The following is a 52573-nucleotide window of genomic DNA, read 5'->3' as shown; positions in this document are numbered from 1 at the left end:
CCATCAGCCATCGCATCAAGAAATGCGCCTGGAACGACGACTATCTCATCAATGCCATCACTCATATGCGATAGCCCTGCCCCTCAAGGGGGGAGATCAGGTGCGCTGCGCTAGCCTTGCGCTTTCCACGGCAATGCCGAGCAGCGCCTGGCGTGCCAGCGCGATCGACAGATCGGGCCGCCGGCGCGTTTGCAGCACCGCCGTCTGCAAGCGGGTCAGGGCGCGGCCGAGCGCCTCGCTGCTCCAGCGTTCGAGGGCTTTCTCGACCAGCTTGCGCCTGGAGAAAAACACCGGCGGGCGCGCCGCGGCTACGACCGAAGCGGCATTGCGGCCGCCGGCGTCCATCAGGCCGCGCATCGCCTGGATCGTCTGCAACTGCCGCATCGCCGATGAAAGCACCAGGAAGGGCTGGCCGCCGGACTGGCAATGGCGGGTGAAAGCGCTGTCGAAGTCGGCGATCCTGCCTTCGAGCAGGGCGTCGACGGCCGCATCGAAGGAGAGGCCGGAGACATCGCCGGATGTCGCCTTGACGTCGTCGAGGCCGATTTCGGCCTGGCCATGCGCATAAAGCACCAGCTTTTCGATCTCGCCGCGCGAGGCCAGCCGGTCGCCGCCGAGGTTGCGGCGCAGCGCCTGCCGCGCCTCCAGCGTCATCGACATGCCAGCCTTGCGCAGTTCGTCGTCGATGACCGTGTCAATGTCCCTGGCTTCATCGGCGTAGCAAGGCAGAGCCATGGCATTGTCCGCCGCCTCCACCACGGCGCGCAGGCCGACGCCCTTCTTCAGGTCGCCGGCCTCGATCAGGATAATGGCATCGCGCGGCGGCTCGGCGGTCAGCGCCCTGACGTCGTCGGCAAGCGCCTTCTGAGCGCCGGCGTTGCGCACCCATAGCAGGCGCCGCTCCGAAAACATCGGCACGGTGCGCGCCTCGTCGAGCAGGCGGCCCTCGTCGCGATCGACCTCCGATCCGTCCAGCCTGACCACCGAGAACGGATCGTCGAGCGGCAGGCCGGTCCTGGCGGCAAAGGCCTTTGCCCGCTCGGCAACCAGCCCGCGATCGGGACCGTAAAGCAGCACGATCGAGACGCGCGGATCCGGCTTCGCGAGCCATGAATCGACCTCGTATGCTTTCTTCTGTGCCATGGTGTTGTGGTTAGCATGGCGAGAGCTCCGGGTGAACCACAGGCGCCGGCCTGCTAGTTCTTGTCCTCGGGGGATTGCAGGATGCTATCAGGCTTGAACGAAGTATCGGCAGCACCGAGGCGTTCATAGTCCGTCATTGCCGCGTCAAGCGATTTGTCTTTCTCGACCGACCACAAAGTCACTGAGGCCAGATAATTTGTGAAGGCGTTCTGCTCTCTTGCGAAAATGGCGGCCAAACGCGAGTCGTTTTGGAAAAAGCCACCGTCATCACACGCATCATGTCTTTTGATGCCTGGCTCTTGGGGCACCCATATTTCCGGCATGCAGCGACAATCATGATATTCTCGGGGCGACCTGGAGCCACCGCACCCGCGAATTTCCCATAACAAGGCCGATACGGATTGCGTCCGCCGCGATGCCGTCACGGCTGGTTCGAAGATTTTCCAGAATATGATCTATGTAGGACAAGTCTCCTGTCGCCATATAGGCGCCAAGCAGCAGATCATTGTCCAACGGGACAAAGAGGGGTGTCAACGTTTTCAAAGGCATGGCACCGGGGGATGCTGCATCCTCCAGCTTTCGGCTCGACGCGAAACGCCGCGCTCCGTGAGACCAGCCTTGTGCAGAGCGGCCAGATAAAGGTCAGCCGCGCGATCGGAGGGCACGCCATCCAGCAGTTTTCGTCGCATCTCCGGCGAGCCGTCGAACAATGCAGCGAAAAACCCGGTTATCGTTCCGTTTTCAGCGCTGGACGGAGCTTGATCCAAGGTTGTGATAAGCCGGTCAATGCAGGCAGCATCCCTCGTGCGATAGTACGTGCCGATGCAATCGTCCGACTGAGCGAAAGCTGGTCGACCGGATCCAACCAGAAAAGCTACAATCGCCAAAGCGACGACGGCCCTCGATCTGCCTTGCATTCCCGCCTCTCTCACAACGATGCCGTCAGGATAAGGTCCTGAATGGTAGGCGCAACTTGAATCGCTGGATGTGCGGGCTCGTCAAAGGCAAGCTCACCCCGGGACATATCGTCTGTTGCGGCAATCGTCGGCAAATTTCTGCTAAGTTGCGTGCTGCCGTCCAACATCGATAAGAAATTTCGCAGACACATCTTCATCTTGTGCGCTGCAGGCTGCATCGGCGGGAGCCGAAGGACCGAAGCCCTGCCCGACGAATTGGCACTGGTCCGGCGGTGTGCAAATATCTTGGCCGGGCAACAGTGGAGGACCGAGATCATGGCCGATGCCGGAATGTTGCGCTTCCATGTTCCGGAGCCGGAGGTGCGGCCGGGCGGCACGCCGGATTTTTCAGACGTGACCATCCCCAAGGCCGGCTCGGTGCCGCGCCCCGAGATCGACGTCGATCCGCGCACCATCCGCGATCTGGCGTTCTCGATCATTCGTGTGCTCAACCGCGCCGGCGAGGCGGTCGGACCGTGGGCCGGCCTGCTTTCCGACGAGGAACTGCTGGAAGGGTTGCGCCATATGGTGACGCTGCGCAGCTTCGATGCGCGCATGCAGATGGCGCAGCGCCAGGGCAAGACCTCCTTCTACATGCAGCATCTCGGCGAAGAGGCGGTGAGCTGCGCCTTCCGCAAGGCGCTGGCGCCGGGCGACATGAATTTTCCGACCTATCGGCAGGCCGGCCTGCTCATCGCCGACGGCTATCCGATGGTCACGATGATGAACCAGATCTATTCGAACGAGGCCGATCCGCTGAAGGGCCGGCAGCTGCCGATCATGTATTCGTCGAAAGAGCACGGCTTCTTCTCGATCTCCGGCAATCTGGCGACGCAGTACATCCAGGCGGTCGGCTGGGCGATGGCTTCGGCGATCAGCAATGACCAGAAGATCGCCGCCGCCTGGATCGGCGACGGCTCGACCGCCGAGTCCGACTTCCATTCGGCGCTGGTGTTCGCCTCGACCTACAAGGCGCCGGTCGTGCTCAACGTCGTCAACAACCAGTGGGCGATTTCGACCTTCCAGGGGATCGCCCGGGGCGGCTCCGGCACTTTTGCTGCCCGCGGACTGGGCTTCGGCATCCCGTCGCTGCGCGTCGACGGCAACGACTATCTCGCCGTCCATGCGGTGGCCAAATGGGCGGCGGAGCGGGCGCGCAACAATCTCGGGCCGACGCTGGTCGAATATGTCACTTACCGCGTCGGCGCCCATTCCAGCTCCGATGACCCGTCGGCCTACCGGCCGAAGGCCGAGTCCGACGCGTGGCCGCTCGGCGACCCGATCGTCAGGCTGAAGAACCACCTCATCCAGCGCGGCGTCTGGTCGGACGAACGCCACGCCCAGGCCGAGGCGGAAATCCTCGACACGGTGATTTCGGCGCAGCGGGAGGCCGAGCGCCACGGCACGCTGCATGCCGGCGGCAAGCCCTCGGCGCGCGATATGTTCGAGGGCGTCTATGCCGAGATGCCGCCGCACCTCAGGCGCCAGCGCCAGCAGGCGGGAGTCTAACCATGCCGCGACGGACCATGATCGAGGCAATCCGCGACGCCATGGACGTGTCGATGGCGCGCGACGAGCGTGTCATCGTCTTCGGCGAAGATGTCGGCTTCTTCGGCGGCGTCTTCCGCTGTACGCAAGGCCTGCAGGCGAAATACGGCAAGAGCCGCTGCTTCGATGCGCCGATCAGCGAATCCGGCATTGTCGGCGCGGCCATCGGCATGGCCGCCTACGGGCTGAAGCCTTGCGTCGAGGTGCAGTTTGCCGACTATGTTTATCCGGCCTATGACCAGATCGTCTCGGAAGCGGCGCGGCTGCGCTATCGATCGAACGGCGACTTCACCTGCCCGATCGTGGTCAGGATGCCCACCGGCGGCGGCATTTTTGGTGGCCAGACCCACAGCCAGAGCCCGGAGGCGCTGTTCACCCACGTCTCCGGGCTGAAAGTCGTGGTGCCCTCGAACCCGCATGACGCCAAGGGCTTGCTGATCGCCGCGATAGAGGATCCCGACCCAGTGATCTTCCTGGAACCGAAGCGGCTTTATAACGGACCCTTCGACGGTCATCACGAGCGGCCGGTAACACCATGGTCGAAACACGAGCTTGGCGAAGTCGCCGACGGCCATTACACGGTGCCGCTCGGCAAGGCGGTGATCCGCAGACAGGGCGCTGCGGTCACCGTACTTGCCTACGGCACGATGGTCTATGTCGCCCAGGCGGCGGCCGAGGAGACCGGCATCGATGCCGAGATCATCGATCTGAGAACGCTGCTGCCGCTCGACCTCGAGACGATCGTCGCCTCGGTCAGCAAGACCGGGCGCTGCGTGGTCGTGCACGAGGCGACGCTGACATCGGGGTTCGGCGCCGAACTTTCGGCGCTGGTTCAGGAGAACTGCTTCCACCATCTGGAGGCGCCGGTGGCGCGGGTCACCGGCTGGGACACGCCCTATCCGCATGCGCAGGAGTGGGACTATTTTCCCGGTCCTGCGCGGCTAGGCCGCGCGCTCGTCGAAACGATGGAAGCCTGAGGGGGAAGACGATGGGCGAATATGTCATCAAGCTACCCGATGTCGGTGAAGGCGTCGCCGAGGCCGAGCTGGTCGAATGGCAGGTCAAGGTCGGCGATCTCGTGCGCGAGGACGCCGTGCTGGCCGCTGTGATGACCGACAAGGCAACGGTCGAGATTCCCTCGCCCGTCGATGGTGAGATCCTCTGGCTGGGTGCGGAGATCGGCGACACGGTGGCGATCGGCTCGCCCATCGTGCGCCTGAAGGTGGCCGGCGAGGGTAACGTCAAGCCGCCACGGGACGTTGAGGCGGGCGCCAAGCGTACCCCCACCCCTAACCTTGCCGGGGCGAGCCACGGGTCTCGCCCGTCCTTCGGACCCCCACAAGGGGGAGGGGGACGAGCTTCGGCTCCCAAGGCCGACGCCAAACCAGTCCCACCTCCGTCAGGAAGCGCTTCTGTGCGCGAAAGTGAGCCGGCAACGGAACTCCCCTCCGGCGGGGGTACTGCGCCGATCTCCGGCGCGCGGCGTCCGGAGGGCGAGAAGCCGCTGGCCTCGCCGGCCGTCCGCCTCAGGGCGAAAGAGGCCGGCATCGACCTGCGGCAAATTGTGGGGAGTGGCCCGGCCGGCCGTATCCAGCATGAGGACATCGAAGCTTTCCTGGCGCGCGGACCCGGGCCCGCCAAGATCTCCGGGCTTGTCCGCAACGAGGCGGTCGAGGATATCAAAATAGTCGGGCTCAGGCGAAAGATCGCCGAGAAGATGACGCTGGCCAAATCGCGCATCCCGCACATCACCTATGTCGAAGAGATCGACGTCACCGCGCTCGAGGATTTGCGCGCCGCGCTCAACAAGGAGAAGCGGCCGGGCGCGGACAGGCCGAAGCTGACGCTGCTGCCGTTTCTGATGCGGGCGATGGTCAAGGCGATCGCCGACCAGCCAAACCTCAACGCGCTGTTCGACGACGAGGCGGGCATAATCCACCAGCATGGCGGGGTCCATATCGGCATCGCCGCGCAGACCCCGTCGGGGCTGGTGGTGCCGGTGGTCAAGCACGCCGAGGCGCGCGACATCTGGGATTGCGCAGCCGAGGTTGTCAGGCTGGCTGAGGCGGCAAAATCCGGCACGGCGACGCGCGACGAGCTCTCTGGATCGACCATCACCATCACTTCGCTCGGGGCCATGGGCGGTGTGGCGACGACGCCTGTGATCAATCATCCGGAAGTGGCGATCCTCGGCGTCAACAAGATGATGATGCGGCCGGTGTGGGACGGCACCCAGTTCATCCCGCGCAAGATGATGAACCTGTCCTCCAGCTTCGACCACCGCGTCATCGACGGCTGGGAAGTCGCGGTGTTCATTCAACGGATCAAGACGCTGCTGGAAACGCCAGCGCTGATTTTTGTGGATTGAGGAGATGAACAGAGGATCGCAGGGGCGCAGGATGAGAGCAGTAGCGATCCTTCGCGCCCCCCTCTGCCCTACCGGGCATCTCCCCCTCAAGGGGGGAGATTGGCCGTCATCCCGCCTTTCGCCAATCTCCAGCTTTGCAGGACTAAGCCGAGCGCGAAAGCTGCCAATCTCCCCCCTTGAGGGGGAGATGACAGAGGGGGGCGCTGTCCCGCCGGCTCGTCGAACTAAGGTGCCATGATGAAGGAAATCTCCTGCAAGCTGCTCGTCATCGGCGCCGGTCCCGGCGGCTATGTCTGCGCCATCCGCGCCGGGCAGCTTGGCATCGACACGGTTATCGTCGAGTTCGGTAAACCGGGCGGCACCTGTCTCAATGTCGGCTGCATCCCGTCCAAGGCGCTGATCCATGCGGCCGAAGAGTTCGAAAAGGCGTCGCACTTGGCCGGCGGCAAGAGCCCGCTCGGCATTTCAATCGCAACACCATCGATTGATCTCGAAACGACCATCGCCTGGAAGGACGGCATTGTTAGCCGGCTTAACAGCGGCGTTGCCGGCCTGTTGAAGAAGGCCGGGGTCAAGACCGTGCACGGCTGGGCGAAATTCCGTGACGGCAAGACCGTCGAGGTCCAGACCGAAACCGGGATGCAGGTGGTCCGCGCCGAGACGGTGGTGATCGCCACGGGCTCGGCGTCGGTCGAATTGCCGTCGCTGCCCTTCGGTGGCCTGGTGATCTCGTCCACCGAAGCGCTGGCGCTGAGCGAAGTGCCGGAAAGGCTTGCCGTCGTCGGTGGCGGCTACATCGGGCTGGAGCTCGGCATCGCCTTCGCGAAGATGGGCGCCAGGGTGACCGTGGTCGAGGCTTTGCCGCGCGTACTGGCGCAATATGATGCCGAACTGACCCGGCCGGTCGTGAAGCGGCTCGCCGAGCTCGGTATCGAGGTGCTTGTGGGCGCCAAGGCCAAGGGGTTGTCGACCAAGGGCGATGCGCTGCTGGTCGAGACGAAGGACGGCAAGAATGCCAAGATCGTTGCCGACAGGATTCTGGTCACCGTCGGGCGCAAGCCGGTGGTCGAAGACTGGGGGCTGGAGCAGATCGATCTCGACATGGCGGGAAAATTCATCCGCATCGACGACCAGTGCCGCACCTCGATGCGCGGCATCTTTGCCGTTGGCGACGTCACCGGCGAGCCGATGCTGGCGCACCGGGCGATGGCGCAAGGCGAAATGGTCGCCGAGATCGTCGCCGGCCACAAGTGCAGCTGGGACAAACGCTGCATTCCCGCTATCTGCTTCACCGATCCGGAGCTGATCACCGCAGGCCTGTCGCCGGAGGAGGCAAAGGGGCTCGGCGGCGAAATCAAGGTCGGATTGTTCCCCTTCGCCGCCAATGGCCGGGCGATGACGAAGATGGGTGAGGAGGGCTTTGTCCGGGTCGTTGCCCGCGCCGACAACCATCTGGTGCTCGGCATCCAGGCGGTCGGCCAAGGCGTGTCGGAACTGTCGACGGCCTTCGGCCTGGCCCTGGAAATGGGCGCGCGTCTGGAGGACATTGCCGGCACCATCCACGCCCACCCGACGCAAGGGGAGGGTTTTCAGGAAGCGGCGCTGAAGGCGCTCGGGCGGGCGGTGCATATTTGAGGGCAGGGTGATCTCCCCTCTTGAGGGCGAGATAGCCGGCAGGCCAGAGGGGGTCGGTTCGACTGGATTCGACCTCCCTTACGACAGTCGGAGGTTAGCGCTCTACGCGAGGCGACCCCCTCTGTCGCCTTCGCCGACATCTCCCCCCTCAAGGGGGGGAGATTACGCAGCTCAACCCGCCAGTCGGCTAACCATCTCGTGCTGCGCGTAGGCGCGGCCGAAGCGGTTGGCCAGGAAGGCGTCGAGCGCGATGTCCTCCTGCTTGATGAAGCCCTTTGCCGGCAAGGTGCCATCGGCCAGCATGTCGAGCACGGCGCAGATGGCGGAGGCAGTGGTGATCTGGATGGCGCTGCGTACCGTATCGCCGACACGCCTGGCGTAGATCTTGTTGGCGTAGGTCTCCTGCAGCAGGCGGCCATTCTTGCGGCCGCTGACGGTGACGAAGACGATGACGACGTCCTGCAGCGTCGCCGGCAGGGCGCTTTCGAAAATGTCCTTCAGCACGTCGCGGCGGTGGCGCAGGCCGAGGTCGTTGAGCAGCGCCTTCATGATCGCGGCGTGGCCGGGGTAGCGGATGGTGCGGTAGTTCAGCGTCCGCACCTTGCCTTTCAGCGTTTCGGCCAGCGTGCCCAGCCCGCCCGAGGTGTTGAATGCCTCGTAGGTGACGCCGTCGAGCGAGAATTCTTCACGCTCCTCCAGCGGCGGCACTTCGACCAGCTCGCCTTCGACGATCGCCTCACAAGGCTCGCAATATTCGTTGATGACGCCGTCGGTGCTCCAGGTCAGATTGTAGTTCAGCGCATTCGACGGGTATTGCGGCAGCGCGCCAACCCGCATGCGCACGCTTTCCAGCGTGTCGAAGCGGCTGGCGAGATCGTTGGCGACGATCGAGATGAAGCCCGGCGCCAGCCCGCATTGCGGGATGAAGGCGCTGTTGCCGGAGCGCGCCAATTCCTTGACGCGCCTGGTGCTACCGACGTCCTCTGTCAGATCGAGATAGTGCACGCCGGCGCTGGCCGCCGCTTCGGCGATGCGCGTGGTCAGATGGAAGGGCGCAGCGCTGAGCACCGCGAACTTGCCGGCCAGGGCGGCTTCGAGGGTGCCGACGGCCTCGATGTCGAGTTCCAGCGTCTCTACGCCGGCCGGCAGTTCGGCCGCGCCGAGCTGTGTGGCCGAGCGGTCGGCGAGGGTGACATGATAGTCGCCCGTGGAAGCCAGCATCTCGGCTATGGTCGAGCCGATCTTGCCGGCGCCGACGACGATGATTTCCTTCATGACCGGTCCCTCGCACCAATGTTAAATAGACGGCTAGAATCGCAGCTTGCCTGTCGAAAGGAAGAGTAGGATTGTGCAAAACGCAGTCTCTGTTTGACCAATACGCCGGCAAGGTTCGTCGAAATGCTTAGTGATGCCGACCAGGCGCTGCTTTCCCTGCTGCGCATCAATGCACGCGCCTCGACCGCCGAACTGGCGCGGCGGCTGGGCGTCTCACGGACGACGGTGCAGAGCCGGATCGAGCGGCTGGAGCAGCGCGGCATCATCACCGGCTACGGCGTCAGGCTTTCGCCGGATTACGAACAGGGACTGGTGCGGGCGCATGTCCTGCTCACCGTCACGCCCAAGCTTGCCGACAAGGTGGTGCGCAGCCTGCAGTCGCTCCCGCCGGTGCGGACGCTGCATTCGGTGAGCGGCAATTTCGACATGATCGTCATCGTCGAGGCGCCGTCGATCAGGGATCTCGACACGCTTCTCGACCAGATCGGCGCCATGGACGGGGTCGAGCGGACGTCGTCGTCGATCATCCTGTCGACGCGAATCGATCGCTGAGCGGGCTGGCGTCGCGGGTCAAGACGCTGGCGGGACAGCGCCCCCCTCTGCCCTGCCGGGCATCTCCCCCCACTTGGGGACCACTTGGGGGGAGATCGGCAGCTTCGCTGGCAGCGCACCTTTTGCAAGGTCGGTGGTTGGCGAAATCAGTGATGACGGCCAATCTCCCTCCTAGTGGGGGAGATGCCAAGTAGTGGGAAAGAGGGCAGGACAGAGGGGGGCGCGAAGGGTCACCGAGCGTGGTGACCAAGCTGGCGCTCCCGCAGCAAAGCGATATAGCTTCCAAAATGTTGGATGAGAACCGCGGTGGCAGGCATAAGGGCGGTCACGCAAGATTTCCAGAGGAGGCCTCCTTGCCCAAGCAGTGTTTCGGAAAATCCCATGTGCCGTTGTCGCCGGCGGTCAGGGCCGGCGATTTCGTCTATGTCTCCGGCCAGGTGCCGGTCGGCAGCGACGGGCTGGTGGTCAAGGGCGGCATCGCCGAGCAGACCGAACAGGTGCTGTCGAACATCAAGGCGGCACTGGCGCTGGCCGGCTGCACGCTGGACGACGTGGTCAAGACCACGGTCTGGCTCGAGGACGCGCGCGATTTCGGCATCTTCAACACCGTCTATGCCCGGCATTTCCCGAAAGACCCGCCGGCACGCACGACGGTGGAGTCTCGGCTCATGATCGACATCAAGATCGAGGTCGAAGCCGTCGCCTACAGGCCGGCCTGACGGAAAAGCGGAGACAGGCGCAATGCAATTCGATCTCCTGATAAAAGGCGGCCGCCTCATCGATCCGGCGTCCGGCCTCGACGCACAACGCGATCTGGCGATTGTGGACGGCCGTATCGCGGCTATCGACGCCGAAATCCCCTTCGAGCGTGCCGCCCGCGTCATCGACGCCACGGGCTCCATCGTCGCGCCGGGCCTGATCGACCTGCACAGCCATGTCTATTGGGGCGGCACCTCGCTCGGCGTCGATGCCGACCGGCTCGCCGCAAAGAGCGGCACGACCACCTTCATCGATGCCGGAAGTGCCGGCGCCGGCAATTTCCTCGGCTTTCGCCGCCACGTCATAGAGCGCTCGAAAGTCCGCATCCTGGCCTACGTCAACATTTCCTTTGCCGGCATATTCGGCTTCTCGCAGACCGTGGCGGTCGGCGAGTGCAGCGACCTCCGGCTCTGCGAACCGCGCGAAACGGTGGCGGCGGCGCGCGAGCACGCGGACGTGGTTGTCGGTGTCAAGGTCCGTTCGGGTCGCCATGCCGGTGGCACCAGCGGCATCGCGCCGGTCGATCTCGCGCTCGAAGCCGCCGACAAGGCCGGCCTGCCGCTGATGGCGCATATAGACGAGCCGCCGCCCGGCCGCTCGGAAGTGCTGCCGCGGCTGCGCAAGGGCGACATCCTCACCCACTGCTTCCGGCCGTTTCCCAACGCGCCGGTCTTCGCCTCGGGGGCGGTGCGGCCGGATATGCGGCTGGCGCGCGAGCGCGGCGTCATCTTCGACATCGGCCACGGCATGGGCTCGTTCGATTTCGAGGTGGCCAAAGCGATGCTCAGCGAGGGTCTGGCGCCGGACGTGATCAGCAGCGACGTGCATCTCTACTGCGTCGACGGGCCGGCCTTCGACATCCTGGTCTGCATGTCGAAACTGCTGGCGCTCGGCATGCCACTGGTCGAGGTGCTGCGCGCCGCAACGCAGCGGCCAGCGGAAGCGATCGCCAGGCCAGATCTCGGCAGGCTGGCGATTGGCGTGGTCGGTGACGTCGCGGTGCTGCGTCTGCGTCCAGGCCACTTCACCTTTGTCGATTCGGTCGGCGCCTCGCTGGTCGCCGAGCAAAGGCTGGTCTCGGCCGGCATCGTGGTCGGCGGCACCTGGTGGCCGAACGAGGCGGTGGACGATCTCGGCGAGACCGAACGCTTCGAAGCGCATGCGCACGACACGCATGTCGAGGTGGCGAGCCGGCATTTCGGACATAGCCACTATTGACGGCGATGTGGCTCCCCTTCTCCCCTTGTGGGAGAAGGTGTCGCCGAAGGCGACGGATGAGGGGTGCTCCAGCTTGGCACCCACGGCGATCCGTCCAACACCCCTCATCCGTCTCGGCGCTACGCGCCGATCCACCTTCTCCCACAAGGGGAGAAGGGAAAGGCAGCCCTATCGCACCGGCGCTCCATAGACTGGCGTCGGAATGCCTTCCATGCGCGCCTTGATCTGCAGCGCCACGAATTTTGAATAGAAGCGCGACAGCGCAAGATTGCCGCCGTGGAACCACAGCGCTTCCTGCGCTGTCGGCTTCCACATGTTGCGCAACTCGCCTTGCCACGGACCCGGGTCGCCTTTCACGCCCGAGCCAATCCCCCAGCACGGCCCGACCTTGTCGGCGACTTCGCGCGAAACGATCGCCGCCACTGTCTCGTTCATCGAGAGATAGCCGGTGCAGGCGATGATCGCGTCGGCCGCCAGTTCCGTGCCGTCGTCGAAGAGGATGCCTGTCGGCGTCAGCGACTTGATCCCGACGCCGCTACGGATGCCGATCTCGCCGTCGATGATCAGATCGCAGGCGCCGACGTCGATGTAGAAGCCCGAGCCGGTGCGGTAGGCCTTCATCAGGAGCCCAGTCTCGTCGTCGCCGAAATCGATGGCGAAGCCGGCGCTGCGCAAGCGGTCGTAGAAGGCAGCATCGCGCGCCTTGATGACGTCGTAAAGCGCCCGCTGGCCTTGCGGCAGCAGCGCGAACGGCGTCGAGGCGACGATCATGTCGGCCTTTTCAGTGGTGATGCCGCGGGCCAGCGCCTTTTCCGAGAAGATCTCGAAGCCGATCTCCATCAGCGTGTCCGACTTGACCACCGTCGTCGGCGACCGCTGGACCATGGTCACCTCGGCGCCGCTCTCCCAGAGATCGACGCCGACGTCATGGCCGGAACTTGCCGCGCCGATGACGGCGACCCTTTTGCCGCGGAATTTCTCGCCGCTGGAATACTGGCTGGAATGCAGGATCTCGCCGTTGAAGACCTCGGCGCCCGGCAGGTCGATGCGCCTGGGCGGGCCATAAGCACCGGTCGCGAAGACGATGTGCTTCGGCTTCAGCGTGATGCGCTCGCCGGCGCGGTCGAGCTCGACCGTCCAGACCTTTTCGGTCTCGTCATAGGAGGCACTGACGCATGTCGTGGAGGTCCAGTAATTGAGCTCCATGACGCGCGTATACATCTCCAGCCAGTCGCCCATCTTGTCCTTGGGCGTGAACACCGGCCAGTTCTCGGGAAACGGGATGTAGGGCAGATGGTCGTACCAGACCGGGTCGTGCAGCACGAGCGAGCGATAGCGCTTGCGCCAGGAATCGCCGGCCTGGGCGTTCTTCTCGATGACGATGGCCGGCACGCCGAGCTGCCCGAGCCGCGCCCCCAGCATGATGCCGCCCTGGCCGCCGCCGATGACCAGGCAATAGGGCTGCCGGCTAGCGCCGAGGTCACGCGCCTCGCGGCGCCTCGCCTCCAGCCAGGTCTCGCGTTCCGGGTCGGCCTTGTGGCGGACGCCCAGAGGCCGCGCCGGGCCCTTGCGCTCTTCAAACCCCTTGAGATCGGTCATCGCCGTAAACAGCGTCCGGCACTTGCCGTCCCTGAGGCGCATGATGCCTTGGCCCCACGCCGATGACGTCTCGAAAGAAAACCAGGCCTCGATGGTGCCTTCGTCCGAAGTCGCTTCGCCGCTGAGCTGCCATTGAGCAGGCCTTGTCGTTGCCAGCGTCGCCGCCAGCATCTCGCGGATCGCGGCCGCCCCCTCCATCGTCTTGATGTTCCAGGTGAAGGTCAAAAGATCGCGCCAGTAGCAGTCCTCGACGAACAGATTGGTTGCGGCCTCGACGTCGCCTGCTTCGAGCGCTCGCGCAAACGAACCGAGCCAGGTGGCCGCCTGTTTCGACGGTGAGATGTCGAGCATCTATCCTCCTCGTCGACCAAGAGCGCCAGAAGCCGCGCAAAATTCGGTAGGGCCAGTACAAAATTCAGAAGGGATCGTAGCCATCTACTCCCGTTATAACGGCTCCTCGGCGGTTGCCAGGTGGGACCATGATTTCCGTGCCGTTGTCAAATCTGACCCGAACCGTGTCCTCCAAGGCTACTTCTACAAGTCGCGTTCCGACCAAAGCCCAGATTAAGCTTAAATCGCCGCTACGGTTATCCGGTTTTATCCAGACGTCAGGCCCTCCGTCGTAGGCCACCTTGAATAAAGTCCAGAGTTGGACGGTAACGCCAGCAAACTCCAAGTGCACTGAGTCGTTCTCGAGAAGCACTCTGATCAGCTCGTTTCCAACCCACGAGTCACGCATAGCGCATCTTCTAGCAACCTTTCTCCCTGCTGTCAGGCCCGCGCGCGGGCCTGATCCGAACCGCTATCCAGCCATGCAAGATCGTCCGGCGAAAGTGAGATGTCGAGCGCCTGGAGGCTGTCTTCCAATTCGTCGAGCGAGCGGGGCCCGATCAGCGGGACGGACGGGAAGGGCTGCGCCAGGACGTAGGCGAGCGCGACGTGGATCGGGCTTTTGCCCAGCCGCTTGGCGAGCTCGATGGCACGGTCGCGACGGCCGAAATTCTTGTCCGAGTACCAGACCCGGACCAACTCCTCATTGTCGCGCCGGTCGCGGCCGGCGCGGTCGGTGAAGAAGCCGCGGCCCTGGCTCGACCAGGCGAAATTCGGCATCTGCCGGGCGGTGAGCCAGGCCTTCCACGCGTCGCTGGAGGAGGTGACACAGCCTGCCCAGATCGGCTCCAGCATCTCGGCCAAGGAGAAATTGTTGGAAAGCGCGCCGGGCTTCTGCTTGCCGGTGCGCTCGGCATAGGCAATCGCCTCGTCCATGCGTTCCATCGTCCAGTTCGAGCCGCCGAACGGACCGCGGATGCGGCCGGCCTTGACCTCGCGGTCCATCGCATCGACGAATTCGTCGACCGGCACGTCCGGATTGTCGCGGTGCATGAAATAAACGTCGATATGGTCGGTCTGCAGCCGCTCGAGCGACTGGGTGAGCTGCTTGCCGATGACGTCGGGATAGCAGAGCGGCGAGTGCGCGCCCTTGCCGATGACCACGGATTGCTCGCGCACGCCGCGGTTTTTCAGCCATTGGCCAAGCAGGGTCTCGGTATAGCCGGAACCGTAGACGAAGGCCGTGTCGAACAGATTGCCGCCGGCCTCGAAATAGGCGTCGAGCAGGATGGCGCCCGACGAAAAGGTGCGGAAATCCTCGAAGCCGAGCGCCAGGCACGAGGCCCGCCGCGGCAGGCCCGGAATGCTGCGCTTGGGGATGGCGGTCCCGCCGGAGCGCAGCTTCCGTCCGGAGATCGTGTTGACGCGCTTTGCCGGTTTCTCGATGTCGTATTCGAGCCCGATCGCGGCACGCCATTTGTCGAGCACGCGCAGATTGCCGAGACTGTCGGCCCAGCCCATGCCGGGCCAGGCGAACTCCTGCTTCCCGCCGAGAATGGCCTCGCCGGCGGCGTCGACCTCGAACGCGTAAAGCCAGCCGTCCTCCTTGACCTCGACCACCTCGGTGTTACCCGGACGGATGATGCGGATTTCGCCGGTGCCGCCTTGCTGGCCGCCGGCATACCAGAAGTCCGCCACCTCGATGCGGCCTTTGCTGCCGAGAATGCGCAAGACATTGTCCTGAGCGAGCGAGATGCTGCAGGAGACTTCCGCGACGATGCCGCCCGGAAAATGCAACAGCGCCGACGCCCATTCGTCGACACCGGATTGGCCGAGATGCGCAGTACCCACCACTTTGTCCGGCTCGGCGAAGGGCTTTCCCGCCGCGGCGCCGGCAATCAGCCGCGCCATCGACACGGGATAGCCGCCGACATCGAGGATGCCGCCGCCGGCAAGATCCTTGGCGTAAAGCCGGTGCTCCGGCATGAAGCCCGGCATGGCGAAGCCGAAGCTGGATTTGATCATCTTGATCTCGCCGATCGCACCGGCACTGATCAGCTCGACCAGCTTGGCCGTCTGCGGATGCAGCCGGTACATGAAGGCTTCGCCGAGAAAGGTGCCGGCCTTGCGCGCCGCATGGATCATCGCGTCGGCCTCGAAGGCGGTCAGGCCAAGCGGCTTTTCGCAAAGCACATGCTTTCCGGCCTCGGCTGCCTTGATCGCCCATTCGGCATGGCTCGGATGCGGCGTCGAAATATAGATCGCGTCGACATCCGGATCGCCAAGCAAAGCCTCGTAGCCGTCGAGGATGCGGGCGCCGGGGAAAGCCTCGGTGAGCCCGGCCTTGCCGGGATTGCGCGCCCCTAAGGCGACCAAGGTGCCGGTGCGCGAATGGGCGACGCCGCCGGCAAAGGCCTTGGCGATGTTGCCGGGCCCGAGAATGCCCCAGCGAATTTTTTCTGGTTTGGAAGTCATGTCAAATCTCCGTGGGGTGGCCGCGAGCAATCGCGATCGGACAAAAGAAAGATGGGTTAGCGAATGCGTGCGCCGGTGGCGTCGAAGAGAAGCGAGCGGTCGGCCTTGATCGACACCACCAGGTCGTCGCCGTTGGCGCGATGCCGTGAGGCCTCGCGCTCGATGATCAGTTCTTCGCGCCCGCCCCCGGTCCCGGAATTGGCATAGACATAGCTCACCGATCCCAAGTGCTCGGCGACGTCGGCCTTGAGGGTAAGGTCGCAATCGCCCTGGCCGGCGTCGAAGAAATGCTCCGGCCGCACGCCAACCACGACATCGCCGCCTATCGCAGGCAAGGCATCGGAAAGCGGCTTGCGCAGTCGCACGCCGCGATGGTTGACCAGCTCCACGATCGCCGCGCTGTTGTCGGTTCCGACCACTTTCGCCGCCAGAAAATTCATCTTCGGCGAGCCGACGAAGCCGGCAACGAAGCGGTTGGCGGGGTCGTCGTAGAGATCGAGCGGCGCGCCGATCTGCTCGATATTACCGGCGTTGAGCACGACGATCCTGTCGGCCAGCGTCATCGCCTCGGTCTGGTCGTGCGTCACATAGACCATGGTAACGCCAAGCTCCTTGTGAAGGCGCGATATCTCGACGCGCATCTGCACCCGGAGCTCGGCATCGAGATTGCTGAGCGGTTCGTCGAACAGGAACACTTGCGGCTCGCGCACGATGGCGCGGCCGATGGCGACGCGCTGGCGCTGGCCGCCCGACAATTGCCGCGGCCGCCGCTTCATCAGCTCGGCGATGCGCAGGATTTCGGAAGCCCGCTTCACCCGCCGCTCGGTATCTGCCTTGGGGTTGCCGGTCATTCTCAGGCCGAAGCTCAGATTCTGCTCGACCGTCATGTGCGGATAGAGCGCGTAGGACTGGAACACCATGGCGATGCCGCGATCGGCCGCCTCGACGTCGTTCACCACCTTGCCGCCAATGGCGATCTCACCGTCGCTGATGTCCTCGAGCCCGGCGATCATCCGGAGCAGCGTTGACTTGCCGCAGCCGGAAGGGCCGACGAAGACGACGAATTCGCCGTCATCAATATCGATATTGGCGCCGTGGACGATCTCGAAGACGCCGAAGCGCTTGATGACGTTTTTGAGTGTGACTGCCGCCATGCTGATCCTTACTTGATGGCGCCGGCAGCGATGCCGGCGACGAAGTGGCGCTGCAGAAGCACGAACACGACGAGCATTGGCGCCGTCAGCATCACCGCGCCCGCCATGATGCCGCCCCAGGACACCTTGGTGAGACCGATCAATGTGCCGAGCGCCACCGGCGCGGTCATTGCGCCCGGCTTGGAATTGATCAGCAGCGGCCAGAGATAATTGTTCCAGGAGGCAAGGAACAGGATGATGGCGAGCGCCGCCAGCATCGGCCGCGCCAGAGGCAGGGCGACGAACAGGAATATCCGCCATTCCTTGACGCCCTCGACCTTGGCGGCGTCGAACAGCTCGTGCGGCATCATCGAAAAGCTCTGCCGCATGAAGAGCACGCCCAGCGAATTGAACAGCGGCGGCACGATCAGCGCCACCCAGGTGTTGGCGAGCTTGAAGTCGCGCGCCACCATGATGAATTGCGGGATCAGCACGACCGCATAGGGCAGCGTGATGGTGCCGAAGATGATGGCGACGACCATGCCCTTGCCGAAGAAGTTGTAACGCGCCAGCGCCCAGCCGGCCATCGAGGTCAGCATCACCGACAGGAAGGTGTAGGTCACCGCCACCGAGACGGAGATGCCGATGGCACCGATGAAATTGGTGCCGCGCTGCAGATTGCTGACATTGTCGAGGAAATTGCCGTGCGGCAAAAGCTCGATGTCGGGGCTGAAGATGCCGTTGTCGGGCATCGTGGAAAAGACCACCATCATCCACAGCGGAAACAGCCAGACCAGCGCCAGCGGCGTCAGGAACAGATGCAGCGCGATGCTGCGGCCCAATCTGGCCTGGGAACGGCCGACCCGGGAATGGCTGATTGGGGAGCGCGAGGTCATTTCGGTTCCCTCGTCAGCCATATCTGCACCAGCGAAATGGCAATCGCCAGTCCGGCCATGGTGTAGGCGATGGCCGAAGCGTAGCCGAAATTGAGCGACCGGAAGCCCTGGCGATAAAGCAGCAGCCCGAGCGTTTCGGTGCCGCCGCCCGGCCCGCCGCGCTCGGTGATTAGGAAGGGCTCGGTGAACAGCTGCATGGTGCCGATGATCGACAGCACGGCGCAGAACACGATGATCGGCTTGAGCAGCGGCAGCGTGATGTAGAAGAACTGTTTGACCTTGCTGACCCGGTCCAGGGTCGCCGCCTCGTAAACATCCTCGGGGATGGACTGCAGGCCGGCGAGCAGGATGATGGCGTTGTAGCCGGCCCAGCGCCACGTCACCGCCATCATGATGACCGCCATCGCCGGGATGACGTTGGTAAACCAGTCGACGTTGGGCAGGCCGATGCTGTTCAGCAATTTGTTGATGATGCCGTAGTCCAGATTGAACATCAGCCGGAAAACCGCCGAATAGGCGACCTCGCCGACCACGACCGGCGCGAAGAAGGCAAAGCGGAACAGGCCACGCGCCTTGAGCAGCGGCGAGTTCAAAAGCACCGCCATCACAATCGCTAGCGAAATCATCACCGGCACCTGGATGACAAGGATCAGCAATGTGTTCTTCAAGGCATTGAAGAAGGCCGGATCGCCGATCAGCCGGCCCCAGTTGAAGGTCGGCGCGAACCGCCACGGCACGGTGCGCGTCGCCTGGAACGAGATCAGGAAGGAATCGATGATCGGCCACAGCCAGAAGATCGAGAAGATCAGCAGATAGGGCGCAAGGAAGCGATACGCCGTGGCGTTCTGGTAGCGCATCGTTCTCCTCCTTTCTGCTTTCGCCTGCTGGGGCGCGCGGTGTTGATGTTTCAGGTGATGCGGCGCCGCAAACGGCGGCTTGTTCGAAGGCCGGTGCCGCCCCTCATCCGCCTGCCGGCACCTTCTCCCCGTAAGTGACGGGGAGAAGGGGCTGGGCCGCAACGCTGGTGACCCCCTCTCCCCGTTCTTCACGGGGAGAGGGTAAGGGTGAGGGGCAGCGCAAGCGCCCGGTAACTGACTCTGGGATCATTCCGTGTCAGATCACGACTTGACCGGCAGGCCGGTCGCCGCGGCGATCTGGCTTGCGGCATCGTCGAGCGCTGCCTTGGCGTCGGGATAGCCCCCGGCCAGATATTTGGTCTGCACCGCGCGGATGATGATTTCGGCGTCGCTCTGGAACGGCGTACCGCGGCTGGGGACGACCTTGGGCAGGGTGCCGAGGATGTCCTTCCACACGGCTTGGCCACCCCAATAGGGCAGGCCCTCGGAGACATAAGGGTCGTTGAGCGCCGAAATCAGCGACGGCACCAGGCCGAAGCCTTTCAGCATGGTGATCTGGCCCTCATTCGTCCCTAGCGTGTATTTCAGATAGGCGTAGGCGGCTTCCTTGTTCTTCGACACCGAGGTGATGGCGAGCGAGGAGCCGCCGAGATTGGCGGCGCGCGGACCGTCGGCGGTCAGGCTCGGCATCAAATAGACGCCCCATTTGCCTGTCCCATCGGGCGATTCGGTGCGCACAGTGCCTTCATACCAGCCGCCATACATCTGCGTGGCGACCTTGCCGGCGGTGTTGTTGGTGATCTTGGTGCTCCAGTCGGCAGAGGAAATGATGCCGGCGTCCTTCATCTCCTTGATCTTGGTCATGGCATCGACGCATTTGGGCTGGTTGACCGTGATCGATTGACCATCGGCGGAGAAGTAGGCGCAGCCCTGCTCGTTGGAGATCATGCGGAAGAATTCGGAATCGCCGTTGAAATCGGCGTTGGTCATCGTCACGCCGGGATTGGCGGCCTGGATCTTCTTGGCGGCAGCGATGAAATCGTCCCAGGTCTTGATCGAGGACGGATCGACGCCGGCCTTCTCGTAGAAGTCGCGTCGGTAGAACATCGCCACCGGCCCCGAATCCCACGGCATCGCATAGGCCTTGTCGTCCACCTCGAGCTCGGTGCGCTTGAAGTCGGGGAATTTTGCCTGGTCTTCCGCGGTGTAGCCGAGCGTGTGCAGGTCGACGAAGCAATCCGGGAACTGGCTCCAGTAGTTTTCCGCTTCGCCGTTCTCGATCGTCACGATGTCCGGCAGGCCCTCCCCACCGGCGGCACAGCCGGCGATCGACTTGTCGTAGGTCGGCTGGTTGCCGAGGTCCTCGACCGTGACCTTGATGTCGGGAAACTGCTTGTTGAAGCCCGCTATGGTGGCCTTCAGCGACGAAGCGGCGATATTCCAGCTCCAGATCGTGATTTCACCGGACTGCGCAAAGGCCGGGCTGGAGCCCAAGGCAAGCGCGAGCGCGGCGCAGGTCGATTTTATGCGCATTGAAATCCTCCCATTTCAGTTGCTCTCTGTTTGCGAGCGTGGCTAGACTAGGCCTCGGGAAAGCCTTGTCCGCGACAAAGGGAATAAGAAATGAGCGGAAAGTAAGATGCCGGAAAGGCCGTTTTACCAGCCTGGCGCCAGCAGCGTAGAGGGCCTGCCGCTGCTGCTGCAGATGTTCCACACCCAGCCCCTGGTGATGCTCAAGCCGCATTGGCATGCCCAGGTCGAGGTGAATTTCATCGTGCGCGGGGCCGTGCATTACCGCATGGACGGGCACGAGCTTTCGCTCTCTGCTGGCGACATGTGTCTGTTCTGGGGTGGCCTGCCGCACCAGATGGACGAAGCCTCCGACGATGCCATCTATGCCGGCGCGCATCTGCCGCTGGTGCATTTCTTCCGGCTGCATTTGCCGATCGAGGTCCGCAACAGGCTGATGACCGGCGCGACGCTGGTGACTGACGCCACCGACCGGTCGGACGACCACAATTTCGAGCGCTGGAACCGCTATGCCCGCTCCGGCGACCCGGTGAAGGCCGAGCATGCGGTCAACGAGCTTTTGCTGCGGCTGGAGCGGGTGCGCTTCGAGCCTTACCGGCTCGTGCCCGAAACTCCGGTCGAACAGGAGATAGGCAGTCCCTTCGATCAGCAATCGCTGCGCAATGTCGGGCGCATGTGCGACTTCATCGCCGAGAATTTCCTCTACGAGATCGATTGCGTCGACATTGCCGCGGCGGCCGACATCCATCCCAAATACGCCATGAGCATCTTCAAGAAATCGACCGGCATGACGCTCAACGAATATGTGAATTTGCTGCGCCTCAGCTACGCGCAGGCGCTGCTGATGCATCAGGATGCCAATGTACTGCGCGTCGCCATGGAATCGGGTTTCGGCTCGCTCAGCGCCTTCAACAAGTCGTTCCGCAAGCTTTCCGGCATGTCGCCGTCGGATTTCCGCAGGGGCGTGGCCGGCGCCAGATAAGGGGCCGGCTGGATTCAGCCTACAGTCTCCAGGCGCCTCGGCAAGCGGTTCATCGGCAGCGGCCCGTTCGCGGTGATCAGGAACTGGTCTTCGAGATTGAAGCTGGCGAGACCGTCGATGTAGAGCGGGATCTCGAATGCCAGCACCATGCCGGCTTCGATCACGACATCGCTGTCGGCCGAGATGAACGGCCATTGCTCGGAAAACACGGAATGGCCGACGCTGTGGCCGAAATGGCCGCGGCGATAGGAACGCAGGCCCTGGCGCGCCAGGCTTTCGCTGGCGGCGCGATGAACGGCGGCGAACGGCTTTCCGGGCATGAGCGCGGCAAGCCCATCGGCGAAGGCGCGTTCGGCTATCGCATGCAATTCGGCCTGTTCGGGCGACGGCGGCCCGAAGGTGAAATTCCGCGACATGTCCGAAGCATAGCCGTTCACGCTGCAGACCATGTCGGCCTTCAGCGGATCGCCGGCGGCGGCGACCGCATCAGCGCTTTTTGGGCGAGCGCCCAGCGTGACGTATTCGGCCGTCGCGATTTGTTGCGATAACCCGGCGGCTGCATCGGCGATGCCTTGCCGGTAGAGCGCGACCAGATCCGACTGACGCATGCCGACCGCTGCATGCTGCTGCAGCCGCGACAGGCCGGCTTCCGACAGGACGATGCCCTGCTGCAGAAGGTCGATCTCGCTTTGCGATTTGATTGCCCGCAGCCTGTCGAGGATCGGCGAGCCGTTGACCAGGGCCGTGCCGGGCAACATCGCCTGCATCGCGGACAAATCGCTGGCCGAGACAAAATCCAGCTCGATGCCGAGCGTTGCACGCTCCAGCCCGAATTCGGCGAGCATCGTCTTCAGCTCGCGGACAGAGCGGGCAAGCTCAAAGGTCGCTGGACGTGCAAAACCGGGGGCGCGGCCAACCAGGCCGGCCTCGATGCGCTGCGCAACGGGCCGGCCGGCCGTCGCCGGCTCAAGCGACGCGGATTCGATCCAGATCGGATGCGTGCGCACCACGGCATCCGCCACCGCTGCCCGGAGCTGGGCAGCCTGGAAATCGGCAACCACTACGCCGATCGGCAGGTCGTCTCGTCTCGGGATGACCACGAAACCGGCGCCGGCCCGGCGGAACAGGCCGGCCGGGCCGATCCAGGCGCCGGTGGCATATTGGAATGCCTCAGGCTCGCAAAGCACCAATGCCTCGATATTGGCACGCTGCATCAGGTCTGTTGCGCGTTCTCGGTCGACAAAGCCGGTCACGGGATCTCCTCGCATGCAATCGAATCCGACGCCGATGCGGCGGCGTTTGGCCTCAGCGTAGCTTCAGTGCCGCTGTGGAGCAGCTTTTTTCTGGAAGCGCTGTTGACCTGCCGACCCTAAAAGCGCGTTGCGTTCGACCGGCCTCATGCGACGCGCTTCAGGTTCTTGTTTCATGCATGTCGGTGTCGCAAAACCGCTGCACAGTTTTGCGCGACATGCATCAAAGGCCTTGAGAGTTCGAACGCCAGGCGGGGAAACGAAAAAAAGCCGCGGCGAACCACGGCTTTCAACGCGACAAGTTGTCAGTTTCGAATGCTTACTCGGTTTCGTCAGAGGTGTCGTCGGCAGTGTTTGCCGCGTCTTTCGCGGCCTTCCTATCCAGCGCTGCCTGCAAGGCCAGGGTGGCCTGCGGTGAGGCCGGTGTCGTGGCAACGACCGCCATTGCATGAGCAACTCCGGTCGTCGACTTGTCCTTGGCCGCGGCCGAGGTGGCGGCTCCGTGTCCCTGCGAGCCGGCCCCAGCCGAGTTTCCGCCGTTGCCGTGGCTGCCGCCATTGCCGTTCCCGCCGCCATTGCCGCCGGGGGCAGCGAGGACCGGAGACGCGACAAGGGTGAGAGCGGCCGCCGCTGCGAATAGATAGGTGCGCGTTTTCATAATTCCTCCTTCGAGTGGCCCTCCCGCCAGGATGGGTTCCAGTGAGAAACGTGAGGACTTTCCAAAGTGGAGCCCGCGGTCCAACAAGTTCCGTTCAAATAGAGCATTCTGCAAGACGGACCTTGGTCCGAGGACGACACGCAAAAGTCCTGAATTCTATCTGCAGCGTACTTGGCGCGACCGCAGCGCCTGCTGGCAAGTGCGTCCTGTGCCGCCCAAATGCGAAAAAGCCGCGGCGGACCGCGGCTTTTCGATGCTTGATTTCCCTGGAGAGAAACTGGAGCGGGTGAAGCGATTCGAACGCTCGACCCCAACCTTGGCAAGGTTGTGCTCTACCCCTGAGCTACACCCGCTCGCGCGGCTTTCGGGCCGCAAGCCGCGCCTATATGGCTGAAGAGCGCGGCGATTGCAACAGGGAATTCGCAGGCTTTTTGCTTCGCCGGCAATGCGGACAAGCCGTCCCGCGACACGTCGCAAGGCAATCACCCCTGCATTGCGCGACGGGCTTGTCTTGGCCGCATCATTGGCCGTAAACGGCGTAGGCCGAACAAGCCGTTGAAAGCGGGCCATCAGAAGAAAGACCGATGCCGAAGACCGAAGCCGACCTTTTCGCCTTTCTTGCCGGACTCGGGATCGAGGTATCGACACAGCGGCATCCGCCGCTGTTCACTGTCGCCGATTCGCAGGTGCTGCGCGGCGAGATTGCCGGCGGCCACACCAAGAACCTGTTCCTCAAGGACAAGAAAGATAATTTCTTCCTGGTCAGCGTCGGCGAGGAGGCGGTGGTCGATCTAAAGCAGATCCATCATCTGATCGGCGCCGCGGGCCGCGTGTCTTTCGGCCGGCCGGAGATGCTGATGGAGCTTCTCGGCGTCGTCCCGGGCGCGGTCACCGTTTTCGGGCTGATCAACGACACGGAGCGAAGGGTCAAGGTCGTTCTCGACGAGGAGCTGATGAGCCATGCTGTGGTCAACGCCCACCCGCTGACCAATGAGGCGACGACTTCCATCGCCGCCACGGACCTGGTCAAATTCGTCGAGGCAACCGGACATGATGCTGTTATCTTGAAAGTCTCGGCATGATCGCCACATGGGTGACTGAAACCGGGTTCTGAAGAAGGATGTTGCGCCTGTCCCTTGGCCGGCGGCGCGACCGAAAGGGCGACGAGATGAGCGATAGCAACCCCTTTGGCCGCCCATTTGGCAGCAATGGCGGTCAGTATGCCACCACCGTGCAGTATGGCGGCACCGATGCCGCGCGTGAGAAGGTCGCACTTGCGGAGGTGCCGGCCGACGTCATCAAGGACACCACGACCGCTGGATTTGCCGCCGACGTCATCCAGGAATCGCGCCGCCAGCCGGTGCTGGTCGATTTCTGGGCGCCATGGTGCGGCCCCTGCAAGCAATTGACCCCGCTGCTGGAAAAGGCGGTGAAAGCCGCCGGCGGCAAGGTCAAGCTGGTCAAGATGAACATCGACGACCATCCATCGATCGCCGGCCAGCTCGGCATCCAGTCGATACCGGCGGTCATTGCCTTCAAGGACGGCCAGCCGGTCGACGGCTTCATGGGCGCCATTCCCGAGAGCCAGATCACGCAATTCATCCAGAAGGTCGGCGGCAAGGATGGTGGCGCACCGCAAGTGGCCGAGGCGCTGGCCGCGGCCGCCGAGGCGCGCGAGGCCGGTGACGTGCAGACCGCGGCCGACATCTACGACGCTATCCTGGAACAGGCGCCGGAGACGATCGAGGCGATCGCCGGCTTGGGCGATCTGCTGTTCGAGGCCGGCGATACCGAAGGTGCCGATGCGATGCTGGCGCGGGCGCCGGAGGCAAAGAAGGATGCGCCGCAGCTCGCCGCGCTGCGCGCCAAGATGGCGCTCGCCGCGCAAGCAGCAGTGCTCGGCAATCCGGCGGAACTGGAACGGCGGCTGGCCGAAAATCCCGGGGATCACCAGGCGCGGTTCGAGCTTGCGATGATCCAGAACGCCAAGGGTGATCGCATGGCGGCGGCCGACAATCTGCTGGCGATCATCAAGGCCGACCGCTCGTGGAACGACGATGGCGCCAGAACCCAGTTGCTGCAGCTCTTCGAGGCATGGGGCATGACCGACGAGGCAACGCTGTCGGCACGGCGCAAACTGTCGTCGCTGCTGTTTTCCTGAGCCGGCGCAGACTGTTTTGTCCGGCGGGCTTGCGGTCGGCGGCGGCTGCGCCAGATTAGGTTTTCGGACGGCATTCGATTTCGGGTTTCCGGTGTCGCGCCTTGTGCCGGCCGGGAGGAGACGGGTTTGGTGCGCTTCCTGACGAAGCGATCGGAGGATTGAGGTGCAGGCGGGAAACGCGCATTACCGACTCGCTGCGGACTTACCGTCGACCATGCCGATCTTTCCGCTTGAGGGCGCATTGCTGCTGCCGGGAGGCCGCATGCCGCTCAACATCTTCGAGCCGCGCTATCTGCAGATGGTCGATGAGGCGATCGCCGGGGCGCGGCTGATCGGCATGATCCAGCCCAGCCTCGACGGTGCGCTGCGTCCCGACGGCGAGCCGGAACTCTGCAATGTCGGCTGTGCCGGGCGCATCATCGCGCTGTCCGAGAGCGGCGACGGTCGTTATCTGATTTCGCTGCAGGGCGTGTGCCGGTTCCGCATTGTCCAGGAACTCACCGTCAGGACGCCGTTTCGCCAGTGCCGGTTGGCACCCTTTCTCACCGATCTCGACGACGACCAGGCGGAAGCCGAGATCGACCGGCCGGCGCTGCTCAAAGCGTTTCGCGCCTATCTGCAGGCCAACGATCTGGAGGCCGACTGGGAAAGCGTCAGCCGCGCCGAAAACGCCATGCTGGTCAACGCGCTGTCGATGATGGCGCCCTACGGGCCGGCCGAGAAACAGGCGCTGCTCGAAGCGGCCGATCTAAAGACACGTGCCGAAACGCTGATCGCCATCACCGAAATGGCGCTGGCGCGCGACAATGAGGATTTCGGTTCGAGTTTGCAGTAGGCTCTTGCCTTCTCCCCTTGTGGGAGAAGGTGGATCGGCGCGTAGCGCCGAGACGGTTGAGGGGTGCTGGACGGAGTGCCGTCGGTGCCAAGCTGGAACACCCCTCATCCGACCGAGATTCGCTCGGCCACCTTCTCCTACAAGGGGAGAAGGGAAGTCCGCGCGCGAAACCCCGAAGCGGTTGCCTTGTGGAAGGACGGATCGAATGGCGGATGGACGTGACGGGAACAGGACTGTCGATCCCAAGCTGCTGGAACTGCTGGCCTGCCCGCTGACCAAGGGGCCGCTTGCCTGGGATCCGGAGCGCGGCGAGCTTGTCTCGCGGGTGGCAAAGCTTGCCTATCCGGTGCGGGACGGCATTCCGATCATGCTGCCATCGGAGGCGCGGGTCATCGCCATAGACGATGCCATGCCACCGCCGCGCCTGGGTGGCTCGGAATAAGGGCCGCTCCGCAGCGATCCTTCGCGCCCCCCTCTGTCCTGCCGTCATCAAATTCCGCACCGCAGCAACGCTCTGACGAAGACAGGGGGCCTATTGAAAATTGCGTCCCTTGGGCATGACCTTCTCCGCCTTTCCCAATAATTCCGTTTGCGCGATGCTGCCCGGCCGAGCCTCGTCTGTACGGCTCGAAGGCTCAGGTCCTGCCTCTTCCAGCAGCACCGACAGCCACGGCGTCAGATCCTCGACCTTCTCGGCGACGATATGGATGACGTCCGATTCCGATTGCAGCTTGCCGGTGACGCGGATGAGACGCGCGCCCATGACGATGGGGCGGAAGCGGTCGAAAGTCCTTTCCCAGAAAATGATGTTGGCGACCGCATTCTCGTCTTCCAGCGTCAGGAAAATCGCCTTGCCATTGCCCGGCCGCTGCCGCACCAGCACGAGGCCGGCGACCGAAACGCGCCGGCCGTCCCGCACCTGGCCGAGCCGCGCATTGGGCGTGACGCCGGACCGATCCAGCCTTTGACGCAGGAAGGCGACCGGGTGCGCCTTCAGCGACAGGCCGAGCGAGCGGTAGTCGTGGACGACGTGCTCGCCGAGCGGCATTGTCGGGAGCCGGGTTTCAGGCTCGAGATCGCGCAAGCGGATCGCCGGCTGATCGAACAGCGGCAGCTTTTCGGCGGCACTCTTGCCGTCGAGCGCGCGGACCGCCCATAGAGCGTTGCGGCGGTTCAATCCAAGCGAGCGGAAGGCGTCGGCCTGCGCCAGCTTTTCGATCTCGTCGACGTTGAGGCCCGAGCGCAGCCAGACATCGCGCACGGATGTGTAGCCGTCGCCGCGCCTCACCACAAATGCTTCCATGCGCTCCTTCGACAGGCCTTTGACCTGGCGAAAGCCAAGCCGGACGGCATGGCTGGTCCGGATGACACCGCGCATTTGAACATGGCGGTCGAGAATGCGGGCCGGATCGAAAGGCGATTGCTCCAAGGCGCAATCCCAGCCGGAAAAGTTGACGTCGACCTCTCGGATCTCGACGCCATGATCATGCGCGTCGCGGACAAGCTGAGCCGGCTGGTAAAAACCCATCGGCTGGGAATTCAGAATCGCGGCGCAGAACACGTCGGGATAGAAGGTCTTGAACCAGCAGGAGGCATAGACCAGCAGGGCGAAGGAGGCGGCATGGCTTTCGGGAAAGCCGTATTCGCCAAAGCCCTCGATCTGCTTGAAGCAACGCTCGGCGAAGTCTTTTTCGTAGCCCTTGGCAACCATGCCGTCGACCATCCTCTTGCGGTAATTGCCGATCGTGCCGGTGCGCTTGAAGGTGGCCATGGCGCGGCGCAATTCATCGGCCTCGCCCGGCCTGAAGCCGCCGGCAACGATGGCAATCTTCATTGCCTGTTCCTGGAACAGCGGCACGCCCAGCGTCCTGCCGAGTATTTTTTCCAGTTCCGGCTTCGGGTATTCGGGCTTTTCCTTGCCTTGCCGGCGGCGCAGATAAGGGTGGACCATGTCACCCTGGATCGGGCCGGGCCGCACGATTGCCACCTCGATGACGAGATCGTAGAAGTTTTTCGGCCGCAGCCGCGGCAGCATCGACATCTGCGCGCGCGATTCGATCTGGAAGACGCCGATCGTGTCGGCGCGGCAGATCATGTCGTAGACATGTTTGTCCTCGGCCGGGAGAGTGGCCAACACATAGGGTTGGCCATATGCGTCCCGCGCCTCGGGATAATGATCCTGGAGCAGGGTGAAGGCGCGCTGCAGGCAGGTCAGCATGCCGAGCGCCAGCACGTCCACTTTAAGGATTTTCACCGCGTCGAGGTCGTCCTTGTCCCACTCGACCATCTTGCGCTCGTCCATCGCCGTCTTGACGATGGGTACGATCTCGTCGAGCCGGTCCCTTGTGATGACGAAACCGCCGACATGCTGCGACAAATGGCGGGGAAAGCCCATGATCTCGTTGGCGCATTCGATCACATGCCTTGTCGAGGGATCGGTCTGATCGAGGCCGCCGGCTTTTGTCTCCTTTTCGCCGAGCTCCGAGGTCGACCAGCCCCAGATCGAACTGGACAGCGCGCTCCGGACGTCGTCCGACAGGCCCATCGCCTTGGCCACTTCGCGCACCGCAGAGCGGCCGCGGTAGCTGACGACGGCGGCGGCCAGCGCGGTGCGCTTGGTGCTGTATTTGGAATAGATGTACTGGATGACCTCCTCGCGCTTTTCATGCTCGAAATCGACATCGATGTCGGGCGGCTCGTTTCTTTCTTCGGAAATGAAGCGCTCGAAAAGCGTGTCGATCTTGTCCGGGCCAACTTCGGTGATGCCGATGCAGAAGCAGACGATCGAGTTGGCGGCGGAGCCGCGCCCCTGGCAGAGAATGTTCTGGCTGCGGGCGAATTTGACGATATCGTAGACAGTCAGGAAATAGCGCGCGTAGTTCAGGCGCTCGATCAGAGCGAGCTCCTCCTCGATGCGCTGCGTCACAAAAGCGGGCACGCCCGAGGGGTAGCGGATGGCGGCCCCCTCCTTGGCCAGCCTTTCCAGCTCGGCCTGTGGCCCGAGGCCCGATTCCGTCGGCTCGTCGGGGTAGTTGTATTGCAGGTCACTGAGCGAGAAGCTCAGCTCGCCGGCAAAACGCAGCGTTTCCGCCAGCGCTTGCGGATGCCTGCGGAAAAGCCGTGCCATCTCCAGCGGTAGCTTTAAATGACGCTCGGCATTGGCCGCCAGTTCCAGCCCCACCTCGGCGACGGGCACATTGAGGCGGATCGCCGTCAGCACGTCCTGCAGCGGGCGCCGTTCCGACGTATGGTAGAGCACATCGTTGGTCGCCATCAGCGGGATGCCGGCCAGTTCGGCCATCGCCGCCGCCTGCTCGATACGGAAGCGGTCGCTGCCGCGGTAATCCGGCGAAACCGCAAACCGCAGGCTTTCGCCGAAGCGATCCGTGAGCCGGCTAAGCACAGCAAGGCTATCGGCCGCGCCCGTCGACACATCCGGCAGGATGGCCAGCGACAAGAGATCGCCCCATTCGAGAAGATCGCTTTGTTTGAGAAGCGTTGCTCCCTTTTCGTTTTCGTCGCGCAAATTGGCCTGCGTCAGCATGCGGCAGAGATGGCCCCAGCCCTTGCGGTTCTGCGGGTAAGCGAGAATGTCCGGCGTGCCGTCGCAAAATACCAGGCGGCAGCCGGGATGATAGGAAACACCCTCCACCTTGGCCTGCTGCCAGGCGCGCACGACGCCCGCCACCGTATTGCGGTCGGCGAGCCCGATCGCTGAAAACCCCATGAATTTCGCCGCGACCACCAGCTCCTCCGGTTTCGAGGCGCCGCGCAGGAACGAGAAGTTCGACTGGATGCCGAATTCGGCATAGGGAACGGCTGTCAGCGCATTCATGCGAAGACTCCATGCATGAACCAGCGCGGAGCGGGCTGCGAGGCGCCGTAGAGGCCTTGGCGGTAAAGCCAGTAACGGCGGCCGTCGGCATCCTCGATGCGGAAATAGTCCCGGGTCGGCGCATCTTCCCGTCCCGCCGCCTCTCGCCACCATTCAGGCGCAATGCGCTCCGGCCCTTCGGCGCGCGCGACCCGGTAGAGCGCGCGCCGCCAGCGGAAGTTCAAAGGTGGGCCTTCCGGCATTTCGGTGGCCGGCACCTCGATCGGCTCGGGCGAACGGAAAAGCCGGATCGGCCGTTCCGGCTGGAAGACGGTCGTGGGAGCATCCTTCACCTTGTCCGGCTGCTTCGGCGGCGAGCTTCTCTGCGGCGCTTCGGCGAAGGGAATGGCGGCGACGGCGCGCTCCGGCAGATGGCTCTCGACGGCGACCGGCTTCAAGACCGCGCCTTCGCCGAGCCGGGCGCGGATGCGGTCGGCAAAAAGCGCGATGTCGGCGCCCCCGTCGTTCGTCTCGCCGGCAAGGTCTGCCTGCTGCATGTCGAAGGCGGCGGCGGTCAGCACCGAGAGGCGCACGAGATCGAAACCATAGCCGGCGTCGATATTCTGTTCGAGCGCGGCAAGCCTTTCGTGAAACAATTTCTGGATCAGCAGCGGCTCGCGCAAAGGTCGCGAGGTGCCGACGGCGATGCGGCTGACGCCGCCATCGACGCGAAAGAGCAGCAGCGCCAGCCGCCTTGCGCCCTCGCCGCGACGCTCGAGGTCCTTCTTCAATGTGGCCGCCAGCATGCCTGTCAGCCGCTCGATGTCCTCGGTCAGCATGATCGGCTCGGCGAGGTGGCGTTCGACCGAAAGCGGCGCGACCGGCAGGCGCGGCGACACGGCTTCGTCGAGGCGGCCGAGCGCCTGGTCGAGGCGCAATAGCAGCGATGCGCCGAAGCGGCGGGCCAGCGGCGCGCGCGGTGCCGCCATGACGGCGCCCGCCGTGCGCAGGCCGACGCTTTCGAGGCTGGCGCGGACCTCTGGATCGATGCGCAGTGCCGCCAACGGCAAGGGCGCGAGAAGCGCTTCCTCCTCACCATCGGGAACGATGCGGTCGCCGGCAAACCGCGCCGCCGCCCAGGCCGAGCCCGGCGTGGCGGCAAGCCCGGCGCGGACATCGAAGCCCTGATGGAAAAAACGCGACAGGATGTCGTCCAGCATCGAGCGTTCGCCGCCGAAAAGATGGGTGCAGCCGGTGACGTCGAGATAGAGGCCATCGGCCCCGTCGAGCGCCACCAGCGGGGTATAGCGGTCGCACCAGTCGGCGAGGCCTTCGAGCAGGCGCCGGTCGGCTTCCGGATCGGCCCCCACGATGTCGATCGAGGGATGCATGGCGCGTGCATCGGCTATGCCCATGCCGCGTTTCAGGTTAAGCGCCTCGGCCCGCTCGTCGAGGGCGGCGATGCGCTGGGCGTTCCGGTCGCGGTGACTGATCACCAGCGGCAGGTGATCCGACGGCCGGGAACGCCAGGACCGCCCCAGGCGCTGCCGCAGGATCCTCTCGGCGGCGAGATGTGGAAACCACAGGGACAGGATTCTTTGCCCATTCCTCGCCCCGTCTTTCTTCGAATATGCGTTCATCGGGGTTCCACTCCAGTGTGAATTTTCCGGGCAAGGCAGTGCGGCTCTTGCCGATGGTGATGGTGAAGGCGGGCCGGCCGATCGAGCCGGCGAGCGGCCCGGCGATCGTCTCGCGCGCTGCCGCCGGTGCCGCCGACAGGATGAGGCGGACGGGCGCTGCCGTCGGCTCGGGCTCGCCGGCCTGGCGCAGCAGGAACAGCGGCCGGCCGGCACTCTGCGCCCGGGCGTGCAGCCGCCGCGTCGCGGTGAGATCCAGCCGCTGCGGGTTGCCACGGATTTCGAGGATGACTGCGGCCAGCGCCGTCATCCTGGCGGCCTCCTCGGCGACCCACAGCGCATCGAGCAGCCTTGGCGCCTCGGAAAACAGCAATTGCTCCGGCTCGATGCCGAAGAAGGCGTGAAGCCCCCCGGCATAGGGAAAGCCGGCCTCGCGGAAAACCTCGGATGTGCCGATCCACAGCACCGGCAGTCGCGGCCCCTGGCTGAGGATCAGGCTGATGAGCGACAGGACAAAACCGGCGACTGCTCCGGCATCGCGGGTCGCGGCGCCATGAAACTCGCTCAGCGCCGCCTTCGGCAGGCCGCCGCTCAGCGCAGCATCGAGGCGCTCGGCACCGGTGCGCAAAAACGCATCGGGCGGCGCCACGGCGAGGCCGCGACGGACAATCGTCAGATTCCGAGCGGGTGTCGGATTCCGAGAGGATGCCAGACTCTGGCGAGGCACATCCGCGTCAAACGACGAACCGGCCGGCGCTTCCAGGCGCTCGGACAAGGTCCCTTCGATCTTCGCGATCTGGCGGCGCAGGGCAAAAACAGTCTCCCGCGCCACGGCGCTTGTCGCCATGACGGTCAGCTTCCACTCACAATTGTTCCTGTTATGTTCCTATAGATTCCAGAGGGCGGCCAAAGAGTCAAGCGGAGTCATGGGGAATTTATTCCTGCCTTGATGGCATGGTCCGGGCGCTCCAGCCCGACCATTTGCCGAGTCCGGCCCGAAAGCCTATATGCCGGGATCAAAGGACAAAGCATGGCTCGCATCTACCAAACCCGCATCTGGCACGACCAGCTTTCGCCAACGATGGAGGAAATCGAGCTCCTGGCGCTGGAGGCCTATGCCCATCTGCCGGAGGAGTTTCGCAAGCTGACCGGCGAGATCGTCATTCAGATCGCCGAATTCCCGACCGACGAGATCATGGACGACCTTTCGCTGGAAACGCCCTTCGACCTGCTCGGCCTGTTCGAGGGGCGCGGCATCGCCGAGCGCTGGAATCCGCAGACCGGCGAAGGCCCGAACCGGATCACGCTCTACCGCCGCGCCATCCTCGACTACTGGGGCGAGAACGAGGAGACGCTGGGCGACATCGTCACCCATGTGCTGATCCATGAGATCGGTCACCATTTCGGCCTGTCGGACGATGATATGGAGAAGATCGAAGAGGCAGCGGAGTGACGTCGTTTTGACTGGAGAGCGCAGCGTTCCTTCGCGCCAGCGTCCAGAAGTGTCCCGCATTCGCGGGCACCCGAAGCGATGTCAGCGCTACCAGTCGCTGAGCTTGGTGTCGGGGCCGTATTCCTGGCCTTCGATGTCCTTCACCACCGCCTGGCCGCAGCGCATGGTCTTGGCATTCTTGTCATAGGCATAGGTCGGCGAGCCGAACAGGTGCCAGCCCTTGTTGAGCGCCGCCGTCACCTTGTGGCAGAAGCTGGCGTCGTCCGGGCCGGACAAAAAGCGGTAGAGTTTCATTTTCAATCCCGTCGTGAGTTGCAATCATGCGCGAACAGCGGCGGCCTTCGCCAGCAGTTTTTCGGCCTGCGCCAGATGCAGCCGCTCGACCATCTTTCCGTTCAGCGCAATCACCGCCTTGCCGGTATTTTCGGCGAGCGCGAAGGCATCCTTGATCGCGCCCGCCTCGGCTATCGCTTCAGGCGACGGCGCAAAGGCCCGGTTTGCGGCCTCGATCTGGGCCGGATGGATCAGCGATTTGCCGTCGAAGCCCATGGCGGCCGCTTCCGTGCACTCGCGCGCAAACCCGTCCATATCGCTAAAATCATTGAAGACGCCGTCGAGCAGGTCGAGGCTGCCGGCGCGCGCGGCGAGCACCATCTGCATCAGCCACGGCACGAGATAGCGCCGGTCGGGCGTGGTGAGAATTCCGGTGTCCTTGACCAGATCATTCGTTCCGGCAACGAAACAAACCAGTCGAGAGGCTGGGTCGCGGCCAAGCTCGGCGATCGGGCCGATGTTGAGCAGCGCCTTGGGTGTCTCCTCATCGCCCATAGCTTGACCTCGTCCGGCGCAAAATTGTCGTCGAGAACGTCACCGGCCTCGAGAATGTCGCGCGGCGTGTCGACCTTGGGCAGCAGGATGGCGTCGGGAGCGCATTTTGCCGCAGCCAGCAGATCGTCGGCGCCCCATTCGCTCGACAGCGCATTGATGCGCACAACCATCTCGCAGCGCCGGTTGGAACGGCCGGCGAAAATCCCCGCCAGTTTTTCGCGCGCGGAAAGCTTGTCGGCCGGGGCGACGGCGTCCTCGAGATCGATGACGACGGCATCGCAGGCCAGCGACCGGATCTTGGCCAATGCCTTGTCGTTCGAAGCCGGGACGTAAAGCACCGAGCGGCGCGGGCGGGAGGGTTCGGCAGTCATGTCCGATCTATGCCGCCTGCAGACGGCCGAGGCAAGCCGTGCATAAAAACTGCACGCAATTTCGGAAAATCTCCTCGTCTCCGCCCCGCTTGCCACCCGACAGAATGCGACAAGGGCGGCATGCAAGAGCAAACAAATTGCCGTTGGTCCCTGCCGTACCGGCTTCGCCGCGACAGCTGGTGGCTTGTCGATCCGCCCCCGGCAAACCTCCTCTCTTTCGTCCGCAAATCCCCGCCCAGATATTCCGGCCGCATCAAAGCGGCCGAGAAAGCCCGATCATGACAGCGTTCCTCACGCCGGCGCCGAGCTATTGCAGCCGCTTCGGCGTTGCCGTCCTGCTCGTCGCGCTGGCCGATTTTTTCTTCTATAGCCAACCGGCCGGCATCACGCTTTTCCTGTTCGGCGTTGCGATTGCCACCACGAGCATGGCTGTCCATCCTCTCGGCTCCTTCAACGATGGCAGGCCCTGGTTCAAGCCAGTTGCGCTGCTTGTGGCGCTGCTGCCGGTCGCGGAAAATGTCAGTGCGCTGTCCGTCTCGATCGGGCTGGCGGCGCTGGCCGTCTTCGCGCTTTCGCTGGCCGGGCGGTTGAAGCACGGGGTTGCCCGCATTGCCGGCCAACTCTCGCTATTCCTGCTTGCAACGCCCTTTCGGTTCGTCCTGGATTTCTTTCGCTGGCGCAAGGCGGCCCGGCAGCTTGGCCGACGGCGCGTGCGCCTTGCGACGATTGCCGTCTGGGTCATGCCGCTAAGCCTCGGCGCGGTGTTTCTCGCGCTGTTCGGCGCCGCCAATCCGGTCGTCGAATACTGGCTGTCGCTGATCGACCTAATGGCACTGCTCGAGCTCATCCAGCTGCCGCGTCTCGCCTTCTGGCTGTTCGTGCTGGTCGGCGTCTGGGCCTTTCTGCGCCCGCGCCTACCGCGCTTTCTCCGCTCCATTCCGCGTGTGCTGTCGCCTGTGCCTGTCGGCCGGGCGACGACAAAACCCGCCAAGGCGATCGAGGACATCATCTTCGGCAAGGCCGCGATTCTTCGTGCGCTGGTCGTCTTCAACATCCTTTTCGCGATGCAGACCGCGCTCGACGCCACCTATCTGTGGGGCGGCATCGCGCTTCCCGACGGGCTGACCTACGCCGCCTATGCGCATCGCGGCGCCTATCCCTTGATCATCACAGCGCTGCTCGCAGCTGGCTTCGTCCTGGCGGCGCTGCGGCCGGGCAGCACGACCTCCAGCGATCCGCTCATCCGCCGGCTGGTCTACGTCTGGGTGGCGCAGAACATCGTGCTGGTCATCTCGTCGATCCTGCGGCTCGACCTCTATATCGGCATCTACGCGCTGACCTACTGGCGCATCGCCGCCTTCGTCTGGATGGGACTGGTGGCGGCGGGCCTTGCCCTGATCATCGCCCGCATCGCGTTCGAAAAATCCAATGAATGGCTGCTTTCCGCCAATCTTCTGACGCTTTCAATGACGCTCTATGCCTGCTGCTTCGTCAACTTCGCGGCGCTGATCGCCAACTACAATGTCGAGCACTCATTCGAAATGACCGGCCAAGGCACCGAACTCGATTTCTGGTATCTGCGTACGCTCGGTCCCAGCGCCTGGCCGGCGCTCGACCGTTTCCTCGAGCATCAGGGCAGGACGAATGCGGCCAGCGTTTCCTCGTACCGCGAACTCGCCCGTTTGCTTGGGCAGGACGAGGCCCGCTACCGCGCCGGCCTAGAAAACTGGCGCGCCTGGAGCTTTCGCGACTGGCGGCGCCTTCGTGCTCTCGACACACGTATCCCGTTCGTGGTTCCTCCGATGTCCGAACCCTTCATGCCGGGCCGCTGATTTGATGCCGCACCACATACTGGTCGCCGACGACGATCCGCACATTCGCGAAATCATCTGCTTCGCGCTCGAAAAGGCCGGCATGAAGACGCTGGCGGTGCCGGACGGCGCGGCTGCCTTGCAGGCGATCGAACGCCGCGCGCCCGATCTCGTCGTGCTCGACATCGGCATGCCGGAAATGGACGGGCTGGAAGTGTGCCGGCGGCTGCGCCACACATCCGACGTGCCGGTGCTGTTCCTGTCAGCGCGGGATGAAGAGATCGACCGCATCCTCGGGCTGGAAATGGGCGGCGACGACTATGTCACCAAGCCGTTCAGCCCGCGCGAGCTGGTCGCCCGCGTCAACGTCATCCTGCGCCGCGCCCGGCCTGCGCCCGAACATGCCGATGATCGGCAATTCTCGCATGGCAGACTGGCCTTAGTGCCGGCAAGCCATACAGCCAGCTTCGACGGCAAGCCGCTGGTGCTGACGGGCATCGAATTCGCGATCCTGAAAGGGTTTTTGGCGCGTCCCGCGCATGTGCTCGGCCGCGACATGGTGATGGCTAATGCCTATGCTGCCAATATCCACGTCGCCGACCGCACCGTCGACAGCCATGTCCGCAACATCCGCGCCAAGCTGGCGGCGGTCGGCTGCGTCGATGCAATCGAGACCGTGCATGGCGTCGGCTTCCGGCTCGGCAAATGCGGCGCGTGAGCGCCCAAGAACGGATTGGCAGCAAATGGCGGCCACGGCTTGCCACGGTCGTCATTGCCATCCTGATCATGGTGATGGCACTGCCGCTGGCCGGCCTGTTCTTCTTCCGGCTGTACGAGAACCAGCTGATCCGCCAGACCGAGGCCGAGCTGATCGCGCAAGGTGCCGCCCTTGCCGCGATCTATGCGCAAGAGGTCCGTGAGGCCGGCCTTGCCCCGGAAAAGCTCGGCACACCTATGCCTCCACCCAGTACAAGGGATCGGGCTTCTGCCTATCAGCCGATCGAACCGCGCCTCGATCTTGCGTCCGACAGGATACTGCCGACCCGGCCAGCGGCCACGGCGGCCAGCGTCGATCCTGCCGTCGCGGCGATCGGCGCGCGGCTGTCGGGCATTCTTGCCGCGACGCAGAAAACCACGCTGGCCGGCTTCCGGCTGCTCGATCCCAGAGGCGTGGTCATCGCCGGGCGTGAGGAGGCCGGCCTGTCGCTCGCCGCTGTCGAAGAGGTTCGCGCAGCACTTGCCGGCCGCTACGCCAGCGCGCTCAGGCTGCGGGTTCCCGACCAGCCGTCGCCGCCGCTCTATTCGGTCAGCCGCGGCACCAAAGTCCGCGTCTTCGTCGCCATACCAGTTGCGGTCTCCGGCAAGGTCGCCGGCGTGGTCTATCTGTCGCGGACGCCGAACAACATCGTCAAGCATCTCTTTGGCGAGCGCGGCAAGGTGGCGCTGGCGGCAATCGCCATCCTCGGCGGCACGCTGCTGATCGGGCTGGTCTTCCTGCGCACCGTCAGCCGGCCGATCTATGCACTGATCGAGCGCACCGAGCGCATCGCCGCCGGCGACCGTGAGGCGATCAGGCCGCTTGATCACCACGGCACGCGCGAAATGGCGGCGCTCTCCGCGGCCTTCCTCGACATGGGCGAAAAGCTGCATGCGCGCTCCGACAGCATCCAGACCTTCGCCACCCACGTCTCGCACGAACTCAAATCGCCGCTGACGGCGATCCAGGGGGCAGCCGAACTGCTGCGCGATTCGGGCGGCGCGATGGACGAGGCCGAGCGGCGGCGTTTTTCAGACAATATCGTCACCGATGCCGGCCGGCTCAATCTGCTGGTGCGCCGCCTGCTTGACCTTGCGCGTGCCGAAAATCTCGAGCCCAGCGGCCAAGGCACATCACTCGCTCCGGCACTGGCGCTGCTGCCGGCCGACCACAGGCTGGCGGTGCGCCTCGAGGCGGGCGCCGATATCGGCCTGCGCATATCGGCCGAAAACGCCGCGATCGTGTTGGCCAATCTCATCGACAATTCGGCGCGACACGGCGCGACGCTGGTCTCGGTCACGGCAGCAATCGCGGACGGCAAGGCCACCATTGTGGTGGACGATGACGGCGCCGGCATTTCGCCCAGCAACCGAGGCCGCATCTTCGAGCCGTTCTTCACCACGCGCCGCGATTCCGGCGGCACCGGCATGGGCCTCGGCATCGTGCTGGCCCTCCTGAAAGCGCATGATGGCACGATCCGGCTGGTTGACTTGGCGAGCGGCACGCGCTTCGAGATCATCCTGCCGGCGGCGTGACTCGGCGGTTCAGACCGGAAGGGCGAAAAAGGTGCATTACGACATCATCATCATCGGCGGAGCCATCGTCGGCTCCTCGGTCGCCTATTATCTGCGCGAGGAAGGGTTTTCGGGCCCGATCGCGGTTGTCGAGCGCGACCCGCAATTTTCCCATGCGGCGACAACGCTGTCCTGCGCCTCCATCCGCCAGCAGTTCTCGATCCCTGAAAACATCCGGCTGTCGCAGTTCACGCTGAAACTGTTCCGGCGGTTGAAGGAAGAATTCGGGGCGGACGCCGATATCGGCTTTCGCGAAGGCGGCTATCTGATCCTTGTCGGCGAAAACGGGCTGCCTATCCTGCAGGCCAACCACGAGGCGCAGATGGCCGAGGGCGCCGACATCGTGCTCGAGGATGCCGAGGCGCTTGTTCGTCGGTTTCCGTGGCTATCGGCCGAGGGTATCAGTGCCGGGGCCTACGGCCGCAGCGGCGAGGGCTGGTTCGACGCGCATGCGATGCTGATGCTGTTCCGCAAGGCGCTGCGGACGAAGGATATCGACTTCATCACGGCGTCGGTGACCGGCATCGAGCGGCAAGGCGGCCGCGTCACCGGTGTGACCCTCGAAAATGGCGAGCGGCTTGAGGCCGGCATCGTCGTCAATGCTGCCGGGCCGAATGCCGGCAAGGTGGCAGCAATGGCCGGGCTGGCACTGCCGGTGGAGCCGCGCAAGCGCAATGTCTTCGTCTTCGAGGCGCGCGAAAAATATGACGACATGCCGCTGCTGGTCGACCCGAGCGGCATCTATGTCCGGCCGGAAGGTTCGGTCTACATCACCGGCGGCGCCGAGCCGGAAGAGGGCGAAGGCCCCGCCGACCCCACAGATTTCGAACCCGACTGGCCGCTGTTCGAAGAGGTGATCTGGCCGGTGCTGGCGACCCGTATTCCGGCCTTCGAGGCGATCAAGCCGACGCGCGCCTGGGTCGGCCATTACGACTACAACACGCTCGACCAGAACGCGGTGATCGGTTCGCATCCCGAGGTCGGCAATTTCTTCTTCGCCAACGGTTTTTCCGGCCACGGCTTGCAGCAGGCGCCGGCGGTCGGCAAAGCGCTGGCCGAACTGATCGTCCATGGCGGCTATCGCACGGTGGATTGCTCGGCGTTTGGGTATAGCCGTGTCGCTGAGGGGCGGGCGTTTCGTGAATTGAACGTGATTTGAGGGAAGGCCGCCCAGAATAAGCCGCTCTGTCGAGTTCCCGCCCTCCCCTCTGTCCTGCCGGACAGAGGGGAGGCTGCCCCGCCGATATCAAAAGTCCGCACGCTGGTAGTCAAAACCTGGCGCTTGGTACCCGAAACGGAATACCGCTGCCGACTCATTTCGGACATCTAGGGCAGATACTTAAAGAGCCATGGAAAGCAGGAATTTGACTTGACCTCCACTAGTTGGAAGGCACTTTCAGTGTTGATGTTCGCAATTATCCCATTCTCTGGATGCAGCAACGACCCTGAGTCACCGGAGAACAAACGTATATACTCTGTTCGCCAGCATCAGGAGTTTGAATTACGTCAGCAGAATAATCGTGCCAATTATTTTTTTGGCAAGCGAGTAATGGATACTGAAATCAATACTTTCGCCTTCCCTCTCGCCGGTGAGGCGAAAGGCTATGTAGTGTTTTATGCTACGCCCGAAGAGGGTGGGTTAATTCTGTCGGTTCCGCAGCAATATGACGATATCAGTCTGACGAAGCAGACGCTTGAAGCCATCGTTGATAAAGGCCTCATCTCAAAGCCGCTTGAAATTCACCTTGCGTCACGCGCGCACTGAGCGCTTTGCCAAAAAGTACATGGTAGCGTCCGCTTTCCACCCTGAGCGGGCTTACGGCCCCGGAACCAAGCGTCAGATTTCGACCACTAGTGGTTAAGTTCTAACGCTTGGTACCCGATCGTGAGCGCGGCCACATCGCGAGCGCTCCTTCTCCTACAGGCAGAAATGTCTGACGCCATCTGGCCGCAAATGTTATCTCTAGCGATCCGTCCTCGATCGAAGAAGGATGCAGTCAGTGGATGACTGGAGAATCGGGAATATCTGGATAACCAGAATTCTGGAGATGTGCGACCCTCTGCGGACGCCGTCGGAATGGTTTCCCGACTGCACCGATGAAGCGCTCGAACCGCATCTTCATTGGCTCACGCCGCGATTAATATCGCCTGCAACCGGCCGGCTTATTCTTCCCATCCAGAGTTTTCTTATTCGTACCGGACACCACACCATTCTGGTCGACAGTTGCGTCGGCAACGATAAGACGTTCGCATACTGCCCCCATTGGCATCGCCGCAATGACGGCACCTTTTTGGAGCGCCTGGCAAATGCAGGTGTTGCTCCCGAGCAGATCGACTATGTGCTGTGCACCCATCTTCATGTCGACCATTGCGGTTGGAACACACGATTGGTGGACGGGCGTTGGATACCGACATTCCCGAACGCCCGCTACATCATGGCGCGGCGCGAGTTCGAGGCCGCACAGGCGGCCTCCGGTGATGACGAAGATCGGACCTATGAGGACAATGTGTTGCCAATCGTCGAGGCTGGTCGGGCTGTGCTTGTCGATATGGATTATGAACTCGATGGCGAAGTGTGGCTGGAACCGACGCCGGGCCACACCCCGGGGCACGTAGCCATCGGCCTGAAATCTCGAGGCGTAGGGGCAGTGTTTTCCGGCGATCTCATGCATTGGCCGATGCAATGCATATACCCTGACTGGAGCTTTCGGTACGACACGGACCCTGACCAGGCACGTCGGACGAGATGGGCATTCCTGGAGGCTTGCTCGGACAATGGCCGCATCGTAATGACGTCGCATTTTCCCTTGCCGTCGGTGGGAACCATCTCGCGACGCCAGTCATCATTCTGGTTCGAGGATCAGCAGCCGCCGTAGTCGCCGAGGACGCCGACTGGGCGATCGCCCTCGGCCACCCGCACTTGTCGAAGCGCCGCTCAAGCGCGGCGTCTTTCACTCGGTGGTCGACCTCCAGGGCGGCAATCTACCCCTTCCTCGCCGAGCACAACCAGCAGCCCAGACCCTTCATCTGGACCGCCGACCCCGACAGGATCGCCGCCGCGGTCAAACGCGGGCACCAAACGTTAGATTCGATCCACTAGCTGGCAAGGCAACGCGTCAGCGCTTGCGGTCGAACCAGAACGCGTCGGACACGCGCTTCATGCCGATGCGCTCATAAAAGCCGACGGCGTCGGGCATGGAAATCAGGCTTATGGCAACGGAAGGCCCGAGTTGCCGGCGCGCTTCATCAAGCAGGCCCTTGCCGATGCCGAGCCCTTGCGCCGATTTGCAAACGGCGAGCTCGGAAACGTAACAGACCCACGAGAAATCGGTAACACCGCGGGCAACACCGACCAGCGGCTTGCCTTCTGTATCGAGACGCGCGGTGAGCACCAAATTGGCCCCTGTCAGCATCGCGTTCAATCGGGTGTCGTCATCGACGGGGCGATTGGCGCCGAGGCCGGATTCCACCAGAACGCGGCGGAACTCGGCGATGCCGAGACCCGGTTCGCTGGCGTAGAGGACCTTGGATCGCGTTGTCATGTCGATAAAAGTGCACCATGGGCCGGTGGTTTTGAAGCTGTTTTGTACCGATCTTGTGTTTCGATCGACGACGGAGGTCCAAAAACAGCCGCCTTTTATTTGCCCGCGGCTTTGTGTACACCGGGCGCCAGCAATTCCCCGCAACGAGAAGAAGACGGGCAAGGACATGGAAAAATTCACCAAGCTCACCGGCGTCGCCGCGCCGATGCCGATCGTCAATGTCGACACCGACATGATCATCCCCAAGGATTATCTCAAGACGATCAAGCGCACCGGGCTCGGCACCGGCCTGTTTGCCGAAATGCGCTACAAGGACGACGGTTCGGAAAACCCGGACTTCGTGCTCAACAAGCCGGCCTACCGCAAGGCGCAGATCCTGGTCGCCGGCGATAATTTCGGCTGCGGCTCGAGCCGGGAACATGCGCCGTGGGCGCTGCTCGACTTCGGCATCCGCTGCGTCATCTCGACCTCGTTCGCCGACATTTTCTACAACAATTGCTTCAAGAACGGCATCCTGCCGATCACCGTCAGCCCGGAAGACCTGGAGAAACTGATGGACGATGCCTCGCGCGGTTCGAACGCGACGCTGTCGGTCGATCTGGAGGCCAAGGAAATCCGTGGGCCTGACGGCGGCGTGGTCAAGTTCGACCTCGACGAGTTCAAGCGCCATTGCCTGCTCAACGGGCTCGACGATATCGGCCTGACCATGGAAAAAGCCGGCGCCATCGCTTCGTTCGAGAAGAGGAACGCCGCTGAGCGCCCCTGGGCCTGAGTGGTACGATGCCCCGGCGGCGACAGACCGGGTTCGTGGCGGCTGAACGGAGGGACAGTCATGACACGTTCGCTTCTTGTCGGCGCCTGCGCGCTGGCGTGGATTCTGATGCCGGTGGCTGGCGCGCATGCACAGACCGACATGGTGCTCGTGCCGGCTGACGATGCGCCCGGCAGGGCCGCCGACCAGGGCGCGTTGAGCAATGCGGCCCTAGCCGACAATGACAAACAGGCGCCGATCCCGTTCGAGGGCGGCCAACTGACCATCACCCAGGAGGAAGAGTACGGGGAACGGGTGCTCGCCTTCGACGGCAAGGAACTGGCGCGCAATTACGACGTCTTCTTCGACAAGATCGTCGAGGTCGGCGGCGTCAAGGTGGCGCTGATCGATGTCGGCGACGGCGGCAATCAATGCGGCCCGGCCAAGGTGATCGTGTGGAAGCCGGAAGGCGGCACGATCCAGACGGTCACGGTCGAGCAGGACGAATGCGGCGCGCCGCCGACCGCGATCTCCGACAGCGCCATCTATTTCGTGCCCTATCTGCTGCCGGGCGATTCCAAGCCGGCGCTGCAATGGTCGCCGACGGCCGGACTGATGACTTCCGGCAATCTCACCTACATGCCGGAGCCGGGCACCGACTGGAAAGACGTCGATCCGTCGAAATACGACAACATCATCGACGCCTTCCACAACGAGGCTGTCTACAGGCTAGCCGAGACGCTGCTTGGCAAGGACATGCCCGACATGGCGACCAGCCTGCTGGTCGGCGGCGGCACGGAAAAAACCGCGTCGGGTGCCTTCTTTGCCAGCGGCTGCGTGCCGCATGATTGCGGCGGCAATGACGGCTTCATGGCGGTCGACCCGGTCAAGCACAAGCTCTATTTCGCCCGCCGCGGCGACAAGCCCGAGCCGGACGCGTGGCCAGCGGTGAGTACATGGCCGGCCGACGTCAAGGAAGCGCTGGACAAGGCGCTGGGGTCGGCGAATTAGGTACTTTTGCAAAGCGCAGTGACCACCACGCCTTGGACGAGAGGGCTTTGTCGAGGCGGGAGACTCATAACAACCGTCAGTTCTATCTGGCCCATGGCGGGATCGGCTCGTTCCCTGCAAGATATCCGCGACGATTTGCGGAGGACCCATGCGAAAACTGATCTCCACCGGTTCGCCCTTCGAAAAGACCGCCGGCTATTCGCGCGCCGTGGTGCAGGGCGACTGGTGTTTCGTGTCCGGAACGACCGGCTACGATTATGCGACCATGTCGATGCCGGAGACCGTGGAGGCACAAACGCGCAATTGCCTGACGACGATCGCCAAGGCGTTGCGAGATGGCGGCTTCGAAATGGCTGACGTGGTGCGGGCACATTACTACATCACCGATGCGGCTTTCGTAGATGTGGTGTTCCCGATCCTCGGCGAGGCGTTTGGCGAGATCAGGCCGGCAGCAACGATGATCGTGTGCCAGCTCAACAAGCCGGAAATGAAGATCGAGATCGAGGTGACGGCGCTGCGGCGCACAGCCTGATACCTGTCACGGTTGTGACAACGATACGGTTAGCACGAGGATCGGCCCATGGTGAAGGTCAGACGCATCGTTGCAAACATAGACACGCAGGATATCGCGGCGGCAAAACCCTTCTATCAGGATGTGCTCGGCCTCGATCTCAAGATGGATATGGGCTGGATCGCTACCTATGGCTCGCAAGAGACGATGTCCGTACAGGTCAGTTTCATGGCCGAAGGGGGATCAGGAACGCCGGTGCCGGACATCTCTATCGAAGTCGACGACGTCGATGCCGCGCTTGAAAGCATGAGGACGGCCGGCTTTGCCATCGAATACGGTCCGGCGGACGAACCCTGGGGCGTGCGGCGCTTCTTCGTGCGCGACCCGTTCGGCAGGCTGGTCAATATCCTTTCGCATCTGTAGACGTTTTGTCTTGAGCATCGGATTTTCCCAAAACCGGTTGCCACTTTTGGGTCCGATGCTCTGAACCGCAGGCTTGCGCGTCGGTCGCTTGGCGTTTAGCAAGGCCGCGTTCATGCGCTAAAATAATCGGGACGGTTCTCATGGCTTCGAAAAATCTTCTCCTGCTTGCCGGCGATGGCATCGGCCCCGAGGCGATGGCCGAGGTGAAGAAGCTGATCGCCGCGATGAACGACAAGCTCGGCAGCGATTTCGTCACCGATGAGGGCCTTGTCGGCGGCTGCGCTTACGACGCACATGGCGCGGCGATTTCCGATGCCGACATGGCCAAGGCAATGGCGGCGGACGCGGTGCTGTTTGGCGCCGTCGGCGGACCGAAATGGGATGCCGTGCCTTACGAGGTGCGCCCGGAGGCGGGTCTGCTGCGGCTGCGCAAGGACATGGAGCTGTTCGCCAATCTTCGACCCGCCATTTGCTATCCGGCGCTGGCGGCGTCCTCCTCGCTCAAGCAGGAGGTGGTCGAGGGGCTCGATATCCTCATCGTGCGCGAGCTCACCGGCGGCGTCTATTTCGGTGAGCCGAAGCAGATCATCGATCTCGGCAACGGCCAGAAGCGCGGTATCGACACCCAAGTCTACGATACTTTCGAGATCGAGCGCATTTCGGGCGTTGCCTTCGAATTGGCACGCACGCGCAAGAACCACGTCACCTCGATGGAAAAGCGCAATGTGATGAAATCGGGCGTGCTGTGGAACGAGGTCGTCAGCCAGACGCAAAAGGCCAGGTATGCCGACGTCAAGCTCGACCATATGCTCGCCGATGCCGGCGGCATGCAGCTGGTGCGCTGGCCCAAGCAGTTCGATGTCATCGTCACCGACAATCTGTTCGGCGACATGCTGTCCGACATCGCCGCCATGCTGACCGGCTCGATCGGCATGCTGCCGTCGGCCTCGCTCGGCGCGCCGGATGCGAAGACAAAAAAGCGCAAGGCGCTCTACGAGCCGGTGCATGGCTCGGCGCCCGACATCGCCGGCAAGGGCATCGCCAATCCGATCGCCATGATCGCCTCCTTCGCCATGTGCATGCGCTATTCCTTCGGCATGGTGACTGAAGCCGACAAGCTCGAAGGTGCGATCGCCGCCGTGCTCGACGACGGCCTGCGCACCAGGGATATTCATTCGCCGGGGATGACCGAGGTCGGCACCGCTGAGATGGGCGACGCGATCATCGCCAAGTTCCTGGGCTGATCCTGTGTAGGTCGACGTCCGCTGGGCGACTGCCGCCGATGCGGCGGCACTCCCGCGGTTAGATTTGGACACCCGCCGGCACCGGACCCCACTGGTTTTCACGCGGCTGGGTCGGGATCAGCGCAAAGATCAGGATGATCACGGTGCCGAAGGTCGGGATCAGGAAAAGCAGGAAGAGCCAGCCGGTCAGGCCGATATCGTGCAGGCGGCGCACGTTGAGCCCGAACCACGGCAGGGCTGTCGCCAGCAGGAAGAGGCCGCAAAGGCCGACCGTCACTGCCGGCAATTCACTGTTGTCGAGATTGCCCATGGCGTCGTCGATGAAGACGCCGAGTCCTGTCGCCACGATCAGCGCGATCGTCCAGAACAGGCAATAGGTCCAATATTCCTTGCGGCGGGCACGGCCGGCGAAGTTGAAATAATTTTCGGTCAGGCCACGCGAGAAGTAGCTCCACAGGCCGGTGGATTCGGCGGTTTGATTTTCAGCGGAACGGCCGAAATGTTGCGGCTGACGTGCCGCGGGCGCATTGCCGGCCTGAGATGGGGCGGCCGTTGCAGCGGAGGCACGGGCGGGTGCACTGGCAGGTTGGGCGTGGATCGAAAAAACATCGCGTGCCCGTCCGCCAGCCGGCTGGAATTCGACGGTCGTGCCTCCGGCAACCGACGCTTGGCGGCGCCAGTCCTCGCGCGCGAAGCTGTAGCGGTTGCCATCGGCCCCGGTAATGAAACCGAAGGCCTGGTCCTCGTCATAGTGAAGAACTTCGCCGCGCATGTCCTGCCCACCCCATTGCCCTGCCCCAGACTGTGCAAAGTTCCGGTAGACCGCAAGGGGCGTGCGCGAAATGGAAGGGGCAGGCTATTCACCCCGGCCGTTTCTTCGATTTCTTGTGTTTCGCCGGTCCGCCTTCGAATTTCGCCTTGGCCGGTTTGCCGGCCCAGGGCTTTGCCTCGAATGCCGGGCGCTGGTCAGCCGGTGCGCGCTTCTCGAATTTGGGCGCGTTCTGATCGAATGTCCGCTTGCCGCGGTGCGGCTTCTTGTCGGGGCGCGGCTCCTGATAGCCGGCCCGCGACAGATCGGGCGTGCCGTCCAGCCGCTTGACCGCAATGTTGCCCTGCAGCTTGCGGTCGGGGCCGATCGCGGCGAGGAAGCGCTCGGCCCAGTCCGCCGCGATCTGCACGAAGGTTTCTTCCGGCTGCATCTTGATGGCGCCGATCTCGCGCTTGGAGATGCCGCCTGTCCGGCACAGCATCGGGATCAGCCAGCGCGGCTCGGCATTCTGCCGGCGTCCGACCGACAGCGAGAACCAGACGCTGTCGCCGAAATCGTCGCGGCGGCTCGGTGCCTCGTCCCGGCGCGCAAATTTTTCGCCCGACGGCGTGAACGGTGCGACGTCGAGAAGATCCTCCGGCGCCGAGCGGCTGGAGCGGCACATCCGTACGAAGGCTGCGGCGACCTGTTCGGGTCCGTGCTGATCGAGAAGCGCCTGGACGAAGCCTCGCTCCTCATCCTTCATAGGCTCGCTGAGGACCGGGTCGGCGAGAATGCGCTCGTCATCGCGCCGGATCACGTCGTCGGCCGAGGGCGGGCTCGCCCAGGTCGCCGCAAGGCCGGCACTCTGCAGCAGCCGCTCGGTGCGTTTGCGGGCATTGTTGGGCACGATCAGCGCGCTGACGCCCTTGCGCCCCGCCCGTCCCGTTCGCCCGCTTCGGTGCAGAAGCGTCTCCGGGTTGGTCGGCAAGTCGGCATGGATCACCAGCTCGAGGTTGGGCAGGTCGATGCCACGCGCCGCGACGTCAGTGGCGATGCAGACCTTGGCGCGGCCGTCGCGCATCGCCTGCAGCGCGTGGCTGCGCTCGTTCTGGCTCAGCTCGCCGGACAGTGCCACGACGGAAAAGTTGCGGTTGTTGAAGCGCGCTGTCAGGTGATTGACGGCGGCACGCGTGTTGCAGAACACCAGCGCGTTCTTCGCCTCATAGTACCGCAGCACGTTGATGATGGCGTTTTCGCGGTCGGCCTGCGCGACGCCCAGCGCCCGGTATTCGATGTCGAGATGCTGCTTCTCCTCGCCCGAGGCCGAGATGCGCACGGCATCGCGCTGGTAGCCCTTGGCCAGCGTGGCGATGGAGCGCGGCACGGTCGCGGAAAACATCAACGTGCGGCGCTCGGCAGGGGCGGCGTCGAGGATGAATTCCAGGTCCTCGCGAAAGCCGAGATCGAGCATCTCGTCGGCCTCGTCGAGCACGACTGCCTTGAGCGCCGACATGTCGAGAGAATTGCGGGTGATGTGGTCGCGCAGGCGGCCGGGCGTGCCGACGACGATATGGGCGCCACGCTCCAGCGCGCGTCGCTCGGTGCGCATGTCCATGCCGCCGACGCAGGACGACACCGTGGCGCCTGTCAGCTCGTAGAGCCATTCCAGTTCGCGCGTCACCTGCAGGGCCAGCTCCCGTGTCGGCGCCACGGCCAGCGCCAGGGGTGCCGCCGCGTGGGAAAAGCGCTCGGCGCCGTCGAGCAGCGTCGGCGCCAAGGCCAGTCCGAAAGCGACGGTCTTGCCGGAGCCGGTCTGGGCTGAAACCAGCGCATCGGCCTGACCGAGCTCAAGAACCGCTTTCTGCACCGGTGTCAGCTCGACATAGCCGCGTTTTTCCAGCGCCTTTGCCAGCGCGGGGACAATAGCTTCGAAGTTGGACATATGCTTCTTTCGAAATTCGGATTCTTAAATGCCCGGCGACGGGTCTGATGTCGGCAAGCGCCACGACGGGCGCCACGAGCCAAACGATGCCCGTTCGTACTTCGTGCCGCCCTCATTGTACAGGGCGGGCGATCCGCCTGGTTGCGATTGACTCCTTACGCAAACCGCGTAAAAGCCGGCACCGAACGGGATAGTTTTCGATGCGCGGCCTTTTGATGGCGCTTCTTGCCTTCGACATCCCCGGCCCCAATGCGAACCATTGGGCCGGACGTCTCGGTGCGCCTTTCCGTTCCAGCAAAACCACGTTCTTGGTCAAAAAAACCGGTAAAACGACCACCAAAACGGTCTGATTCCCTTGGCCTAACCACCCTCTCCCGGGTCCGGCCCGGGGTGAAACCCGCATTGGCCGGCGGGTTTTCTCCAGAAACCGAGCGGAGAGGGACAGGAGATTTCGATGAGTTTCAAGGTTGCGATCGTCGGCGCCACGGGCAATGTGGGCCGGGAAATGCTCAACATACTGGAAGAGCGCGGCTTTCCGGTGAGCGAGGTGGTGGCGCTGGCCTCGCGGCGCAGCCAGGGCACGGAAGTGTCGTTCGGCGACCGCACGCTGAAGGTCCGGACGCTCGACCAATATGATTTTTCCGACACCGACATCTGCATCATGTCGGCCGGCGGCAACGTCTCCAAGGAATGGTCGCCGAAGATCGGCAAGCAGGGCTGCGTCGTCATCGATAATTCATCGGCCTTCCGCTACGACCAGGACGTGCCGCTGATCGTTCCCGAAGTGAACCCGGATGCGATTTCGCTGTTCACACGCAAGAACATCATTGCCAACCCGAACTGCTCGACGGCGCAGCTGGTCGTGGCGCTGAAGCCGCTGCATGACTTCGCCACCATAAAGCGCGTCGTCGTCGCTACCTACCAGTCGGTCTCCGGCGCCGGTAAGGAAGGCATGGACGAACTGTTCACGCAGACGCGGGCGGTGTTCGTCGCCGATTCCGTCGACGTCAAGAAGTTCACCAAGCGCATCGCCTTCAACGTCATCCCGCATATCGACGTCTTCCTCGACGACGGCTTCACCAAGGAAGAATGGAAGATGGTGGCCGAGACCAAGAAGATGCTCGATCCCAAGATCAAGCTGACGGCGACCTGCGTGCGGGTGCCGGTGTTCATCGGCCATTCGGAAGCGGTCAACATTGAGTTCGAGAAGCCGATCACCGCCGATGAGGCGCGCGAGATCCTGCGCGAGGCGCCGGGCTGCCAGGTCATCGACAAGCGCGAGGACGGCGGCTACATCACGCCGCTGGAATCGGCTGGCGAGGACGCCACCTTCATCTCGCGCATCCGCGAGGATTCGACCATCGACAACGGCCTGTCGATGTGGATCGTCTCCGACAATCTGCGCAAAGGCGCGGCACTCAACGCGGTTCAGATCGCGGAGCTGCTGGTCGAGCGCGGGCTGATCCAGCCAAAGAAGAAGGCGGCATAACTTCTCGCTCACGGGCCGCATCGCCGCTTCGCGGCTGGCCCTCCGCGGGGGCGCCGGACGGCCGGCGGCCCGCGGTCGCAGGCTTGTGAGATGAGCATTGCGACTAAAATCGCGCTGCGTCCGGCTAACGGGTCGGACGCAGGCGCAATTGCCAGGATCATGCGCGCAGCGCTTTCGTCGTTCGACTGGATGCCGGTCCTGCATACACCGGATGAGGAGATGGCCTTCATCAGCGGCACCGTGCTGGCGCAGCAGCACGTGACGGTCGCCGAAATCGACGCGGCCATTGTTGGCTTTGTCGCCGTTGCAGGAGAATGGGTCGAGCAGCTCTATCTGGATCCTGCCTGGACTGGCCAAGGCATCGGCGCCCGGCTGCTGACACAAGCAACCGCGAATTTGCCGGTTGTGAAATTGCATTGCTTTCAGTCGAACTCAGGCGCTCGGCGCTTCTACGAGCGCCATGGTTTTCGCGCGGAAGCTTTGGGCAACGGCACGAACAATGAAGAGCGATTGCCCGACATTTTGTACGTCCGAAGGCATTGATCCTTATCGTGCGGCGTCCGCAGCGAGTTTCTGCAAAACATCCAGCGCCTCCTCCGCCCGGTCGGCGGGCACGAACAGGTGATCGTGGTAGAAGGCCGAGACCGGATTGACGCCGATGCCGGCGGTGGCCAGCCGCGCGGTGATGGCGGCGAGGAAGCCGACCGCTTCCAGCGACGAATGGACGTTCAGCGTCAGCATCCGGCAGCGGAACACGGTTTTCAGGCCAGCGGTCTTGGCCTGGTCTTCAAGCACGATCAGCGTCATGCCCTGTGCTCGCGAAACAGCATTACCGGATCGAGCTGGTCGGGAACGGCCGCATCAGGTGGCAACGTGGTGAAGACATGAACGCCGGCAAGCAACTCCGGCGTCATTGCCGCCAGCAACTTTTTCAGGTCGGTCTCTCCGGCCATCGCTTACTTTCGTTGTGCGATTAGGCGGCTGCTGCCGTCGAGCGCTCGGGAGATACCCTTACGGATTTCCAATAACGCCCTCCACCTCACCTCGCAAGGTGGACTTGGCCAGGTTGGTTGCTGGCTGAACTTGCACATCCAAGGTCGCCGTCCCCGGAGTGAAAAAGCACTGGAGGCATGTCGGATGGCCGTCATGGGACGCGTCCTTGGTTCGAGCTGGCAGAAAAGCCAGTGCTCGCAACGACCGGAGGGAACATCAATGACCAAGTCTCAGGCAGCATCCGTCTCACCGCGCGCCCTCTGGGCCGGTCGCGTGCTCAGCGCCGTCATCGTGCTGTTCATGATCTTCGACGGCGTCATCAAGCTACCGCCGCTCGAAATCGTCACCCAGACCATGGTGCAGCTCGGCTGGCCAGCCGATGCCAATGTCTCGCGCATGCTCGGCATCATTGGATTGGTCTCGACAGCACTTTATGTACTGCCGCGCACCTCGGTGCTCGGCGCCATCCTGCTCACCGCCTATCTCGGCGGCGCCATCGCCACGCATGTGCGTATCGGCAGCCCTTTGTTCTCGCATATGCTGTTCGGCGTCTACCTCGGCGCCATCCTCTGGGGCGGCCTGTATCTGCGCGATCCAAGGGTGCGCGCGCTGATCCCGTTCAGCCAATAGCAGCGACTTCCAAAGCCGTTCGATGGCGGCCACGCCGCCAGAGAGGGCGCTGTCTGCCGCCGCCTTTCTTCTCTTTGGATCAAATCGAGCGCCGCCCGGTCTGCTGCCGATCTTCTTCTTTGGATCAAATTGGCTGGTTGCGAGTTAGGGGGCGCAGCGGCGAGGACGGCACCCTGTTGGAGAGGAACGACAATGAAAAAGGTGATGATCTTGATGGCCCTGCTGGTGCCGCTCGGTGCCTGCTCCCGTACTGAGCAAGGCGCGGCCGTTGGTGGCCTGGGCGGTGCGGCGGTCGGCGCCGCAGTGGCCGGCAACCCGACCAAGGGCGCGGTGATCGGCGGTGCGGCCGGCGCCTTGGCCGGTGCGCTGATCGGCCGTGCCAGCGAAAGCGGCCAGTGCCGTTATCGCGATCGCAATGGCCGTGTCTACGTTGCGAGTTGCCCGGAAGGCTATTGATCGGGCCGCATCATACGGATGGACAGCAAAACGGCGGGCAAAGGCCCGCCGTTTTGTGACTGGTCAGCCGTTTTGTGAAGGGCAATCGATGACTTATTCGGCGCTGGCGGCTTCCGCCTCGGCCGGCGCGGCGGAAGCGGCGGCAACAGCGGCTGCAGCTTCCTCCTGCGCCTTCTTCAGCAGGGCTGCGCGCTCTTGCGCCTTCTTGCCGGGCTCGGCCTTCTTCGGGTTGGCGCGGGCTTCGCGCTTGGCGAGGCCGGCCTCGTCGAGGAAGCGCAGCACGCGGTCGGTCGGCTGGGCGCCGTGCGACAGCCAATGCTTGACGCGCTCGGCGTCAACCTTGACGCGTTCGCCGTCCTTGGGCAGCAGCGGGTTCCACGAGCCAAGCGACTCGATGAAACGGCCGTCGCGCGGCGAACGGGCAT

The 52573-nt window shown here is 63.7% G+C and carries 48 protein-coding genes, 1 tRNA gene and 3 pseudogenes (1 of these 52 running past the window's edge); 30 read left to right on the top strand and 22 right to left on the bottom strand.

All coding sequences use genetic code 11. The annotated features are described in order from the left end of the window. Positions 1–96: 96 nt before the first annotated feature. Positions 97–1143: a DNA polymerase III subunit delta gene (holA, locus tag NKI50_RS25210; RefSeq protein ID WP_352641097.1), complete on the bottom strand. Its 1047-nt coding sequence runs from the start codon at positions 1141–1143 to the stop codon at positions 97–99. A gap of 53 nt (positions 1144–1196) precedes the next feature. Beyond that, positions 1197–1466: a hypothetical protein gene (locus NKI50_RS25205; protein ID WP_352641096.1), complete on the bottom strand. Its 270-nt coding sequence runs from the start codon at positions 1464–1466 to the stop codon at positions 1197–1199. Positions 1467–2375: 909 nt separating this feature from the next. Between NKI50_RS25205 and NKI50_RS25200 the strand changes: the two genes are divergently transcribed. From NKI50_RS25200 to lpdA, 4 genes are all read left to right on the top strand, one after another. Continuing rightward, entirely contained in the window at positions 2376–3608 is a 1233-nt protein-coding gene (locus NKI50_RS25200) for a 3-methyl-2-oxobutanoate dehydrogenase (2-methylpropanoyl-transferring) subunit alpha (protein ID WP_023718744.1), read from the top strand. A 2-nt stretch (positions 3609–3610) separates the two neighbouring features. Next, positions 3611–4624, top strand: a complete 1014-nt coding sequence (locus tag NKI50_RS25195) for an alpha-ketoacid dehydrogenase subunit beta (RefSeq protein ID WP_023718743.1) — start codon at positions 3611–3613, stop codon at positions 4622–4624. 11 nt (positions 4625–4635) lie between these two features. After that, positions 4636–6015: a dihydrolipoamide acetyltransferase family protein gene (locus tag NKI50_RS25190; protein WP_352641093.1), complete on the top strand. Its 1380-nt coding sequence runs from the start codon at positions 4636–4638 to the stop codon at positions 6013–6015. A 237-nt stretch (positions 6016–6252) separates the two neighbouring features. After that, positions 6253–7650, top strand: coding sequence for a dihydrolipoyl dehydrogenase (lpdA, locus tag NKI50_RS25185; protein ID WP_023718741.1), 1398 nt, complete (start codon positions 6253–6255; stop codon positions 7648–7650). Between the two features lie 171 nt (positions 7651–7821). Here the strand turns inward: lpdA and NKI50_RS25180 are convergent, their stop codons facing one another. Beyond that, positions 7822–8925, bottom strand: coding sequence for a saccharopine dehydrogenase family protein (locus tag NKI50_RS25180; RefSeq protein ID WP_352641092.1), 1104 nt, complete (start codon positions 8923–8925; stop codon positions 7822–7824). A gap of 123 nt (positions 8926–9048) precedes the next feature. Between NKI50_RS25180 and NKI50_RS25175 the strand changes: the two genes are divergently transcribed. From NKI50_RS25175 to NKI50_RS25165, 3 genes are all read left to right on the top strand, one after another. Further along, positions 9049–9477 carry an Lrp/AsnC family transcriptional regulator gene (locus tag NKI50_RS25175; RefSeq protein WP_023718739.1) on the top strand — a complete coding sequence of 143 codons (429 nt, stop codon included), beginning with the start codon at positions 9049–9051 and terminating at the stop codon, positions 9475–9477. Between the two features lie 353 nt (positions 9478–9830). Then, positions 9831–10196, top strand: a complete 366-nt coding sequence (locus NKI50_RS25170) for a RidA family protein (protein ID WP_023718738.1) — start codon at positions 9831–9833, stop codon at positions 10194–10196. 22 nt (positions 10197–10218) lie between these two features. Continuing rightward, positions 10219–11454, top strand: a complete 1236-nt coding sequence (locus tag NKI50_RS25165; protein WP_023718737.1) for an amidohydrolase/deacetylase family metallohydrolase — start codon at positions 10219–10221, stop codon at positions 11452–11454. Positions 11455–11622: 168 nt separating this feature from the next. On the opposite strand, the gene NKI50_RS25160 is transcribed toward NKI50_RS25165, so the two are convergent. The 6 genes from NKI50_RS25160 to NKI50_RS25135 form a co-directional block, all read right to left on the bottom strand. Beyond that, on the bottom strand, positions 11623–13404 hold the full coding sequence (locus NKI50_RS25160) for an NAD(P)-binding domain-containing protein (RefSeq protein ID WP_352641088.1): 1782 nt from the start codon (positions 13402–13404) through the stop codon (positions 11623–11625). Positions 13405–13824: 420 nt separating this feature from the next. Further along, positions 13825–15858, bottom strand: coding sequence for an aldo/keto reductase (locus NKI50_RS25155; protein ID WP_352641086.1), 2034 nt, complete (start codon positions 15856–15858; stop codon positions 13825–13827). A 56-nt stretch (positions 15859–15914) separates the two neighbouring features. After that, positions 15915–17012 carry an ABC transporter ATP-binding protein gene (locus tag NKI50_RS25150; RefSeq protein ID WP_023720570.1) on the bottom strand — a complete coding sequence of 366 codons (1098 nt, stop codon included), beginning with the start codon at positions 17010–17012 and terminating at the stop codon, positions 15915–15917. Between the two features lie 8 nt (positions 17013–17020). Beyond that, on the bottom strand, positions 17021–17887 hold the full coding sequence (locus tag NKI50_RS25145; RefSeq protein ID WP_352481103.1) for a carbohydrate ABC transporter permease: 867 nt from the start codon (positions 17885–17887) through the stop codon (positions 17021–17023). Next, positions 17884–18744: a carbohydrate ABC transporter permease gene (locus tag NKI50_RS25140; RefSeq protein WP_352641083.1), complete on the bottom strand. Its 861-nt coding sequence runs from the start codon at positions 18742–18744 to the stop codon at positions 17884–17886. Before NKI50_RS25140 ends, NKI50_RS25145 begins: the two co-directional genes overlap by 4 nt. Before the next feature lie 261 nt (positions 18745–19005). After that, the gene (locus NKI50_RS25135) at positions 19006–20277 is read right to left on the bottom strand and encodes an ABC transporter substrate-binding protein (RefSeq protein ID WP_352481101.1); all 1272 of its coding nucleotides are present in this window, start codon (positions 20275–20277) and stop codon (positions 19006–19008) included. Positions 20278–20383: 106 nt separating this feature from the next. Here NKI50_RS25135 and NKI50_RS25130 point away from each other — a divergent pair, with 106 nt between their 5' ends. Further along, a complete protein-coding gene (locus tag NKI50_RS25130) occupies positions 20384–21256 on the top strand; it encodes a helix-turn-helix domain-containing protein (RefSeq protein ID WP_352481100.1) in 873 nt (290 codons plus the stop codon). Positions 21257–21270: 14 nt separating this feature from the next. Here NKI50_RS25130 and NKI50_RS25125 read toward each other — a convergent pair whose 3' ends face one another. From NKI50_RS25125 to NKI50_RS25115, 3 genes are all read right to left on the bottom strand, one after another. Further along, the gene (locus NKI50_RS25125; RefSeq protein ID WP_352496002.1) at positions 21271–22509 is read right to left on the bottom strand and encodes a M24 family metallopeptidase; all 1239 of its coding nucleotides are present in this window, start codon (positions 22507–22509) and stop codon (positions 21271–21273) included. Between the two features lie 316 nt (positions 22510–22825). Then, on the bottom strand, positions 22826–23164 hold the full coding sequence (locus NKI50_RS25120) for a hypothetical protein (RefSeq protein ID WP_023720576.1): 339 nt from the start codon (positions 23162–23164) through the stop codon (positions 22826–22828). 278 nt (positions 23165–23442) lie between these two features. Continuing rightward, positions 23443–23517, bottom strand: a tRNA-Gly gene (locus NKI50_RS25115). Positions 23518–23748: 231 nt separating this feature from the next. Here NKI50_RS25115 and NKI50_RS25110 point away from each other — a divergent pair. From NKI50_RS25110 to NKI50_RS25095, 4 genes are all read left to right on the top strand, one after another. Next, positions 23749–24246 (top strand): prolyl-tRNA synthetase associated domain-containing protein, encoded by a 498-nt coding sequence (locus NKI50_RS25110; RefSeq protein WP_352516121.1) that lies wholly within the window; start codon positions 23749–23751, stop codon positions 24244–24246. Positions 24247–24332: 86 nt separating this feature from the next. After that, positions 24333–25325 carry a thioredoxin gene (gene trxA / locus NKI50_RS25105; RefSeq protein ID WP_352481097.1) on the top strand — a complete coding sequence of 331 codons (993 nt, stop codon included), beginning with the start codon at positions 24333–24335 and terminating at the stop codon, positions 25323–25325. Positions 25326–25488: 163 nt separating this feature from the next. Continuing rightward, on the top strand, positions 25489–26160 hold the full coding sequence (locus NKI50_RS25100; protein ID WP_023720579.1) for an LON peptidase substrate-binding domain-containing protein: 672 nt from the start codon (positions 25489–25491) through the stop codon (positions 26158–26160). Positions 26161–26365: 205 nt separating this feature from the next. Next, positions 26366–26602 (top strand): Trm112 family protein, encoded by a 237-nt coding sequence (locus NKI50_RS25095; protein ID WP_023720580.1) that lies wholly within the window; start codon positions 26366–26368, stop codon positions 26600–26602. 90 nt (positions 26603–26692) lie between these two features. Here the strand turns inward: NKI50_RS25095 and NKI50_RS25090 are convergent, their stop codons facing one another. Genes NKI50_RS25090 through NKI50_RS25080 form a run of 3 tightly spaced genes read right to left on the bottom strand, consistent with a single transcriptional unit; the run spans position 26693 to position 32458 of the window. Then, a complete protein-coding gene (locus NKI50_RS25090; protein WP_352496001.1) occupies positions 26693–29995 on the bottom strand; it encodes an error-prone DNA polymerase in 3303 nt (1100 codons plus the stop codon). Continuing rightward, a complete protein-coding gene (locus tag NKI50_RS25085) occupies positions 29992–31470 on the bottom strand; it encodes a DUF6504 family protein (RefSeq protein ID WP_352641080.1) in 1479 nt (492 codons plus the stop codon). Before NKI50_RS25085 ends, NKI50_RS25090 begins: the two co-directional genes overlap by 4 nt. After that, positions 31403–32458, bottom strand: a complete 1056-nt coding sequence (locus NKI50_RS25080; protein ID WP_352641078.1) for an ImuA family protein — start codon at positions 32456–32458, stop codon at positions 31403–31405. The genes NKI50_RS25085 and NKI50_RS25080 overlap by 68 nt, the downstream gene beginning before the upstream one ends. A gap of 183 nt (positions 32459–32641) precedes the next feature. Here NKI50_RS25080 and NKI50_RS25075 point away from each other — a divergent pair, with 183 nt between their 5' ends. Further along, positions 32642–33064, top strand: a complete 423-nt coding sequence (locus NKI50_RS25075) for a metallopeptidase family protein (RefSeq protein ID WP_352641076.1) — start codon at positions 32642–32644, stop codon at positions 33062–33064. Positions 33065–33151: 87 nt separating this feature from the next. Here NKI50_RS25075 and NKI50_RS25070 read toward each other — a convergent pair whose 3' ends face one another. Next, complete coding sequence (locus NKI50_RS25070; RefSeq protein ID WP_023721934.1) at positions 33152–33358, bottom strand: DUF1737 domain-containing protein; 207 nt, start codon at positions 33356–33358, stop codon at positions 33152–33154. A gap of 24 nt (positions 33359–33382) precedes the next feature. Beyond that, positions 33383–34263 (bottom strand): annotated as a pseudogene (locus tag NKI50_RS25065) (HpcH/HpaI aldolase/citrate lyase family protein). 278 nt (positions 34264–34541) lie between these two features. On the opposite strand from NKI50_RS25065, the gene NKI50_RS25060 reads away from it, so the two are divergent. The 7 genes and pseudogenes from NKI50_RS25060 to NKI50_RS25030 form a co-directional block, all read left to right on the top strand. Beyond that, a complete protein-coding gene (locus NKI50_RS25060; RefSeq protein WP_352717885.1) occupies positions 34542–36095 on the top strand; it encodes a DUF4153 domain-containing protein in 1554 nt (517 codons plus the stop codon). A gap of 4 nt (positions 36096–36099) precedes the next feature. Then, positions 36100–36792 (top strand): response regulator transcription factor, encoded by a 693-nt coding sequence (locus tag NKI50_RS25055; RefSeq protein ID WP_352481091.1) that lies wholly within the window; start codon positions 36100–36102, stop codon positions 36790–36792. Positions 36793–36866: 74 nt separating this feature from the next. Continuing rightward, positions 36867–38366, top strand: a complete 1500-nt coding sequence (locus tag NKI50_RS25050; RefSeq protein WP_502900381.1) for an ATP-binding protein — start codon at positions 36867–36869, stop codon at positions 38364–38366. 31 nt (positions 38367–38397) lie between these two features. Then, complete coding sequence (locus NKI50_RS25045; protein WP_352641068.1) at positions 38398–39564, top strand: NAD(P)/FAD-dependent oxidoreductase; 1167 nt, start codon at positions 38398–38400, stop codon at positions 39562–39564. A gap of 210 nt (positions 39565–39774) precedes the next feature. Further along, positions 39775–40170: a hypothetical protein gene (locus tag NKI50_RS25040; RefSeq protein WP_352641066.1), complete on the top strand. Its 396-nt coding sequence runs from the start codon at positions 39775–39777 to the stop codon at positions 40168–40170. Positions 40171–40405: 235 nt separating this feature from the next. Continuing rightward, positions 40406–41281 (top strand): MBL fold metallo-hydrolase, encoded by an 876-nt coding sequence (locus tag NKI50_RS25035; protein ID WP_352641064.1) that lies wholly within the window; start codon positions 40406–40408, stop codon positions 41279–41281. Between the two features lie 58 nt (positions 41282–41339). Further along, positions 41340–41505, top strand: a pseudogene (locus tag NKI50_RS25030) (IS630 family transposase); the annotation flags it as partial. Between the two features lie 16 nt (positions 41506–41521). Here the strand turns inward: NKI50_RS25030 and NKI50_RS25025 are convergent. Next, positions 41522–41947, bottom strand: a complete 426-nt coding sequence (locus tag NKI50_RS25025) for a GNAT family N-acetyltransferase (RefSeq protein ID WP_352641062.1) — start codon at positions 41945–41947, stop codon at positions 41522–41524. Positions 41948–42113: 166 nt separating this feature from the next. Here NKI50_RS25025 and leuD point away from each other — a divergent pair, with 166 nt between their 5' ends. The 5 genes from leuD to leuB all read left to right on the top strand — a co-directional run bounded on the left by leuD (position 42114) and on the right by leuB (position 45887). Beyond that, a complete protein-coding gene (leuD, locus tag NKI50_RS25020; protein ID WP_023721924.1) occupies positions 42114–42719 on the top strand; it encodes a 3-isopropylmalate dehydratase small subunit in 606 nt (201 codons plus the stop codon). Between the two features lie 60 nt (positions 42720–42779). Next, a complete protein-coding gene (locus NKI50_RS25015; protein ID WP_352641060.1) occupies positions 42780–43709 on the top strand; it encodes an Ivy family c-type lysozyme inhibitor in 930 nt (309 codons plus the stop codon). Between the two features lie 148 nt (positions 43710–43857). Beyond that, entirely contained in the window at positions 43858–44241 is a 384-nt protein-coding gene (locus NKI50_RS25010) for a RidA family protein (RefSeq protein WP_352495997.1), read from the top strand. A gap of 51 nt (positions 44242–44292) precedes the next feature. Further along, positions 44293–44643, top strand: a complete 351-nt coding sequence (locus tag NKI50_RS25005; RefSeq protein ID WP_352570210.1) for a VOC family protein — start codon at positions 44293–44295, stop codon at positions 44641–44643. A 140-nt stretch (positions 44644–44783) separates the two neighbouring features. Next, positions 44784–45887 (top strand): 3-isopropylmalate dehydrogenase, encoded by a 1104-nt coding sequence (gene leuB / locus NKI50_RS25000; protein WP_352495996.1) that lies wholly within the window; start codon positions 44784–44786, stop codon positions 45885–45887. Positions 45888–45945: 58 nt separating this feature from the next. Here the strand turns inward: leuB and NKI50_RS24995 are convergent, their stop codons facing one another. Both NKI50_RS24995 and NKI50_RS24990 read right to left on the bottom strand, forming a co-directional pair. Then, the gene (locus NKI50_RS24995; protein ID WP_352717880.1) at positions 45946–46659 is read right to left on the bottom strand and encodes a DUF805 domain-containing protein; all 714 of its coding nucleotides are present in this window, start codon (positions 46657–46659) and stop codon (positions 45946–45948) included. An 88-nt stretch (positions 46660–46747) separates the two neighbouring features. Further along, on the bottom strand, positions 46748–48580 hold the full coding sequence (locus NKI50_RS24990) for a DEAD/DEAH box helicase (protein ID WP_352587998.1): 1833 nt from the start codon (positions 48578–48580) through the stop codon (positions 46748–46750). 200 nt (positions 48581–48780) lie between these two features. Here NKI50_RS24990 and NKI50_RS24985 point away from each other — a divergent pair, with 200 nt between their 5' ends. From NKI50_RS24985 to NKI50_RS24975, 3 genes are all read left to right on the top strand, one after another. Beyond that, positions 48781–48930: a hypothetical protein gene (locus tag NKI50_RS24985; protein WP_023721917.1), complete on the top strand. Its 150-nt coding sequence runs from the start codon at positions 48781–48783 to the stop codon at positions 48928–48930. 104 nt (positions 48931–49034) lie between these two features. Continuing rightward, the gene (locus NKI50_RS24980) at positions 49035–50069 is read left to right on the top strand and encodes an aspartate-semialdehyde dehydrogenase (protein ID WP_023721916.1); all 1035 of its coding nucleotides are present in this window, start codon (positions 49035–49037) and stop codon (positions 50067–50069) included. Positions 50070–50228: 159 nt separating this feature from the next. Continuing rightward, on the top strand, positions 50229–50612 hold the full coding sequence (locus NKI50_RS24975) for a GNAT family N-acetyltransferase (protein WP_352548521.1): 384 nt from the start codon (positions 50229–50231) through the stop codon (positions 50610–50612). 3 nt (positions 50613–50615) lie between these two features. Here the strand turns inward: NKI50_RS24975 and NKI50_RS24970 are convergent. Then, positions 50616–51022 (bottom strand): annotated as a pseudogene (locus NKI50_RS24970) (ACT domain-containing protein). A gap of 259 nt (positions 51023–51281) precedes the next feature. On the opposite strand from NKI50_RS24970, the gene NKI50_RS24965 reads away from it, so the two are divergent. Both NKI50_RS24965 and NKI50_RS24960 read left to right on the top strand, forming a co-directional pair. Next, positions 51282–51692, top strand: coding sequence for a DoxX family protein (locus tag NKI50_RS24965; RefSeq protein WP_023721914.1), 411 nt, complete (start codon positions 51282–51284; stop codon positions 51690–51692). Positions 51693–51884: 192 nt separating this feature from the next. Then, on the top strand, positions 51885–52148 hold the full coding sequence (locus NKI50_RS24960) for a YMGG-like glycine zipper-containing protein (RefSeq protein WP_023680734.1): 264 nt from the start codon (positions 51885–51887) through the stop codon (positions 52146–52148). A 93-nt stretch (positions 52149–52241) separates the two neighbouring features. On the opposite strand, the gene rpsP is transcribed toward NKI50_RS24960, so the two are convergent. Continuing rightward, positions 52242–52573, bottom strand: the 3' portion of a protein-coding gene (rpsP, locus tag NKI50_RS24955; protein ID WP_023721913.1) for a 30S ribosomal protein S16. It continues 70 nt past the right edge of the window; only the last 332 of its 402 coding nucleotides appear in the window; its start codon lies beyond the right edge, outside the window; its stop codon occupies positions 52242–52244.

Source organism: Mesorhizobium sp. M0563, assembly GCF_040321065.1.
Lineage (GTDB): Bacteria > Pseudomonadota > Alphaproteobacteria > Rhizobiales > Rhizobiaceae > Mesorhizobium.
This window is presented reverse-complemented; position numbering and strand designations above follow the sequence as displayed.

Coding starts and splice junctions, on each gene's coding strand:
- NKI50_RS25010 (WP_352495997.1), top strand. CDS start 43,858: ATGCGAAAACTGATCTCCACCGGTTCGCCCTTCGAAAAGACCGCCGGC.
- NKI50_RS25110 (WP_352516121.1), top strand. CDS start 23,749: ATGCCGAAGACCGAAGCCGACCTTTTCGCCTTTCTTGCCGGACTCGGG.
- NKI50_RS25155 (WP_352641086.1), bottom strand. CDS start 15,858: ATGACTTCCAAACCAGAAAAAATTCGCTGGGGCATTCTCGGGCCCGGC.
- NKI50_RS25200 (WP_023718744.1), top strand. CDS start 2,376: ATGGCCGATGCCGGAATGTTGCGCTTCCATGTTCCGGAGCCGGAGGTG.
- NKI50_RS25060 (WP_352717885.1), top strand. CDS start 34,542: ATGACAGCGTTCCTCACGCCGGCGCCGAGCTATTGCAGCCGCTTCGGC.
- NKI50_RS25050 (WP_502900381.1), top strand. CDS start 36,867: ATGGCACTGCCGCTGGCCGGCCTGTTCTTCTTCCGGCTGTACGAGAAC.
- NKI50_RS24975 (WP_352548521.1), top strand. CDS start 50,229: ATGCGCGCAGCGCTTTCGTCGTTCGACTGGATGCCGGTCCTGCATACA.
- trxA (WP_352481097.1), top strand. CDS start 24,333: ATGAGCGATAGCAACCCCTTTGGCCGCCCATTTGGCAGCAATGGCGGT.
- lpdA (WP_023718741.1), top strand. CDS start 6,253: ATGAAGGAAATCTCCTGCAAGCTGCTCGTCATCGGCGCCGGTCCCGGC.
- NKI50_RS25095 (WP_023720580.1), top strand. CDS start 26,366: ATGGCGGATGGACGTGACGGGAACAGGACTGTCGATCCCAAGCTGCTG.
- NKI50_RS25075 (WP_352641076.1), top strand. CDS start 32,642: ATGGCTCGCATCTACCAAACCCGCATCTGGCACGACCAGCTTTCGCCA.
- NKI50_RS25120 (WP_023720576.1), bottom strand. CDS start 23,164: ATGAAAACGCGCACCTATCTATTCGCAGCGGCGGCCGCTCTCACCCTT.
- leuD (WP_023721924.1), top strand. CDS start 42,114: ATGGAAAAATTCACCAAGCTCACCGGCGTCGCCGCGCCGATGCCGATC.
- NKI50_RS25135 (WP_352481101.1), bottom strand. CDS start 20,277: ATGCGCATAAAATCGACCTGCGCCGCGCTCGCGCTTGCCTTGGGCTCC.
- NKI50_RS24990 (WP_352587998.1), bottom strand. CDS start 48,580: ATGTCCAACTTCGAAGCTATTGTCCCCGCGCTGGCAAAGGCGCTGGAA.
- leuB (WP_352495996.1), top strand. CDS start 44,784: ATGGCTTCGAAAAATCTTCTCCTGCTTGCCGGCGATGGCATCGGCCCC.
- NKI50_RS25190 (WP_352641093.1), top strand. CDS start 4,636: ATGGGCGAATATGTCATCAAGCTACCCGATGTCGGTGAAGGCGTCGCC.
- NKI50_RS25070 (WP_023721934.1), bottom strand. CDS start 33,358: ATGAAACTCTACCGCTTTTTGTCCGGCCCGGACGACGCCAGCTTCTGC.
- NKI50_RS25025 (WP_352641062.1), bottom strand. CDS start 41,947: ATGACAACGCGATCCAAGGTCCTCTACGCCAGCGAACCGGGTCTCGGC.
- NKI50_RS25205 (WP_352641096.1), bottom strand. CDS start 1,466: ATGCCGGAAATATGGGTGCCCCAAGAGCCAGGCATCAAAAGACATGAT.
- NKI50_RS24960 (WP_023680734.1), top strand. CDS start 51,885: ATGAAAAAGGTGATGATCTTGATGGCCCTGCTGGTGCCGCTCGGTGCC.
- NKI50_RS25055 (WP_352481091.1), top strand. CDS start 36,100: ATGCCGCACCACATACTGGTCGCCGACGACGATCCGCACATTCGCGAA.
- NKI50_RS24985 (WP_023721917.1), top strand. CDS start 48,781: ATGCGCGGCCTTTTGATGGCGCTTCTTGCCTTCGACATCCCCGGCCCC.
- NKI50_RS25195 (WP_023718743.1), top strand. CDS start 3,611: ATGCCGCGACGGACCATGATCGAGGCAATCCGCGACGCCATGGACGTG.
- NKI50_RS25150 (WP_023720570.1), bottom strand. CDS start 17,012: ATGGCGGCAGTCACACTCAAAAACGTCATCAAGCGCTTCGGCGTCTTC.
- NKI50_RS25130 (WP_352481100.1), top strand. CDS start 20,384: ATGCCGGAAAGGCCGTTTTACCAGCCTGGCGCCAGCAGCGTAGAGGGC.
- NKI50_RS24965 (WP_023721914.1), top strand. CDS start 51,282: ATGACCAAGTCTCAGGCAGCATCCGTCTCACCGCGCGCCCTCTGGGCC.
- NKI50_RS25015 (WP_352641060.1), top strand. CDS start 42,780: ATGACACGTTCGCTTCTTGTCGGCGCCTGCGCGCTGGCGTGGATTCTG.
- NKI50_RS25165 (WP_023718737.1), top strand. CDS start 10,219: ATGCAATTCGATCTCCTGATAAAAGGCGGCCGCCTCATCGATCCGGCG.
- NKI50_RS25175 (WP_023718739.1), top strand. CDS start 9,049: ATGCTTAGTGATGCCGACCAGGCGCTGCTTTCCCTGCTGCGCATCAAT.
- NKI50_RS25140 (WP_352641083.1), bottom strand. CDS start 18,744: ATGCGCTACCAGAACGCCACGGCGTATCGCTTCCTTGCGCCCTATCTG.
- NKI50_RS24980 (WP_023721916.1), top strand. CDS start 49,035: ATGAGTTTCAAGGTTGCGATCGTCGGCGCCACGGGCAATGTGGGCCGG.
- NKI50_RS25145 (WP_352481103.1), bottom strand. CDS start 17,887: ATGACCTCGCGCTCCCCAATCAGCCATTCCCGGGTCGGCCGTTCCCAG.
- holA (WP_352641097.1), bottom strand. CDS start 1,143: ATGGCACAGAAGAAAGCATACGAGGTCGATTCATGGCTCGCGAAGCCG.
- NKI50_RS25160 (WP_352641088.1), bottom strand. CDS start 13,404: ATGCTCGACATCTCACCGTCGAAACAGGCGGCCACCTGGCTCGGTTCG.
- NKI50_RS24995 (WP_352717880.1), bottom strand. CDS start 46,659: ATGCGCGGCGAAGTTCTTCACTATGACGAGGACCAGGCCTTCGGTTTC.
- NKI50_RS25080 (WP_352641078.1), bottom strand. CDS start 32,458: ATGGCGACAAGCGCCGTGGCGCGGGAGACTGTTTTTGCCCTGCGCCGC.
- NKI50_RS25180 (WP_352641092.1), bottom strand. CDS start 8,925: ATGAAGGAAATCATCGTCGTCGGCGCCGGCAAGATCGGCTCGACCATA.
- NKI50_RS25090 (WP_352496001.1), bottom strand. CDS start 29,995: ATGAATGCGCTGACAGCCGTTCCCTATGCCGAATTCGGCATCCAGTCG.